The 55,510-nt window shown below is 69.3% G+C and carries 58 protein-coding genes, 1 tRNA gene and 1 pseudogene (2 of these 60 cut by a window edge); 37 read left to right on the plus strand and 23 right to left on the minus strand.

Annotation, left to right across the window (positions count from 1 at the left end; translation table 11 throughout):
• Window positions 1-854, plus strand: partial view of an alpha/beta fold hydrolase gene (locus N1032_RS06275; RefSeq protein ID WP_259538157.1) — the 3' portion only. The gene continues 118 nt to the left of window position 1, outside the view; the window shows 854 of its 972 coding nt (coding positions 119-972); its start codon lies off the left edge, out of view; the stop codon is at window positions 852-854.
• Window positions 851-1,984, plus strand: coding sequence for a glycosyltransferase family 4 protein (locus N1032_RS06280; protein ID WP_259538158.1), 1,134 nt, complete (start codon window positions 851-853; stop codon window positions 1,982-1,984). The genes N1032_RS06275 and N1032_RS06280 overlap by 4 nt, the downstream gene beginning before the upstream one ends.
• On the opposite strand, the gene N1032_RS06285 is transcribed toward N1032_RS06280, so the two are convergent.
• Both N1032_RS06285 and N1032_RS06290 read right to left on the minus strand, forming a co-directional pair.
• A complete protein-coding gene (locus N1032_RS06285; RefSeq protein WP_259538159.1) occupies window positions 1,911-2,537 on the minus strand; it encodes a histidine phosphatase family protein in 627 nt (208 codons plus the stop codon). The genes N1032_RS06280 and N1032_RS06285 overlap by 74 nt on opposite strands.
• 6 nt (window positions 2,538-2,543) lie before the next feature.
• Window positions 2,544-3,416, minus strand: coding sequence for an NAD-dependent protein deacetylase (locus N1032_RS06290; protein ID WP_259538160.1), 873 nt, complete (start codon window positions 3,414-3,416; stop codon window positions 2,544-2,546).
• Window positions 3,417-3,542: 126 nt separating this feature from the next.
• Between N1032_RS06290 and N1032_RS06295 the strand changes: the two genes are divergently transcribed.
• The 3 genes from N1032_RS06295 to N1032_RS06305 all read left to right on the plus strand — a co-directional run bounded on the left by N1032_RS06295 (window position 3,543) and on the right by N1032_RS06305 (window position 7,274).
• Window positions 3,543-4,358 (plus strand): TrmH family RNA methyltransferase, encoded by an 816-nt coding sequence (locus tag N1032_RS06295; protein ID WP_259538162.1) that lies wholly within the window; start codon window positions 3,543-3,545, stop codon window positions 4,356-4,358.
• 70 nt (window positions 4,359-4,428) lie between these two features.
• Window positions 4,429-5,991: an APC family permease gene (locus N1032_RS06300; RefSeq protein ID WP_259538163.1), complete on the plus strand. Its 1,563-nt coding sequence runs from the start codon at window positions 4,429-4,431 to the stop codon at window positions 5,989-5,991.
• 23 nt (window positions 5,992-6,014) lie between these two features.
• A complete protein-coding gene (locus tag N1032_RS06305) occupies window positions 6,015-7,274 on the plus strand; it encodes a D-alanyl-D-alanine carboxypeptidase family protein (RefSeq protein WP_259538164.1) in 1,260 nt (419 codons plus the stop codon).
• 6 nt (window positions 7,275-7,280) lie between these two features.
• Here N1032_RS06305 and N1032_RS06310 read toward each other — a convergent pair whose 3' ends face one another.
• Entirely contained in the window at window positions 7,281-8,153 is an 873-nt protein-coding gene (locus tag N1032_RS06310) for an SGNH/GDSL hydrolase family protein (RefSeq protein WP_259538165.1), read from the minus strand.
• 152 nt (window positions 8,154-8,305) lie between these two features.
• On the opposite strand from N1032_RS06310, the gene N1032_RS06315 reads away from it, so the two are divergent.
• Together N1032_RS06315 and N1032_RS06320 are read left to right on the plus strand one after the other, a co-directional pair.
• A complete protein-coding gene (locus N1032_RS06315) occupies window positions 8,306-10,126 on the plus strand; it encodes a DEAD/DEAH box helicase (protein ID WP_259538166.1) in 1,821 nt (606 codons plus the stop codon).
• Window positions 10,127-10,199: 73 nt separating this feature from the next.
• Window positions 10,200-11,672: a peptide MFS transporter gene (locus tag N1032_RS06320; protein WP_259538167.1), complete on the plus strand. Its 1,473-nt coding sequence runs from the start codon at window positions 10,200-10,202 to the stop codon at window positions 11,670-11,672.
• A gap of 82 nt (window positions 11,673-11,754) precedes the next feature.
• Here the strand turns inward: N1032_RS06320 and N1032_RS06325 are convergent, their stop codons facing one another.
• The 3 genes from N1032_RS06325 to N1032_RS06335 all read right to left on the minus strand — a co-directional run bounded on the left by N1032_RS06325 (window position 11,755) and on the right by N1032_RS06335 (window position 13,061).
• Complete coding sequence (locus N1032_RS06325; RefSeq protein ID WP_259538169.1) at window positions 11,755-12,354, minus strand: sulfite oxidase-like oxidoreductase; 600 nt, start codon at window positions 12,352-12,354, stop codon at window positions 11,755-11,757.
• An 11-nt stretch (window positions 12,355-12,365) separates the two neighbouring features.
• The gene (locus N1032_RS06330) at window positions 12,366-12,866 is read right to left on the minus strand and encodes a DUF1269 domain-containing protein (RefSeq protein ID WP_259538170.1); all 501 of its coding nucleotides are present in this window, start codon (window positions 12,864-12,866) and stop codon (window positions 12,366-12,368) included.
• 110 nt (window positions 12,867-12,976) lie between these two features.
• A tRNA-Leu gene (locus N1032_RS06335) sits at window positions 12,977-13,061 on the minus strand.
• A 109-nt stretch (window positions 13,062-13,170) separates the two neighbouring features.
• On the opposite strand from N1032_RS06335, the gene N1032_RS06340 reads away from it, so the two are divergent.
• From N1032_RS06340 to mshC, 3 genes are all read left to right on the plus strand, one after another.
• Window positions 13,171-14,484 carry a M20/M25/M40 family metallo-hydrolase gene (locus N1032_RS06340; RefSeq protein ID WP_259538171.1) on the plus strand — a complete coding sequence of 438 codons (1,314 nt, stop codon included), beginning with the start codon at window positions 13,171-13,173 and terminating at the stop codon, window positions 14,482-14,484.
• 90 nt (window positions 14,485-14,574) lie between these two features.
• Window positions 14,575-15,399: an undecaprenyl-diphosphate phosphatase gene (locus N1032_RS06345; RefSeq protein WP_259538172.1), complete on the plus strand. Its 825-nt coding sequence runs from the start codon at window positions 14,575-14,577 to the stop codon at window positions 15,397-15,399.
• Window positions 15,400-15,441: 42 nt separating this feature from the next.
• Window positions 15,442-16,725: a cysteine--1-D-myo-inosityl 2-amino-2-deoxy-alpha-D-glucopyranoside ligase gene (gene mshC, locus N1032_RS06350; protein WP_259538173.1), complete on the plus strand. Its 1,284-nt coding sequence runs from the start codon at window positions 15,442-15,444 to the stop codon at window positions 16,723-16,725.
• A 995-nt stretch (window positions 16,726-17,720) separates the two neighbouring features.
• On the opposite strand, the gene N1032_RS06355 is transcribed toward mshC, so the two are convergent.
• Complete coding sequence (locus tag N1032_RS06355; protein ID WP_259538175.1) at window positions 17,721-18,623, minus strand: proteasome assembly chaperone family protein; 903 nt, start codon at window positions 18,621-18,623, stop codon at window positions 17,721-17,723.
• A 97-nt stretch (window positions 18,624-18,720) separates the two neighbouring features.
• Between N1032_RS06355 and N1032_RS06360 the strand changes: the two genes are divergently transcribed.
• The 10 genes from N1032_RS06360 to lnt are packed head-to-tail and all read left to right on the plus strand — an operon-like array spanning window position 18,721 to window position 29,027.
• Window positions 18,721-19,386 (plus strand): HAD family hydrolase, encoded by a 666-nt coding sequence (locus N1032_RS06360; RefSeq protein WP_259538176.1) that lies wholly within the window; start codon window positions 18,721-18,723, stop codon window positions 19,384-19,386.
• Complete coding sequence (locus N1032_RS06365; protein ID WP_259538177.1) at window positions 19,383-20,423, plus strand: tRNA (adenine-N1)-methyltransferase; 1,041 nt, start codon at window positions 19,383-19,385, stop codon at window positions 20,421-20,423. Before N1032_RS06360 ends, N1032_RS06365 begins: the two co-directional genes overlap by 4 nt.
• A gap of 48 nt (window positions 20,424-20,471) precedes the next feature.
• Window positions 20,472-21,389, plus strand: coding sequence for a hypothetical protein (locus tag N1032_RS06370; protein ID WP_259538178.1), 918 nt, complete (start codon window positions 20,472-20,474; stop codon window positions 21,387-21,389).
• A 25-nt stretch (window positions 21,390-21,414) separates the two neighbouring features.
• On the plus strand, window positions 21,415-22,419 hold the full coding sequence (locus N1032_RS06375) for a helix-turn-helix transcriptional regulator (protein ID WP_259538179.1): 1,005 nt from the start codon (window positions 21,415-21,417) through the stop codon (window positions 22,417-22,419).
• Complete coding sequence (locus N1032_RS06380) at window positions 22,419-23,465, plus strand: helix-turn-helix transcriptional regulator (protein ID WP_259538181.1); 1,047 nt, start codon at window positions 22,419-22,421, stop codon at window positions 23,463-23,465. Before N1032_RS06375 ends, N1032_RS06380 begins: the two co-directional genes overlap by 1 nt.
• Before the next feature lie 9 nt (window positions 23,466-23,474).
• Entirely contained in the window at window positions 23,475-23,828 is a 354-nt protein-coding gene (locus N1032_RS06385) for a hypothetical protein (RefSeq protein ID WP_259538182.1), read from the plus strand.
• Window positions 23,818-24,099, plus strand: a complete 282-nt coding sequence (gene tatA, locus N1032_RS06390) for a Sec-independent protein translocase subunit TatA (RefSeq protein WP_259538183.1) — start codon at window positions 23,818-23,820, stop codon at window positions 24,097-24,099. The genes N1032_RS06385 and tatA overlap by 11 nt, the downstream gene beginning before the upstream one ends.
• Window positions 24,100-24,146: 47 nt before the next feature.
• Complete coding sequence (gene tatC / locus N1032_RS06395) at window positions 24,147-24,899, plus strand: twin-arginine translocase subunit TatC (RefSeq protein WP_259538661.1); 753 nt, start codon at window positions 24,147-24,149, stop codon at window positions 24,897-24,899.
• Complete coding sequence (locus N1032_RS06400) at window positions 24,899-27,388, plus strand: DEAD/DEAH box helicase (RefSeq protein ID WP_259538184.1); 2,490 nt, start codon at window positions 24,899-24,901, stop codon at window positions 27,386-27,388. The genes tatC and N1032_RS06400 overlap by 1 nt, the downstream gene beginning before the upstream one ends.
• Before the next feature lie 4 nt (window positions 27,389-27,392).
• Window positions 27,393-29,027 carry an apolipoprotein N-acyltransferase gene (gene lnt / locus N1032_RS06405; RefSeq protein WP_259538185.1) on the plus strand — a complete coding sequence of 545 codons (1,635 nt, stop codon included), beginning with the start codon at window positions 27,393-27,395 and terminating at the stop codon, window positions 29,025-29,027.
• 13 nt (window positions 29,028-29,040) lie between these two features.
• Here the strand turns inward: lnt and N1032_RS06410 are convergent, their stop codons facing one another.
• The 4 genes from N1032_RS06410 to N1032_RS06425 all read right to left on the minus strand — a co-directional run bounded on the left by N1032_RS06410 (window position 29,041) and on the right by N1032_RS06425 (window position 31,736).
• Window positions 29,041-29,406, minus strand: a complete 366-nt coding sequence (locus tag N1032_RS06410) for an RNA polymerase-binding protein RbpA (protein WP_259538186.1) — start codon at window positions 29,404-29,406, stop codon at window positions 29,041-29,043.
• A gap of 116 nt (window positions 29,407-29,522) precedes the next feature.
• Window positions 29,523-30,305, minus strand: a complete 783-nt coding sequence (locus N1032_RS06415; protein WP_259538187.1) for a glycerophosphodiester phosphodiesterase — start codon at window positions 30,303-30,305, stop codon at window positions 29,523-29,525.
• Window positions 30,283-31,251, minus strand: a complete 969-nt coding sequence (locus N1032_RS06420) for an SPFH domain-containing protein (RefSeq protein ID WP_259538188.1) — start codon at window positions 31,249-31,251, stop codon at window positions 30,283-30,285. Before N1032_RS06420 ends, N1032_RS06415 begins: the two co-directional genes overlap by 23 nt.
• Window positions 31,248-31,736 (minus strand): NfeD family protein, encoded by a 489-nt coding sequence (locus tag N1032_RS06425; protein WP_259538189.1) that lies wholly within the window; start codon window positions 31,734-31,736, stop codon window positions 31,248-31,250. Before N1032_RS06425 ends, N1032_RS06420 begins: the two co-directional genes overlap by 4 nt.
• A gap of 122 nt (window positions 31,737-31,858) precedes the next feature.
• On the opposite strand from N1032_RS06425, the gene N1032_RS06430 reads away from it, so the two are divergent.
• Window positions 31,859-32,629, plus strand: a complete 771-nt coding sequence (locus tag N1032_RS06430; RefSeq protein WP_259538190.1) for an SDR family oxidoreductase — start codon at window positions 31,859-31,861, stop codon at window positions 32,627-32,629.
• A gap of 7 nt (window positions 32,630-32,636) precedes the next feature.
• Window positions 32,637-33,113 (plus strand): NUDIX hydrolase, encoded by a 477-nt coding sequence (locus N1032_RS06435; RefSeq protein ID WP_310795927.1) that lies wholly within the window; start codon window positions 32,637-32,639, stop codon window positions 33,111-33,113.
• 41 nt (window positions 33,114-33,154) lie between these two features.
• Here N1032_RS06435 and N1032_RS06440 read toward each other — a convergent pair whose 3' ends face one another.
• A complete protein-coding gene (locus tag N1032_RS06440) occupies window positions 33,155-33,760 on the minus strand; it encodes an HdeD family acid-resistance protein (protein WP_259538191.1) in 606 nt (201 codons plus the stop codon).
• Between the two features lie 179 nt (window positions 33,761-33,939).
• On the opposite strand from N1032_RS06440, the gene N1032_RS06445 reads away from it, so the two are divergent.
• Genes N1032_RS06445 through N1032_RS06460 form a run of 4 tightly spaced genes read left to right on the plus strand, consistent with a single transcriptional unit; the run spans window position 33,940 to window position 38,396 of the window.
• A complete protein-coding gene (locus N1032_RS06445; protein ID WP_259538192.1) occupies window positions 33,940-34,953 on the plus strand; it encodes a hypothetical protein in 1,014 nt (337 codons plus the stop codon).
• On the plus strand, window positions 34,922-36,487 hold the full coding sequence (locus tag N1032_RS06450; RefSeq protein ID WP_259538193.1) for an efflux RND transporter periplasmic adaptor subunit: 1,566 nt from the start codon (window positions 34,922-34,924) through the stop codon (window positions 36,485-36,487). The genes N1032_RS06445 and N1032_RS06450 overlap by 32 nt, the downstream gene beginning before the upstream one ends.
• Window positions 36,484-37,155 carry an ABC transporter ATP-binding protein gene (locus N1032_RS06455; RefSeq protein ID WP_259538194.1) on the plus strand — a complete coding sequence of 224 codons (672 nt, stop codon included), beginning with the start codon at window positions 36,484-36,486 and terminating at the stop codon, window positions 37,153-37,155. Before N1032_RS06450 ends, N1032_RS06455 begins: the two co-directional genes overlap by 4 nt.
• A gap of 8 nt (window positions 37,156-37,163) precedes the next feature.
• Complete coding sequence (locus N1032_RS06460) at window positions 37,164-38,396, plus strand: ABC transporter permease (RefSeq protein ID WP_259538195.1); 1,233 nt, start codon at window positions 37,164-37,166, stop codon at window positions 38,394-38,396.
• A gap of 19 nt (window positions 38,397-38,415) precedes the next feature.
• On the opposite strand, the gene N1032_RS06465 is transcribed toward N1032_RS06460, so the two are convergent.
• The 4 genes from N1032_RS06465 to N1032_RS06480 form a co-directional block, all read right to left on the minus strand.
• Entirely contained in the window at window positions 38,416-38,895 is a 480-nt protein-coding gene (locus tag N1032_RS06465) for a tautomerase family protein (protein WP_259538196.1), read from the minus strand.
• A 29-nt stretch (window positions 38,896-38,924) separates the two neighbouring features.
• Entirely contained in the window at window positions 38,925-40,190 is a 1,266-nt protein-coding gene (locus tag N1032_RS06470; RefSeq protein ID WP_259538197.1) for a wax ester/triacylglycerol synthase family O-acyltransferase, read from the minus strand.
• Complete coding sequence (locus N1032_RS06475; protein ID WP_259538198.1) at window positions 40,187-41,932, minus strand: AMP-binding protein; 1,746 nt, start codon at window positions 41,930-41,932, stop codon at window positions 40,187-40,189. The genes N1032_RS06470 and N1032_RS06475 overlap by 4 nt, the downstream gene beginning before the upstream one ends.
• Before the next feature lie 155 nt (window positions 41,933-42,087).
• Window positions 42,088-42,666: a GNAT family N-acetyltransferase gene (locus N1032_RS06480; RefSeq protein ID WP_259538199.1), complete on the minus strand. Its 579-nt coding sequence runs from the start codon at window positions 42,664-42,666 to the stop codon at window positions 42,088-42,090.
• An 87-nt stretch (window positions 42,667-42,753) separates the two neighbouring features.
• Between N1032_RS06480 and N1032_RS06485 the strand changes: the two genes are divergently transcribed.
• Window positions 42,754-43,983: a DUF6745 domain-containing protein gene (locus tag N1032_RS06485; RefSeq protein ID WP_259538200.1), complete on the plus strand. Its 1,230-nt coding sequence runs from the start codon at window positions 42,754-42,756 to the stop codon at window positions 43,981-43,983.
• A gap of 63 nt (window positions 43,984-44,046) precedes the next feature.
• On the opposite strand, the gene N1032_RS06490 is transcribed toward N1032_RS06485, so the two are convergent.
• On the minus strand, window positions 44,047-44,517 hold the full coding sequence (locus tag N1032_RS06490; RefSeq protein WP_259538201.1) for a MarR family winged helix-turn-helix transcriptional regulator: 471 nt from the start codon (window positions 44,515-44,517) through the stop codon (window positions 44,047-44,049).
• Between the two features lie 75 nt (window positions 44,518-44,592).
• On the opposite strand from N1032_RS06490, the gene N1032_RS06495 reads away from it, so the two are divergent.
• On the plus strand, window positions 44,593-45,576 hold the full coding sequence (locus N1032_RS06495) for an aldo/keto reductase (RefSeq protein ID WP_259538202.1): 984 nt from the start codon (window positions 44,593-44,595) through the stop codon (window positions 45,574-45,576).
• A gap of 323 nt (window positions 45,577-45,899) precedes the next feature.
• Window positions 45,900-46,196: a hypothetical protein gene (locus N1032_RS06500; protein ID WP_259538203.1), complete on the plus strand. Its 297-nt coding sequence runs from the start codon at window positions 45,900-45,902 to the stop codon at window positions 46,194-46,196.
• 8 nt (window positions 46,197-46,204) lie between these two features.
• On the opposite strand, the gene N1032_RS06505 is transcribed toward N1032_RS06500, so the two are convergent.
• Together N1032_RS06505 and N1032_RS06510 are read right to left on the minus strand one after the other, a co-directional pair.
• Window positions 46,205-46,636 (minus strand): DUF1801 domain-containing protein, encoded by a 432-nt coding sequence (locus N1032_RS06505; protein WP_259538204.1) that lies wholly within the window; start codon window positions 46,634-46,636, stop codon window positions 46,205-46,207.
• Window positions 46,637-46,690: 54 nt separating this feature from the next.
• Complete coding sequence (locus N1032_RS06510) at window positions 46,691-47,353, minus strand: dihydrofolate reductase family protein (protein WP_259538205.1); 663 nt, start codon at window positions 47,351-47,353, stop codon at window positions 46,691-46,693.
• 170 nt (window positions 47,354-47,523) lie between these two features.
• On the opposite strand from N1032_RS06510, the gene N1032_RS06515 reads away from it, so the two are divergent.
• Window positions 47,524-47,940 carry a CBS domain-containing protein gene (locus N1032_RS06515; RefSeq protein ID WP_259538206.1) on the plus strand — a complete coding sequence of 139 codons (417 nt, stop codon included), beginning with the start codon at window positions 47,524-47,526 and terminating at the stop codon, window positions 47,938-47,940.
• A gap of 40 nt (window positions 47,941-47,980) precedes the next feature.
• Window positions 47,981-48,352: a hypothetical protein gene (locus N1032_RS06520; RefSeq protein ID WP_259538207.1), complete on the plus strand. Its 372-nt coding sequence runs from the start codon at window positions 47,981-47,983 to the stop codon at window positions 48,350-48,352.
• Between the two features lie 63 nt (window positions 48,353-48,415).
• On the opposite strand, the gene N1032_RS06525 is transcribed toward N1032_RS06520, so the two are convergent.
• Window positions 48,416-48,811, minus strand: a complete 396-nt coding sequence (locus N1032_RS06525) for a hypothetical protein (protein ID WP_259538208.1) — start codon at window positions 48,809-48,811, stop codon at window positions 48,416-48,418.
• Between the two features lie 156 nt (window positions 48,812-48,967).
• Window positions 48,968-50,470, minus strand: a complete 1,503-nt coding sequence (locus N1032_RS06530) for an MFS transporter (RefSeq protein ID WP_259538209.1) — start codon at window positions 50,468-50,470, stop codon at window positions 48,968-48,970.
• Window positions 50,471-50,588: 118 nt separating this feature from the next.
• On the opposite strand from N1032_RS06530, the gene N1032_RS06535 reads away from it, so the two are divergent.
• The gene (locus N1032_RS06535) at window positions 50,589-51,248 is read left to right on the plus strand and encodes a TetR/AcrR family transcriptional regulator (protein WP_259538210.1); all 660 of its coding nucleotides are present in this window, start codon (window positions 50,589-50,591) and stop codon (window positions 51,246-51,248) included.
• 45 nt (window positions 51,249-51,293) lie between these two features.
• On the opposite strand, the gene N1032_RS06540 is transcribed toward N1032_RS06535, so the two are convergent.
• A complete protein-coding gene (locus N1032_RS06540; protein WP_259538211.1) occupies window positions 51,294-51,674 on the minus strand; it encodes a hypothetical protein in 381 nt (126 codons plus the stop codon).
• 151 nt (window positions 51,675-51,825) lie between these two features.
• On the opposite strand from N1032_RS06540, the gene N1032_RS06545 reads away from it, so the two are divergent.
• Both N1032_RS06545 and N1032_RS06550 read left to right on the plus strand, forming a co-directional pair.
• Entirely contained in the window at window positions 51,826-52,323 is a 498-nt protein-coding gene (locus N1032_RS06545; protein WP_259538212.1) for a DUF2975 domain-containing protein, read from the plus strand.
• Window positions 52,323-52,598, plus strand: a complete 276-nt coding sequence (locus N1032_RS06550; RefSeq protein WP_259538213.1) for a helix-turn-helix domain-containing protein — start codon at window positions 52,323-52,325, stop codon at window positions 52,596-52,598. The genes N1032_RS06545 and N1032_RS06550 overlap by 1 nt, the downstream gene beginning before the upstream one ends.
• Here N1032_RS06550 and N1032_RS06555 read toward each other — a convergent pair.
• Window positions 52,541-52,897: an ArsR/SmtB family transcription factor gene (locus N1032_RS06555; RefSeq protein ID WP_259538214.1), complete on the minus strand. Its 357-nt coding sequence runs from the start codon at window positions 52,895-52,897 to the stop codon at window positions 52,541-52,543. The two genes, N1032_RS06550 and N1032_RS06555, sit on opposite strands and share 58 nt — an antisense overlap.
• A gap of 136 nt (window positions 52,898-53,033) precedes the next feature.
• Between N1032_RS06555 and N1032_RS06560 the strand changes: the two are divergent.
• From N1032_RS06560 to N1032_RS06570, 3 genes and pseudogenes are all read left to right on the plus strand, one after another.
• Window positions 53,034-53,429, plus strand: a pseudogene (locus N1032_RS06560) (arsenate reductase ArsC); the annotation flags it as partial.
• A 103-nt stretch (window positions 53,430-53,532) separates the two neighbouring features.
• Window positions 53,533-55,005, plus strand: a complete 1,473-nt coding sequence (locus N1032_RS06565; RefSeq protein WP_259538215.1) for an FAD-dependent oxidoreductase — start codon at window positions 53,533-53,535, stop codon at window positions 55,003-55,005.
• Between the two features lie 10 nt (window positions 55,006-55,015).
• Window positions 55,016-55,510, plus strand: partial view of a GNAT family N-acetyltransferase gene (locus N1032_RS06570; protein WP_259538217.1) — the 5' portion only. 48 nt of this gene lie beyond the right edge of the window; the window shows 495 of its 543 coding nt (coding positions 1-495); it begins with the start codon at window positions 55,016-55,018; its stop codon lies beyond the right edge, outside the window.

Below are 55,510 nucleotides of genomic sequence, written 5' to 3' on the forward strand. Positions count from 1 at the left end.
CCCGGGCCCGCGCAGCCGCCGGCACCCTGATCGTGGTCGTGCACGGCTACCGCGGCGACCACCACGGCCTCGAGCCCGTGATCGCCCAGCTCGACCACCCGGGCTATCGCATCGTCGCCCCCGATCTGCCCGGCTTCGGCGTGTCGACCCCGATGACGGCGGCGCACGACCTCGACGGCTACGTCGGGTGGCTGCACGAGTTCACCGACGCGGTGCGTGCCGAGTCGCCCTCGGCGCGGCTGGTCATCGTGGGGCACTCCTTCGGCTCCATCGTCGTGGCCGCGGCCCTCGGCGGCACCCCGTCTGCCCCGGGGTCACCGGATGCCGCCTCCCGCCCAGCCCTGGCCGTCGACGCCGCCGTGCTCATCAACCCCATCGCCGCGCCCGCGTTGAAGGGACCGCGCGGCGTGATGACCCGCGTCGCGATCGGCTACTACCGGCTGGGGGCCGCCGCCCCCGAGAAGCTCGGCTACGCCATCCTGTCGAGCCCCGTGATGGTGCGCGTCATCAGCGTCACGATGGCGAAGACCAAGAACCGGGCGCTGCGCCGCTGGATCCACGACCAGCACCACCGCTATTTCAGCGCATTCGCGAACCGCACCGTCGTGCTCGACGCGTTCCGCGCCTCCGTCAGCAACGACGTCAGCGAATACGCCCGGCGCATCACGGCGCCGACGCTCCTGATCGCGGCCGACAAAGACGACATCACCCCGATCGGCGCGCAGCACCGGCTGCGCGACTCGATGCCCGATGCCCGGCTCGTCGTGCTCGACGACGTGGGGCACCTCATCCACTACGAGCGGCCGATCGAGGCGGCGGCGGCGATCGACGCGTTCCTCGAGCCGCGCCCGTGAGCGCTGCGGCGGCATCCGGAGCCCCGGTCAGGCTCGCCTTCGACTGCCGTTACACCCGCATCGGGCGGCACGACGGCATCAGCCGCTACACGGCGGGCGTGGTGACCGAGTTGGCGAAACGCGACGACGTCGACGTGACCATGGTCATCAGCGACGAACGCCAGCTCGCGCTGCTGCCCGACCTGCCCTGGCACAAGGTCTCAGGCCCCACGAGCGTGCGCGAACCGCTCGTGGCGCTGCAGGTCAACCGCCTGAAACCCGACGTGGTCGTCAGCCCCATGCAGACCATGGGCACGACAGGCCGGCGCTACCGCCTCGCGCTCACCGTGCACGACCTCATCTACTACGCCAACCCCGAGCCCCCGCACGACCTGCCGGGCTTCGTGCGCGTGCTCTGGCGGCTCTACCACAAGGCCTGGTGGCCGCAGCGGATGCTGCTGAACCGCGCCGACGCCGTGGTGACCGTGTCGCAGACCACCCGTGAACTCATCGCGCGTCACGACCTCACGAAGCGCCCGGTCGTCGTCGCCCGGAACGCCGCCGACCTGCCCGGCCCGGCGGCGGCCTCCGAGGCGGCCGACGCCGCGGAGGCCCGTGCGGGCGCCCGGTCGATCATGTACATGGGCTCGTTCATGCCCTACAAGAACGTCGAGACGTTGGTGCGCGCGGTCGCCGAGCTGCCGGGCTACACCCTGCACCTGCTGAGCCGCGCCGGCGACGACGTCGAACAGCGCCTGCGGGCGATCGACCCGGATGCGCGGCTCGAGTTCCACGACGGCGTGAGCGACAACGACTACCACGCGCTGCTGCAGCGGGCCACGGCGCTGGTGTCGGCCTCGCTCGACGAGGGGTTCGGCATTCCGCTGGTGGAGGCGATGGGGTTCGGCACCCCGGTGGTGGTCAGCGACATCCCGGTGTTCCGCGAGATCGGGGGAGAGGCTGCCCTCTATGCGCCCGCCCGCGATGCGGCGGCGTTCGCGCACACGATCAGAGGGCTCGAAGACGCCGGCGAGTGGCGACGGAGGTCGATCGCGTCGCGGGCCCAGGCCGAGACGTTCAGCTGGGCAGCGTCAGCTCGAGCGATAGCGGAGCTCGTGACCGGATTGTCGGGGCGATCGGCACCCCGTTGAACTCGGCGATCGACAGTTCGCCACCGTCGACCACGAAGTCGTGGGCGGAGCCGTTCGGAATGGCGTGACCCTGCTCGGGCAGCATCTTCTCGGTGACGTAGCGGATGAGCGACCCGATCACGCCGCCGTGTGACACCACGATCAACGACTCGCCCGGATGCTCGGCCGCCAGGGCCTCGAGCGCCGGCAGCACCCGCCGCACCACGTGCGACCGCTTCTCGCGGCCCGGCACCGGGGCGAGCGGGTCGGGAAAGCGCTCGGCGAGCTCCGCGGCGTTGAGGCCCTCCGCCTCGCCGTAGCTGCGCTCGGCGAGCGCGTCGACGATCTCGGGATCGCCCAGCCCGACGATGCCGGCGATGATCTCGGCGGTCTCTCGGGCGCGGGAGAGGGGGCTCGACACGATGCCGTCCCACTGCCGGCCGGCGAGTGCCGTGCCGGTCTCGCGAGCCTGCTCGCGGCCGGTGTCGTTGAGCGGGATGTCTGTCGATCCCTGGATCCGCTTCTGGAAGTTCCAGTCGGTCTGGCCGTGGCGCACGAAGGTGAAGGTAGTCATCGCGCTTCAGTCTACGGGCGAGCTCCCGCCCTGCAGGAGCCGATCGGTCAGCGCCCGGAGGGTCTCCGACGTGCCCGCGTCGATCTTCACGGTGGCACGGCCGTCGCCCTTCGTGACGCCCCGGTTGATGATGACCACCGGCAGCTTGCGGCGTCGCGCCTGCTCGAGCAGCCGGATGCCGGAGTTCACCACCAGCGACGAGCCCGCGATGACCATGGCGTCGGATGCCGCCACCATCGCGCTCGCCTCGGCGAACTTCTCGGTGGGGATGAACTCGCCGAAGAACACGACGTCGGGCTTCAGCACTCCGCCGCACACGGTGCACGCGGGCACCTGGAAGGCCTCGTACTCCGCCACCTCGGCGTCGCCGTCGGGCGCCATCCGCACGAGGTCGGGTTCGGTGAGCCACGGGTTGGCGTCGCTGATGCGCTGCGCGATCGACGCGCGCGCGAAGGTCTGGCCGCAGTTGAGGCAGTTCACGCGGTCCATCGAGCCGTGCAGGTCGACGAGGTGCTTGGTTCCGGCACGCGCGTGCAGGCCGTCGACGTTCTGGGTGACGACGCCGCTGACGAGCCCGGCGTCTTCGAGCTCGGCCAGGATGCGGTGGCCGTCGTTGGGCTGAGCCGCGTCGAACATGCGCCAGCCCAGGTGGCTGCCCGCCCAGTAGCGCTTGCGGTAGGAGTCGCTGGCGAGGAACTGGTCGAAGGTCATCGGGTTGCGCTTCGGCGCGCCCTCGCCGCGGTAGTCGGGGATTCCCGAATCGGTGCTCATGCCCGCGCCCGTCAGCACCACGATCCGGCGGCCCGAGAGCACCTCCGCGGCATCCTCGACGGCGAGGGTCGCCTGCGCGCCGGAACTGGACGAGACGAGCGGAACCATGGAACCTCCTCGGCGGCGCCGGGCGCCGACCACCTCGAGTCTAAACAGCGAAGTTTTCGGGAATGTTTCCGTGCTGGCAGAGTTGGGGGTGAATTTCCCTGTCAGCGCAACGCCAGAAGAGGTCTCGTGCCCGTCATCCCCATCACCTCGCTCGATCGCCCCGAGCTCGCCGACTACGCCGACCTGACGGATGTCGCGCTGCGGCGCATCCTCGAGCCGGCGGGTGGTCTCTACCTCGCCGAGTCGAGCAAGGTGATCGAGCGGGCGATCGCCGCGGGGCACCGGCCCCGGTCGATCCTGCTGCAGCAGAAGTGGCTGCCCGACCTCGCGTGGGTGGAGGAGAGGTTTCCCGAGGTGCCCATCTTCGTCGCGAGCGACGAGCTGCTCGAGACGCTGACCGGGTTCCAGATGCATCGCGGCGCCCTGGCGTCGATGCACCGCCCGGTGCTGCCCGACCCCCGTGAGCTGCTCGCCGGCGCGCACACGGTGGTGGTGCTCGAAGACATCGTCGACCACACCAATGTCGGCGCCGCCTTCCGGTCGGCCGCCGGGCTCGGCGCCGACGCCGTGCTGATCAGCCCGCGCTGCGCCGATCCGCTCTACCGGCGGAGCGTCAGGGTGAGCATGGGCACGGTGCTGCAGGTGCCGTGGACGCGCATCGGGGAGTGGAAGGATGCCGCGCCCCTGCTGCACGAGGCCGGGTTCACCATCGCGGCGCTCGCCCTCGGCGACGACTCGATCCCGCTGCCGCAGTTCACCGCCGCGCTGCCGGAGCGCGTCGCCATCGTGCTCGGCACCGAGGGCGACGGCCTGAGCCGGCGCGCGCTGGCGGCGGCCGACGTGCGGATCGAGATCCCGATGCTGCACGGGGTCGACTCGCTCAACGTCGCCTCGGCGAGCGCCGTCGCGCTCTATGCCCTGCGCTACGCATCCGGTCGCTGAAGCCACGCAAGACCTGCCGCCGGGCGACCGGTGACCACTATGCTCTCCCTACCGAACCAGGGAGGTCGCCATGAGTGAGAAGAGCACCGTTCCCCCCGCAGCCCCCGCTGCCGCGCAAGGCAAGGGGCTGGCGGCCGGCACTCTCGGGCTGTTCGGCTCGACCGTCATCGGCCTGGCCTCGACGGCGCCGGTGTACTCGCTCGCCGCCACGATCGGCTTCGTGGTGCTCGCCGTCGGCGCGCAGGCGCCGATCGCGATGATCATCGCCTTCGTGCCGATGTTCCTCACCGCCTACGCCTACCGCGAGCTCAACCGGGCCGTTCCCGACTGCGGCACGGCGTTCACCTGGGCCACCAAGGCGTTCGGCCCGTGGGTCGGCTGGCTGGCCGGCTGGGGAGTCGCGGTCGCGGGCATCATCGTGCTGGCGAACCTCGCCCAGATCGGCAGCAAATACCTCTGGCTGCTGACGAACAACCCCGATCTCTACGACAACGTGTTCCTCGTCACCGCGACCGGCGTCGTGTTCATCGCGGCGATGACGTTCATCAGCGTGCGCGGGCTGCAGATCGGCGAGCGGCTGCAGAACGTGCTGCTCGGCATCCAATATCTCGCCCTCGCCCTGTTCGTGGGGCTGGCGTTCTGGGCGGTGTTCACCGGAACCGCGCCCGAGGGCTCGACCGTGCCGCAGGCCGACTGGTTCAACCCGTTCGCCTTCACGTCTCTCTCGGGCTTCACGGAGGCCATCCTGCTGTGCCTGTTCATCTACTGGGGCTGGGACACCTGCCTCGCGCTGAACGAAGAGACCAAAGACCCCAAGCGCACGCCGGGCCGCGCCGCCGTGCTCTCCACCGTCATCCTGCTGGTCACCTACGTGGCTGTCACCGTCGCCGCCATGTCGTTCGCCGGACTCGGCGAGTCGGGCCTCGGGCTCGGCAACGAGGGCAACTCCGAAGACGTGTTCTTCGCGCTGAAAGACGCCGTGTTCGGCCCGTGGGCATGGCTGCTCGTGATCGCCGTCTGCGTGTCGGCCATCTCGTCGACCCAGACCACCATCCTGCCGACCGCCCGCGGCACCCTCGCGATGGCCACCTACCGGGCGCTGCCGGAGCGGTTCGGGCGCATCAGCCCCAAGTTCCGCACCCCGCGGTTCGCCACCATCTTCATGAGCGTGGTGGCGGTGAGTTTCTACGTCGGCATGACCCTGGTGAGCGAGAACGTGCTCGCCGACACGATCCTCTCCATCGGCCTGGCCATCGCCTTCTACTACGCCATCACGAGCTTCGCGTGCGTGTGGTACTTCCGCCGCGAGATCTTCACCGGTGCCCGCAACTTCTTGTTCAAGGGCCTGTTCCCGCTGCTCGGCGGGCTCATGCTCACGGCCGCGTTCATCCAGTCGGCCATCGACATGTACGACCCCGACTACGGCTACACGGTGATCTTCGGCATCGGCGGCGTGTTCGTGATCGGCATCGGCTCGCTCGCGCTGGGCGTGGTGGTGATGGTGGTGTGGTTCTTCTTCCCCGGCTCCAAGCCGTTCTTCCGCGGTGAGAGCCTCAACCGCGAGACCGCCGTGCTGGTGCCCGAAGACGAGGAGCTCCCGCTGCTCAGAAGCGTCGACGGCGGGTTGATGTGACCGTGCTTGATTAGGATTGCCGGGTGAGTTCCCGCCCCAGCCCCGCCGTCTACCGGCGGCGCAGGATCGTGGTGGGATCCGTTCTGCTCGTACTGGCCGTGATCGGCACCTACCTGCCGGTGGCCCTGCTGGCCCCCGTGCCGGCCGCCGTCGCGAGTGTTCCCGACGTCGCTCCGCGGGTGACGGATGCCGCCCCGCTCGCCACTCCGGCCGCCGGATCGAGCGCCATCGGCCTGGCCGGCGGCGCGGCCGACGCGCCCAGGGCGCTCGGCTCGAGCGGAAGCCCCGACCCCGTGCCCATCGCCAGCATCACCAAGACCATCACGGCCCTCGTCGTGCTCGACGAGAAGCCGATCGCCGACGGCGGCCAGGGGCCCGACATCGCCATCACCGACACGGATGCCCAATACCTCGCCGACACCATCGCGGTCGGGGGTTCGTGGGCGTCGGTCTACCCGGGCCAGGTGCTGACGGAACGTCAGGTGCTCGAGATCATGCTGCTCGAGTCGGCCAACAACTACAGCCTCACGCTCACCACCTGGGCGTTCGGCTCGGTCGACGCCTATCTCGCCGCCGCGACCACGTGGATCGCCGACCACGGCCTCTCCGGCACCGCGGTGGTCGACACCAGCGGTCTCGACCCGGGCAGCCGCAGCACCACGAGCGACCTGCTCACGATCGGGTCGCTCGTGATGGCCGACCCGGTGCTCAGCGCGATCGTCGGCACCGCCACCGATCAGCTGCCGCAACTCGGCGAGATCCAGAACACCAACACCCTCATCGGCTCCGACGGCATCGACGGCATCAAGACCGGCACCACCGACGAAGCCGGGCGCTGCCTGTTGTTCTCGGCCGACGTGACCGTGGGTGACGAGACCGTGGCACTCGTCGGGGTGGTGCTCGGGGCGGCATCCGACGACGACCTGCACGCGTCGGTGCTGGCGCTGCTCGAGAGCGCGCAGGCCGGGTTCCGCACCGTCGACGTGGTGACCGCGGGAGACGTCATCGGCCGCTACACCACCGAATGGGGCGAGAGCGCCGACGTGGTGGCCGAGCAGACCGTGACCACCACCGTGTGGTCGTCGGCGACCGTCTCGCGAACGGCCGAGGTCGACGACGTGACGAGCGGCGCATCCGGAACCGAGGTGGGCACCGCTCGCTTCACCGTGGAGGGCATCGCGCTCGACGGCACCGAGTTCACCGTGCCGCTCACGCTCGCGAGCACGCTCGACGGGCCGGATGCCGGGTGGAAGCTCAGCCATCCGGGCCGACTGTTCGGCTGAGGGCTGTCAGTGCGCCGTGTCGTTCGCGGCTGTTTCGCTCGCGGCTGTGTCGCTCGCGGCTGTGTCGCTCCCGGCGGCACCCTCGTCGGCAGCGCCCTTCATCACGTAGACCGGCTCGGCGAGCGGGCGCTTGGGCGTGACGCCGTCGCCGCTCGAGCGGTGCGTGATGCGCCGGATGACCCAGGGCACGAAGTGCACCCGCGCCCACACCAGGTCTTCGGCTCGGGCGTGCCGCCAGCTCACCGACGGCAGCGGCTCGGGCTCGCCGGGCTGCAGGTCGTTGTCGACGTTGAGGGCGTCGAGCACCATGCGGGCGATCTCGTGATAGCCCTTGGCGTTCGGGTGCAGACGGTCGTCGGCCCACATGCGCGGGTTCTGAATCTCTTTCAGCCCCCACTGGTCGGCCACGATGCAGTCGTAGCGGGCCGCGATGGCCCGCAGGTTCTCGTTGTAGATGGCGACCTTGCCCCGGATGCCGCGGAACACCGGCGTGAAGCTCGTGTCGACCCCGGTGAAGATCACCACGGTCGCGTCGTCGCGCCGCAGCCGGCGGATGCCCACCTCGAACCGGGCGGCGATGTCGTCGGGGTCGGTGCCGGGCCGGATGACGTCGTTGCCGCCGGCCGAGATGGTGATGAGGTCGGGCTTCAGCGCGAGTGCGGGCTCGACCTGCTCGTCGACGATCTGCTGCAGCAACCGGCCGCGGATGGCGAGGTTGGCGTAGGAGAACTCGCCCTCGGCCTGCGCCGCGAGGGTCTCGGCCACCCGGTCGGCCCAGCCGCGGAACCCGCCGGGGCTGCCCGGCTCGGGGTCTCCGATGCCCTCGGTGAACGAATCGCCGAGAGCGACATATCGACGCCAAGGATGAGGCTGAGTCATCGTGGCACGCTCCTTTTCCACACGCCCGCCGGCCGCACGCGGGGACTAGGCGTGCCGCTCGAGCGGATGCGTGCTCTAGCGTAACTCCGACGCGCCCGGGCGGTCGGAGCGAGGGGTCGGGCTGTCGGTGCAGCGGGGTATCCTCGAACATCGTGACCAATCAGCCGCAGTTCGAACCCGCTCCGGGAACGAGCGCCGCGGGTCACCTCTCGCCCAGCTTCCCGGCGCGCGCCCCGTGGGGCACGGCGGGAAGGCTGCGGGCCTGGCAAGAAGAGGCGCTCACCGCCTACTTCGAGCATGAACCGCGCGACTTCCTGGCCGCCGCGACCCCGGGCGCCGGCAAGACGACCTTCGCGCTGCGCCTCGCCTCCGAGCTGCTGCACCGGCGCACGGTCGACCGGGTGATCGTGGTCGCGCCCACCGAGCATCTCAAGCGGCAGTGGGCGGATGCCGCCGACCGGGCCGGCGTGCGGCTCAACCCCGGGTTCCGCAACAGCGAGTCGCGGTTCGGCCGGCACTTCCACGGCGTGGCGCTCACCTACGCGCAGGTCGCGGCGCGGCCGGCCCTGCACCGCGAACTCACCATGGGGGCGAACACCCTCGTCATCCTCGACGAGGTGCACCACGGCGGCGACGCCCTCAGCTGGGGCGACGCCGTGCGCGAGGCCTTCGAGCCCGCCATCCGCCGGCTCTCGCTCACCGGCACCCCGTTCCGCTCCGACACCTCGCCCATCCCGTTCGTCGACTACGCGCCCGACGAACACGGCATCCGCGTGTCGCGCAGCGACTACAGCTACGGCTACGGCCGCGCCCTCAAAGACGGCGTGGTGCGCCCCGTGCTCTTCATGGTCTACGCCGGGCACATGCGCTGGCGCACCAAGGTGGGCGACGAGATGGAGGCCCGCCTCGGCGAGGGCAACACCAAAGACATCACCTCGCAGGCCTGGCGCACGGCGCTCGACCCGAAGGGCGACTGGATTCCGCAGGTGCTCGGCGCCGCCGACAAACGTCTCTCCGAGGTGCGGCAGTCGATTCCGGATGCCGGTGGGCTCGTCATCGCGACCGACCAGACCGTGGCGCGCGCCTACGCCGCCATCCTCGAGCAGATCTCGGGCGAATCCGTGACCGTTGTGCTCTCCGACGAGAAGGAGGCCTCTGACCGCATCGAGCAGTTCTCGAACTCCGCCAAGCGCTGGATGGTCGCGGTGCGCATGGTGTCCGAGGGCGTCGACGTGCCGCGCCTGGCGGTCGGGGTCTACGCCACGAGCGCGTCGACGCCGCTGTTCTTCGCGCAGGCGATCGGCCGGTTCGTGCGGGCGCGGCGGCGGGGCGAGACGGCATCCGTCTTCCTTCCGAACGTGCCGGCGCTGATGGCACTGGCCGAGAAGCTCGAACTCGAGCGCGACCACGCGCTCGACAAGCGCGACGACGGAACGAACCCCGAGGGCGACCTCTACAACCCCGAAGACGCCATGGTGGCCGCGGCGAACCGCGACGAGAAGGCGTCGGAATCGCTCGTCGACGAGTTCTCGTTCGTGGCGATCGGTTCCGAGGCCACGTTCGACCGGGTCGTCTACGACGGGGGCGAATTCGGGTTCGAGGCGGTGGTCGGCAGTGAAGAGGAGCTCGACTTCCTCGGGCTCCCGGGGCTGCTCGAGCCAGATCAGGTGCGTGACCTGCTGCAGCACCGGCAGGCCCGCCAGCAGAAGCACGCCGCCGCGAACCCGAAGCCCGGGCCGCTCGACGACACCGACGGGGGAGTGCCGGCGCCGCTCTACCGCACGCTCAAAGAGCAGCGCAGCCTGCTCAACAGCCTCGTCGGCATCTGGGCCAAGCAGTCGCAGGAGCCGCACGGGCTGATCCACGCCGAGCTCCGGCGCATCTGCGGCGGCCCGGCGGTCGCGCAGGCGAGCGTCACCCAGTTGCAGGCGCGCATCGTCACGGTGCGCAAATGGCTCGGGTCCGGGCACTGAGCGGTCTCGTGCCCCAATAAAGCGGGGTGTCGTCTTCGGTGACGACGCGGCATCCGCGTGCCACTATGACTGCATGACGACTGAGACAGCCCCGCCGGCAGCGCCGCCCGCGAAGGAGCGCACGTTCTTCGGGCAGCCGTTCGCGCTCGTGCACATCTTCGGGGTGGAGATGTGGGAGCGGTTCTCGTTCTACGGCATGCAGGGCATTCTGCTGCTCTACATGTTCTATACGGTCGCCGAGGGCGGTCTCGGCATCCCGAAGCCCGTCGCGGTGGGCATCGTGGGCGCCTACGGCGGCTCGGTCTACCTCGCCACCATCCTCGGCGCGTGGCTCGCCGACCGCCTGCTCGGGTCGGAGCGCACCCTGTTCTACAGCGCGATCGTCGTCATGGCGGGGCACATCGCGCTCTCGCTCATCCCGGGCGTCGCGGGGCTCGGGGCGGGCCTCATCCTGATCGCCCTCGGCTCGGGCGGGGTGAAGGCCAACGCGACCTCGGTGGTCGGCACGCTCTACACCGAGAAAGACGTGCGCCGGGATGCCGGTTTCTCCATCTTCTATCTCGGCATCAACCTCGGGGCGTTCCTCGGCCCGCTGCTCACCGGGCTGCTGCAGACGTCGTTCGGGTTCCACGTCGGCTTCGGCGTGGCCGCCGTCGGCATGGCGATCGGGCTCATCCAGTATTCGTTCGGCCGTCGCACCCTGCCGCCCGAGGCGAAGACCGTGCCCAACCCGCTGCCGAAGAAGCACCGGCTGATCATGGTGGGCGTCGCCGTCGGGGCGGTCGTGGTGATCGTGGCCGCGGTGCTGGTCGGGGTGCTGAACGCCGACAACCTCGCCGATGCCGTGGCGATCGTGACGCTCGCGGCCTCGATCGCGTACTTCGCCATCATCCTGTCGTCGAAGCGCATCTCGGGCGTGGAGCGCAGCCGGGTGTTCTCGTTCATCCCGATGTTCATCACGAGCGTGGCGTTCTGGGCGCTCTACCAGCAGCAGTTCACGGTGGTCACGCTCTATGCCAACGACCGGCTGAATCTGAACCTGTTCGGCTGGGAGATGCCGGTCGCCTGGGTGCAATCGATCAACCCGATCTTCATCATCATCCTGTCGGGCGTGTTCGCGGCGATCTGGACGAAGCTCGGCGACCGCCAGCCCGCCACGCCCTACAAGTTCGCGGCCGGGGCGATCGTGATGGGGCTGGCGTTCCTGCTGTTCATCCCGTTCTCGGGCACGGGGTCGCACGGCACGCCGTTGCTCGCGCTGGTCGGCATCCTGTTCGTGTTCACCATCGCCGAGCTGCTGCTGTCGCCCGTAGGGCTGTCGCTGTCGACGAAGTTGGCACCGAAGGTGTTCCACACCCAGATGGTGGCCCTGTTCTTCTTGTCCATCGCCCTCGGAACGGCCCTGTCGGGCATCCTGGCCGGTTTCTACAACGAGAACAACGAGGTGCCCTACTTCGGTATCTCGGGCCTCGTGGCCATCGCCGTGGGCGGCCTGCTCATCTCGATCACCCCCTGGGTGCGCAGACTCATGAGCGGCGTGAAGTAGCCCCCCGCCACCCCACCCCTTCCGCGAGTGGTCACAAAACGCGCCAAAACCTCCGGTTTGGCGCGTTTTGTGACCACTCGCGTCAGTCGTAGTAGTAGCGCTGCTCTTTCCAGGGGTCGCCGTAGGCGTTGTAGCCGTTGAGCTCCCAGAAGCCGAGCTCCTCGGAGTCGTGCATCGTGATGCCCCGCACCCACTTCGCGCTCTTCCAGAAGTAGAGGTGCGGCACGAGCAGCCGCGCCGGCCCGCCGTGCTCGTCGTCGAGTGGCTCGCCGTCGACCTCGAACGCGATCCAGGCCTGGCCGTCGAGCAGGTCTTCGAGGGGCAGGTTCGTGGTGTAGCCGCCGAACGAGTGCACCATCGTGTAGTCGGCGGCGGTCTGCACCTCGGCGAAGAGGGTGTCGAGCGACACGCCGCGCCACTCGGTGTCGAACTTCGACCAGCGCGTGACGCAGTGGATGTCGGTCTCCACCGTCTCGACCGGGAGCGCGCGGAATTCCTCCCACGTCCACCGCTTCACCCGGCCGGCTTCGTCGGTGATCGTGAACTGCCACTCGCCGGGGTGGATGTTCGGCGTCGGGCCGGCCGAGAGCACCGGGAAGTCGCGCGTCTCGTACTGACCGGGAGGCAGACGCGAGTCCGCCTCCCGGCCCCTCCCGGAGAACCCGGGATTCACGATGCCCATGTTCGGCTCGTTCAGGCCTGGGGCTGCTCGGCCAGGTCGTGGATGAGCGCCTTCTCGTCTTCCTCGCTCAGCGAGGTCTTGATGACCTTGCCGTTGAAGGGTGCGATGGCGGCGGCGAACTTGTCTTCGGTGAGCTTGACGGTGTAGATCACGACGGCCGACTTGCCGGCGCCGACCGACTCCTTCACCTGCGAACGGAACTCGCTGTTGAGCCCGGTCTTGTCGATGCCGGCGAACAGCGCGCCGATCAGGCCACCGAAGACCAGACCGAAGAACGGCACGAAGAACAGGATGCCGATGAGGGTTCCGAAGAGCGCTCCGCCGGCCGCACCGAGGCCGATGTTGCCCGCGGCGCCGGGGTGCTCGACGTGGGTCTTGCCCTGCTCGTCGACCTTCACGAGCGCGAGGCCCGCGAGCTCGACGATGAGGTCGCCCTGAAGTTCCTGAACCTTCTGGTAGGCGCCCTCGGCGTCTTTTTCGTTGTCAAAGGCGATGACGATCAAATCGGCCATGAGTGTGTGAAACCTTTCTCGTTTTCCACGAGCGTAGAGGATGCCGGTTAACGAAAAGAAGACCCGGCGTCATGCCGGGTCTTCTTTCGTTTTCACTGTCTCAACCAGTGTCTCCGAGGGGGGACTTGAACCCCCACGCCCTATACGGGCACTAGCACCTCAAGCTAGCGCGTCTGCCATTTCCGCCACCCGGAGTCAGGTGCCTGGCGATTGATCGCTCAACCAGCCAAGGAAAGACAATAGCACGGATGGCGTGCCGGCAAATCCACCGCCGCGGTCAGTGCCTACCGGTAGCGTGAACCACATGACGTCATCGCCTGAGCACGCCGAACTCGACCTGACGACCCGCATCGCGCGCGACCTGATCCGGTTCGACACGTCGAACTACGGCGAGGGCCGCTCCAACGGCGAGACCCCCGCGGCCGAATATCTGGCCGCGCATCTCGAGCGTCTCGGCCTGACCGTGCAGTCGTTCGACTCCGAGCCCGGCCGCACCAGCATCGTCACCCGCGTGCCCGGCCGCGATGCGTCGAAACCCGCACTCGTCGTGCACGGTCACACCGACGTCGTGCCGGCGATCGCGGCCGATTGGTCGGTCGATCCGTTCGGCGGCGACATCCGTGACGGCATGCTCTGGGGTCGCGGCGCGGTCGACATGAAGAACATGGATGCGATGGTCGTCGCCGCCCTCGATCGCATCCTGTCGTCGGGCCGGCAGCCCGAGCGCGAGCTCGTCGTGGCGTTCTTCGCCGACGAGGAGGCCGGGGGAGTTCTGGGTTCGCACTACCTAGTGCACGAGCATCCGCAGCTCTTCGAGGGCGCCACCGAGGCCATCAGCGAGGTGGGCGGCTACTCGATCGACCTCGACGGCAAGCGCGCCTACCTCGTGCAGACCGGCGAGAAGGCCCTGATCTGGATGAAGTTGATCGCCCGCGGCACCGCCGGCCACGGCTCCCAGGTCAACAACGACAACGCCGTCACGCGCCTCGCCCGCGCCGTGGCCACCATCGGCAGCCGCGAGTGGCCGGTGCACCTCACCGCTACCACCCGCCAGCTGCTCGACCGGGTGGCGGCCCTGCTTGGCAAAGACCCGCAGAAGCTCAGCGCCGACGAGATCGCCATCGCCACCGGCACCGCCTCGCGATTCATCTCGGCCACGCTGCGCACCACGACGAACCCCACGGGGCTGACGGCGGGCTACAAGCACAACGTCATCCCCGACCGCGCCGAAGCGCTGATCGACGTGCGCGTGCTGCCCGGGCACGAAGACGAGGTGCTCGCCGAGATCCGCGAACTCATCGGCGACGACGTCGAGATCGTGATCTCGCACCAAGACATCGGGCTCGAGACCACCTTCGACGGCGAGCTCGTCGACACCATGGTCGCGACGCTGCAAGAGCACGATCCCGGCGCGGAGGTTCTGCCCTACCTGCTCTCGGGCGGCACCGACAACAAGGCACTCAGCCTGCTCGGCATCCGCGGTTTCGGCTTCGCGCCGCTGCAGCTGCCGCCGACCCTCGACTTTCCCGCGATGTTCCATGGCGTTGACGAGCGTGTTCCGCTCGAGGCGCTAGGGTTTGGCACAGACGTTCTGACCGATCTGCTGCTGCGGTACTGATCCGCGCGGCAGACCCACCCGCGACCACGTGGTCGCCCCGGCGCGCCGGCGGCTTATGGCCTGCCGCGCACGATCACTCCAAAGGGAGACATGGACTTTCTCAACGCCGTCATCCTGGGATTTGTGCAAGGCCTGACCGAGTTCCTGCCGATCTCGTCCAGCGCGCACCTGCGCATCCTGGGCGAATTCCTGCCCGGCGCCGCCGACCCCGGAGCCGCTTTCACGGCGATCACGCAGCTCGGCACCGAGACCGCCGTCGTCGTGTTCTTCTGGCGCGACATCACGCGCATCATCGGCCGCTGGGCCCGGTCGCTGGCCGGCCGCGTGCCCCGCAACGACCCGGATGCGCGCATGGGCTGGCTGATCATCGTCGGCTCGATCCCGATCGTGGTGCTGGGCCTGCTCTTCCAAGACGCCATCGAGACGACGTTGCGATCGCTCTGGATCGTCGCCACGACCCTCATCGTGTTCGGCATCCTCCTCGGCATCGCCGACTACGTGGGGGCGAAGCGGCGGCGGCTCAAAGACCTCACCGTGCCCCACGGCATCATCTTCGGGTTCGCCCAGGCGCTCGCGCTCATCCCCGGCGTCTCGCGATCGGGCGGCACCATCACGGCCGGGCTCTTCATGGGCTACGAGCGGCGTGCGGCGGCGCGCTACTCGTTCCTGCTCGCCATTCCGGCGGTGTTCGGCAGCGGACTGTTCCAGGTCTACAAGAGCATCGGCGAGCCGAGCGTCTACGGGCCCATCGAGACTCTCGTGGCCACGGTCGTGGCGTTCATCGTGGGCCTGGTCGTGATCGCCTTCTTCATGAGCTACATCTCCAAGCGCAGCTTCCTGCCGTTCGTGATCTACCGCATCGCGCTCGGCGCGGTGCTGATCGTGCTGCTCAGCGCGGGGGTCATCGCGGCCTGACCGTCGGCGAAGTGCTTGACGATTCGGAACTAGGCTTGACCGGTGCGCTCCTGGCCCCGACCCGACATCCCCGCCCTTCCCGGCCGCGGTGCGGCACCCCGCATCCACGACGACTCGAGCGGCCGGTTCCTCGACTCGGCGAAGAACGACGGCACGGCCACGCTCTACGTCTGCGGCATCACCCCCTATGACGCCACCCACATCGGGCACGCGGCCACCTACCTCGCCTTCGACACGCTCGTGCGGGTCTGGCTCGACGCGGGGCTCGACGTGTCGTACACCCAGAACATCACCGACGTCGACGACCCGCTGCTCGAGCGCGCGGCGGCGACCGGTGTCGACTGGCGCGAACTCGCGGCCGGCCAGATCGAGCTGTTCCGCACCGACATGGCCGCCCTGCGGGTGTCGCCCCCGGATGCCTACATCGGCGTCACCGAGACCATCGACTCGATCGCGGGGGCCGTCGACGCCCTGCGCGCCCGCGGAATCGCCTATCCGGTGCCCACGCCCGACGCGGCGGAGGCCGGCGCCGAGGACTGGTATTTCGACATCGCGGCCGCCGAGGCGGCGACGCCGTGGGTGCTCGGATCGGAGAGCGGACTCGACCTCGAGACGATGAGCCGCCTGTTCCGCGAACGCGGGGGAGACCCCGACCGCGAGGGCAAGCGCGACCCGCTCGACCCGCTGCTCTGGCGCGTGGAGCGGGCCGGCGAACCGGCCTGGGACTCGGTCGTCGGCCGCGGCCGCCCCGGCTGGCACATCGAGTGCTCGGTGATCGCCCGCGAGACCCTCGGCGACACCATCTGCGTGCAGGGCGGCGGCGGCGACCTCGTGTTTCCGCACCACGAGTTCAGTGCCGCGCACGCCACCGCCCTGACCGGCGAGCGGTTCGCACGCATCAACGCGCACGGCGGCCTCGTGGCGTTCGACGGCGAGAAGATGAGCAAGTCGCTCGGCAACCTGGTGCTCGTGTCGCAGTTGCGCGAGGCGGGCACGGAACCGGATGCCGTGCGGCTCGCGATCCTCTCGCACCCCTACCGTGACGACTGGGAATGGCAGCGCGGCGACGAGCAGCGCGCCGCCGAGCGCCTGGCCACCTGGCGTGCTGCCGCCGCCTCGGTCTCGAGCGACCACCAACTCGACACCGCCCTCGACCGCGACGACGCCCTCGACCTGCTCTCGGCCGTGCGCACCCGCCTGCACGACGACCTCGACACCCCCGGCGCCCTCGACCTCTTCGACGACTGGTTCAGCGAACCCCACTCCGCCGAGTCGACGGCGCTGGCGGCACGGGTGCTCGACGCGCTGCTGGGCATCCGGCTGTAGCTGTGCTGGCTGCCGCCGCGGCGTGAGCTGCCGCCGCGGCCGTGCTTCGCGCGGCTGCGGCGGGGCGCGCCGCCGCCTCTGCGGCGCGCCGGAACATGTGAGCACGCGGTCGCTGCGCGGCCACGCGCTCACCCTGGGTCGTCCGGGAGCGCCCAGCAGTACGCGCCCCCGCCGCCCTCACCCCTTGGGTCGCCCCTCCCTCCCCATCCCCCGAGAAGTCTCTTCTCGTTGCTTCCTAGCCCCACTTGCTGCGAATAATGACTTCTTGGCAGGGCGGGTGAGGGGCGGGAACTCACGAGAAGAGCGCGGCGCAGAGGCGCGCGGCCCGAGGGTTCGGTTGGCGGGCAGCCAGTTAGTGTCCCGGCCCCCGGCTCCACCTTCACCGAAAAGTCACTTCTCGGTGCTTCCGGGCCGTAGTTGCCGCGAAAAGTGACTTCTCGGCGGGGTGGGTGAGGAGCGCGGACCCGCGAGAAGAGCGCAGCGCAGAGGCGCGCGGTCGGAGGGTTCGGTTGGCGGTCAGCGGGTTAGTGTCCTGGCCCCGACTCCACCTTCGCCGAGAAGTCACTTCTCGGTGCTTGCGAGCCCAACTTGCCACGAAAGTGACTTCTCGGCGGGGTGGGGATGGATGGGACCCACGGGAGGGCGCGGCACAGGAGCAGGACGTCACGGCAGGGATGCGCGGCGCGGGGCGCGGGGGTGCGCGGCGCAGGGAGGGGCCCACGGCGCGGTGGGCGCGCGGCGCAGGGAGAGGCGCGGGGCGCCGGGGTCGTGCGGGGCGCGGGGGGCGTGCGGAGTGGGAGTGGGGCGGCACGGGAGCGGACGCGTCGGGCCGCACTCGACGACCCAGGCTGAGCGCGTGGCCGCGCCAGCGACCGCGTGCTCAGGTGTGGCGGCGCGCCGCAGAGGCGGCGGCGCGCCCCGTGGCAGCCGCGCGCAGCACGGCCGCCACGGCAACTAGCACAGCCGCGGCAACCAGCACAGCAGCCACACCCGGTTTACTGGTCGCGCCGCCAGGGCTCGTCGGGGCGGCCGTCGCCGCGTTTGCGCAGGTAGCGCTCGAACTCCTGGGCGATGGCCTCACCGCTGGCCTCGGGGGAGTCGACGGTGTCGCGCGCCTGCTCGAGCTGCTGGATGTAGGCGGCCATGTCCTCGTCTTCACCGGCCAGCGCGTCGATGCCCGACTCCCAAGCGGTCGACTCGTCGGCGAGCTCGCCGCGGTCGATCGACACGTCGATCAGTTCCTCGATCTTGTCGATCAGGGCGAGAGTGGCCTTGGGCGACGGCGCGTTGTGCACGTAGTGCGGCACGGAAGCCCAGATCGAGATGGCCGGGATGCCGGCGCTCTCCGCGGCATCCGCGATCACGCTCAGGATGCCGACGGGCCCCTCGTAGGAGCTGCGCTCGATGTCGAGATCGGTGCGCACGAGCGGGTTCTCGCTCGTGGCGAAGACCGAGATCGGCCTCGTGTGCGGCACGTCGGCGAGCATCGCGCCGAGCAGCACGATGCCGCTGACGTCTTCGGCCAGGGCGGTCGAGATGATGTCGGCGGTGAACTTCTTCCAGTTGCGGGAGGGCTCGGCGCCGATCAGCAGGTAGACGTGCGAGTCGTCGCCCTGCGCGGTGGGGGCTCCGGATGCCGCGCCCTCGAGCTCGCCGTCGGGGCCGAAGATCGTGGCGCCCGGCCACACGAGCAGGCGGTGCCCCTCGTCGTCGGAGGTCACGACCGGCCGGTTGAACTGGAAGTCGAAGTACTCCTCGGTGTCGACCTCGAGAATCGGAATCACGTCGAGCTGGTCTTTGAGCACCTTGAGCGCCCCCGTCGCGGCTTCGCCGGCGTCGTTCCAGCCCTCGAACGCGACCAGCAGCAACCGGCCGCGCAGGAATCCGTTGTCTGTCACCGTGATGGGTACCTCGCTGGTTCGTCTGTGATGCCGACGGCACGGATGCCGTCAATCAAGGATAGGCGCGATCGGCCACACCGTAGACTTGTCGCCCGTGACCAACTCCTTGCCCGCCGCAGTCCTCTGGGACATGGACGGCACCATCGTCGACACCGAACCCTACTGGATGCTCGCCCAGGAGCGGCTCGTGGAGTCGTTCGGCGGCACCTGGTCGAAAGACGCCGCCATGACGCTCGTCGGCTCGGGCCTGGACCGCAGCGCCCGCATCCTGCAGGAATTCGGCGTCGACATGCCCGCCCAGGACATCATCGAGCTGCTCTCGACCCAGGTGATGGAGCAGATCAGCCAGAGCGTGCCGTGGCGGCCCGGAGCCCTCGAACTGCTCACCGCCCTGCACGCCGCCGGCGTTCCTCAGGCGCTCGTGACGATGTCGATCGGCCGCATGGCGCACCATGTCGCCGGCTACATCCCGTTCGACGCGTTCTCGACCGTCATCTCGGCCGACGTGGTGGTCGAGAGCAAACCGCACCCCGAGGCCTACCTGCGCGCGGCCGCCGACCTCGGCGTCGACATCACCCGGAGCGTCGCCATCGAGGACTCGGTGACCGGGGTGACCTCGGCCGTGGCATCCGGAGCCGCCGTCATCGGCGTCGAGCACCTGCTGTCGCTCGACGACTCGGGCGCCGCCGTCGTGTGGCCGACCCTCGACGGACGCACCCCGGCCGACCTCGCCGACGTGCTCGCGGGGGTGCACGCATGACCGCGCAGTACAGCGGACCGTTCCGCGAGGGCGACCGCGTTCAGCTCACCGGCCCCAAAGGCAAGCTCAACAGCATCACGCTCGAGTCGGGCAAGGTCTTCCACACCCACCGCGGCTTCATCGACCACGACGCGCTGATCGGGCTGCCCGACGGCTCAGTGGTGCAGAACTCGGTGGGCGTCGAGCACCTCGTGCTGCGGCCGCTGCTCACCGACTTCGTGATGTCGATGCCGAGGGGCGCCGCCATCATCTACCCGAAGGATGCCGCGCAGATTCTCGCTCAGGCCGACATCTTCCCGGGAGCCACCGTGGTCGAGGCCGGCGTCGGCTCGGGCGCGCTGTCGCTGTGGTTGCTGCGGGCGATCGGGCCGGAAGGCCACCTGTCGAGTTTCGAGCGCCGCGAGGAGTTCGCCGACGTGGCCCGCGCGAACGTGGCCGCCTACTTCGGGCACGTTCCAGACGGCTGGACGCTGACGGTCGGTGACCTCGTCGAGTCGCTGCCGAGCGTGAACGCCGACCACACGGTCGATCGCGTGGTGCTCGACATGCTCGCCCCATGGGAGTGCGTCGACGCGGTCGCCGACGCCCTGAAGCCCGGCGGCATCGTGCTCTGCTACGTGGCCACCGTGACCCAGCTGTCACGGGTGGTCGAGGCGATCCGCGACACCGGGCTGTTCACGAACCCGCTGCCGAACGAGACCATGGTGCGCGGCTGGCACGTCGAGGGCCTCGCCGTGCGCCCGGACCACCGCATGATCGGCCACACCGGCTTCCTCGTCTCCGCGCGGCGGCTGGCCCCCGGTGCCGTGCTGCCCGAACTCAAGCGCCGTGCGTCGAAGAGCGACTTCTCCGACGAGGACATGGAGGCCTGGACCCCGGGCGCGCTCGGCGAACGCGGCATCAGCGCGAAGAGCCTGCGCAAGCGGGTGCGGGCCGCCACGGCGACCGCGGATGCCGCGCTCGCCCGCGAAGCCCGTGAGGCCGGCGAGGCCGGCGGCGCCGGTGCCGTCGGCCCGCGCGACGATGAAATAGGATAGGTTCGCTCACCGGGCCCACGGCTCGTCGAATGCAGGAAATGAGGATCCGTGCGCAAGTCTCTCGCGCTCATTCTGTCGGCAGGCCTTCTGCTGTCGCTCGCCGCATGCAGCGGTTCGCCCGCGGCCCCCGACTGTGCAGGCGCCGCCCCCTCGGGCGAGTCGAGCGACGCCATCACGGCCACCGGTGACCTCGGCGCCGATCCTTCCGCCTCGTTCCCGTTCCCGCTCGTGACCGACACCCCGCAGCGCTCGGTGCTGATCGACGGCGACGGCCAGCAGGTGGGCCTCGGCGGCACGGTCGTCACGAGCTACACCGTCTACGACGGCGACACCGGCGCCGCGGTCGGCGCCCCCCAGTCGACCGCCCTCGTCGTCTCCGACGGCCTGCCCGCCGGCCTCAAGGGCGCCCTGCTCTGCACGAGCACCGGAGAGCGCGTCGCCGCCGTCATCCCGAAGGACGAAGCCGCCGAGATCGTGACCGGCGCCACCGGCTCGATCGTCATGGTGTTCGACATCTCGGCCGCGTTCCCGCAGGCCGCCGACGGCGCCGACCAGCCCGCTCAGGCCGGCTTCCCGAGCGTCGTGCACGACGCCGACGGCCGCCCGGGCATCACCATCAACTCCGGCGACAACCCCACCGAGGCGAAGTCCACGCTCATCAAGAAGGGCACCGGCGACCCCGTCGCCGAGGGCGACTCGCTCGTGGTGCAGGCCACGGCGGTCTCCTACGACGCCCCGCGCGACGTGGCGAACTCCACCTGGGAAGACGGCACGCCGCAGCTCTGGACGATGACGGCGGATGCCGCCCCCACCCAGTCCACCTGGCAGCCCGCCGGCATCGCCGAGCACCTGATCGGCCAGCCGATCGGCTCCGAGGTGCTCGTGGTGCTCCCGGGTGCCGACGGCGGCGCGGCCACGGCCTACGTCGTCGACCTGCTCGGTGTGCTGCCGTCGGCGACCCAGTAGGGCGCCCACGAACTAGAATTCTCGCGTGTCCTCGCAGAAGCAGCCGCCCGCCGTGCCGGTCGAAGAGCGTCTCTTCAGCCTGGTGCTCGCGCTGCTCGCCACCGAGGCGGGGCTGACCAAGAGCGAGATCCTCTCGACCGTGCAGGGCTACCGGCAGCGCTACGACGCCTACGGCGACAACGCGAGCCTCGAGCGGCAGTTCGAGCGCGACAAAGACGACATCCGCGAACTCGGCGTGCCGCTCGAGACCATCGAGACACCAGGAGACCCGGGCAACAACCAGTCGATGCGCTACCGCATCCCGCGCACCGCCTATGAACTGCCGGCCGACATCACGTTCTCGCCGGCCGAGACCACGCTGCTCAACCTCGCGGCGATGGCCTGGCGCGAGGGGTCGCTCTCGCGCGAGTCGCAGCGCGCTCTGCTCAAGCTGCGCTCCACCGGTGTCGAGACCACCGAGCCCGTGCTCGGCTACGCCCCGCGCATCCGCACCCGCGACGCGGCCTTCGACCCGCTGTCGGATGCGCTGACGCGCCGCGTGACCGCGTCGTTTCCCTATCTGAAGCCCGGCGACGCATCCGCTCGCCTGCGCACCGTGTCACCGCTCGCGCTGGTGCAGCACCAGGGCCGATGGCATCTCAAGGCCTTCGATCACGGCGTCGGCGAACCGCGCACGTTCCTGTTGTCGCGCATCACCGGCCCGGTCAAGGTGAGCCGGCAGCCGATCGAGGTGGCTCCGGGCGGGTATGCCGCGTCAGCGCTCGAAGAGCTCGACGAGATCTGGGAAGCCAACGTCGCCGACCTCGAGGTGCTGCCCGGCACCGACGCCGAGGTGCGACTCGCCCGCCGCCGTGGCGCAGAACGGGTCGACGGCTCCCGTGTGCTGCTGCACTTCACCGACGTCAACCTGCTCGCCGACGAGCTCGCCGGCTTCGGGCCCGAGGTGCGCGTGCTCGGCCCCGAACCGCTGATCGCCGCGGTGGTGTCGCGCCTCGAGGCCGCGGTCGCCGCGCACCAGGAGGCACGCTGATGGCGACCCCCCGCGACGCGCAGCAGTTCGCCTACGCGCAAGACAAGCTGACCTTCCTGCTCGCCCTGGTGCCCTACCTGCTCGACCACGGGCGGGTGACCGTGCGCGAGGCGGCCGAGCACTTCCAGGTGTCGGAGAAGCAGATCCGCGACGCGGTCTCGCTCATCGCCGTTTCGGGCGTTCCCGGCGAGACCATGCAATACCAGCACGGCGACCTGTTCGACATCTCGTGGGACGACTTCGACGAGCGCGACGAGATCGTGATCACCCACATGGTGGCGCTCGACGACTCGCCGCGGTTCTCGGCCCGCGAGGCCGCGGCCCTCATCGCCGGTCTGCAATACCTGCAGTCGTTGCCCGAGAACCTCGACAGCGGCGTCTACTCGTCGCTCATGGACAAGCTGGCCCGCGGCGCCTCCGAGAGCCCCAGCCAGGTGGCGGTCGCCCGTTCCGACGCCACCGGGTCGCTCGCCGAGGTGCGCGACGCGCTCGCCCGCGGCGTGCAGATCGAGTTCGACTACCTCTCCTCCCGCGGCTCGCGCGAACACCGCCGCGTCGACCCGCTGCGCATCGACTCCGACGACGAGAACTGGTACCTGCGCGCCTGGGACCACCTGCGCGAGGCCGTGCGCACCTTCCGGCTCGACCGCATGACCGACGTGAGGGTCACCGACGAGCCCGTGACCGGCTCGCACGACGACGTCGCACTCGGCGATCGCCTGTTCCAGGGCGCCGACGACGACCTCGTGGTGACCATCGAGCTCGACCCCTCGGCGCTGTCGCTGCTCGGCGAGTTCGTGTCGAGCGTCGATGCGCGGGCGACGGATGCCGCGGCATCCGTGTCGGGCCGGGTGCGCACCGACATCCGCGTCGCCCACATCAACGCCCTCAAGCGGCTCGTCACCGCGACATCGTCGGCGGTGACCATCGTCGACCCGCCCGAGGCCCGCGCGGCCGTCGTGGACTGGGCCAACGAGGCCCTGAGCCAATACCGGTCCGCAGGGCTCCCGGCCGCCGGGCGACCGGCCGACCCCGCCAGCGCCTAGGCTGGGGCCATGGCGTGGTGGGCGTGGCTGATCATCTGGACCGTTCTGGTGCTGGGGCTGTTCGCCATGCTCGCGCTGCTGGGCTACCGGTTGTTCGGCAAGGTGCGCGCCACGCTGCGTGAGCTCGAGAAGCTCACGGACCAGGTGGCGCAGCTCACCGAGAACGCCGAGGAACTGGCCGTCGACCACCCCGATCGGGCGATCGAACTCGGCTACGAAGAGGTCGCGCGCCGGCGCGAGCTGCACAATCAGCGGCGAGCGGAATTGAAGCAGGCACGCAGGGAAGCGCGCATCAGACGGGGTAAACTCCTCATCAAGCCCGAAACGATTCCGACTCTAAGGAAGTGGACCAATGCTCGGTAACCTCAACGGGTGGCACCTGGTCATCATCCTCGTCGTCATCCTGCTGTTGTTCGGGGCGACCCGTCTGCCTGCACTGTCGAAGAGCCTCGGCCAGTCGATGCGCATCTTCCGCAACGAGACCAAGGCGATGAAAGAAGAGAACGCCGCCGACAAGCCGGCTGAGCCCACCGTCGTCTCGACCCAGGCGGAGCCCCTTCCGGGCGCGACCACCACTGACTCCGTTCCTTCTGCCGCGACGCTGCCGGAGACGAAGACCGAACCGAAGTCGTAGGTTCCGTGGCCGCCAAGTCAACGCGGCAGCGCTCCCGTGACGGTCGGATGTCGCTCGGCTCCCATCTGATCGAACTCCGGAAGCGGCTGTTCATCGCCGCCCTCGCGATTGTTCTGGGCATGGTCGCCGGCTACATCGTGTCGGACTACGTGCTCTCGGCCCTCATCCGGCCCATCTCCGAGCTGGCCGCCGAACAGGGCCGCGACGCGAGCCTCAACTTCACCGACGTCTCGAGCGCGTTCGACCTGCGCATCCAGATCGCCTTCACCGTCGGCGTGGTGGTGTCGTCGCCGGTCTGGCTCTATCAGCTCTGGGCGTTCGTGATGCCCGGGCTCAAGAAGCACGAGAAGCGCTACGCCGTGGGGTTCGTGGCCGCGGCCGTGCCGCTCTTCCTCGCCGGCTGCGCCGCCGGCTGGTTCGTGCTGCCGCACATGGTGACGCTGCTCACGGGCTTCGCGCCCGAGGGCACGACGGCGCTCTTGACGGCCCGGTCGTATTTCGACTTCGTGCTCAAACTCGTGCTGGCCATCGGCATCGCCTTCGTGCTTCCCGTCTTCCTCGTGCTGCTCAACTTCGCCGGGGTGCTGAGTGCCGTGGCGATCCTGAAGTCGTGGCGCATCGCCATCCTCGCGATCACCCTGTTCACGGCGATCGCCACACCCGCCGCGGATGTGATGTCGATGTTCCTGCTCGCCATCCCGATGGTGCTGTTGTACTTCACGGCTGCCGGAATCGCCTGGCTGCACGACCGCCGGGCGCGCCGCACCCAGCAGCAACTCGACGTGGAGCTGGCCGTCTGATGGCGCCGGCAGGAGAGGCCAGTGGCGTGCTGAGTCCCGCAGAACGATTCGCCGCGAGTCGCAAGCGGGCGGGACATCCGCAGGTCATGAACTTTCGCAGCGGACTCGGTTTCGACCTCGACCCGTTCCAGATCGAAGCCGCCGAGGCGCTCGAAGACGGCCGCAGCGTGCTCGTCGCCGCGCCCACCGGGGCGGGCAAGACCGTGGTGGCGGAGTTCGCCGCCCACCTCGCCATGCAGTCGGTGCGCGACAAGCTGTTCTACACCGCGCCCATGAAGGCGCTGTCGAACCAGAAGTTCCAGGAGTTCGTCACCGAATACGGCCCCGACGAGGTGGGCCTCTTGACCGGCGACACCAACATCAACGCCGACGCCCGCATCGTGGTGATGACCACCGAGGTGCTGCGCAACATGCTCTACGCCGACTCGAACCTGCTGAAGAACCTCAAGTTCGTGGTGATGGACGAGGTGCACTACCTTGCCGACCGGTTCCGCGGTGCGGTCTGGGAAGAAGTGATCATCCACCTTCCGCAGTCGGTGAAGCTCGTGTCGCTCAGCGCGACGGTGTCGAACGCGGAGGAGTTCGGCGATTGGCTGCAGGCCGTGCGGGGCGACACCGAGGTGATCGTCTCGGAGGAGCGCCCGGTGCCGCTCGACCAGCACGCCCTGGTCAAGACGAAGCTCATCGACCTCTTCGACTCGACCGGGCGCGCGGCGACCAACCGCGTCAACCCCGAGCTCGCGCAGCTGGTGCGGGGCGGGGCGTCACTCGCCTCGGTCGACCGCCTCGGCGGGCGCGGCGGCGGTGGCCGGCGCGGTGGCGGAGGAGGCCGCGGACGCGGCGGGTATCGCCCGCACGGCCAGGGCTTCGAACGGATGGACCGCCCCGATGTGGTGCGCCTGCTCGACGAGCACCGGCTGCTGCCCGCGATCTTCTTCGTGTTCAGCCGCATCGGCTGCGACCAGGCCGTGAAGCAGGTGCTGCGCGCCGGTGTGCGCCTCACCACGGCGGAGGAACGCGACGAGATCCGGCGCATCGTCGACGAGCGCTGCCGCACCCTGCTCGACGAAGACCTCGCGGTGCTCGGCTACTGGGAGTGGACCGAGGGCCTGCAGCGCGGCGTGGCCGCCCACCACGCCGGCATGCTGCCCGCCTTCAAAGAAGTGGTGGAGGAGCTCTACCAGAAGAAGCTCGTCAAGGTGGTGTTCGCCACCGAGACCCTGGCACTCGGCATCAACATGCCGGCCCGCACCGTGGTGCTCGAGAAGCTCGAGAAGTTCAACGGCGAGGCCCGCGTGCCCATCACGGCGGGGGAGTACACCCAGCTCACCGGGCGCGCCGGGCGCCGCGGCATCGACGTGGAGGGGCACTCCGTCATCCAGTGGCGCGAGGGGCTCGACCCGCAGGAGGTCGCCTCGCTGGCCTCCCGCCGCACCTATCCGCTCAACTCGAGCTTCCGGCCCACCTACAACATGGCCGTGAATCTCATCGACCAGTTCGGCCGGCCGCGCACCCGCGAGATCCTCGAGTCGTCGTTCGCGCAGTTCCAGGCCGACCGCGCCATGGTCGACCTCGCCCGCAAGGTGCGCCAGCAGCAGGAATCGCTCGCCGGCTTCGAGAAGGCGATGACCTGCCACCTCGGCGACTTCCGCGAATACGCGAAGATCCGTCGCGAACTCACCGACCTCGCGCGCTCGGGCGCCGGGAAGGCCGACACGCTGTCGCGCGGCGATCGCGACAAGCGGCAACGGCACATCGCGTCGCTGCGCAAACAACTCCGCTCGCATCCGGTGCACGGCTGCAAAGACCGGGAGTCGCACGCCCGCTGGGCCGAGCGCTGGTTCACGCTCAAGCGCGACACCGACAAGCTGACGCAGCAGATCCAGACCCGCACCAACGTGATCGCCAAGGTCTTCGACCGCGTCACCGACGTGCTGCTCGGCCTCGGCTACCTCGCGACCGACGAGCACGGCGCGACCGTGCTCACCAGCCACGGGCACACGCTGAAGCGCATCTACGGTGAACGCGACCTCCTCGTCGCCGAGTGCATCCGGCGCCAGGTGTGGCACGATCTCGACCCCGCGTCGCTCGCGGCCATCGCCTGCGCGCTCGTCTACGAGCCCCGTCGCGACGAGAGCGAGGCGGCGGAGCGGTTCCTGCCGCGCGGTGCGTTCCGAGTGGCGCTCGACAAGACGCAGACCCTCTGGGCGCAGATCGACGACATCGAGCGCGACCACCGCCTGCCGGGCAGCAACCCGGTGGCCACGGGGCTCTCGACCGCCATGCACAAGTGGGCGCGCGGCGGCTCGCTCGACGACGTGCTCAACGAGGCCGACATGGCCGCCGGCGATTTCGTGCGCTGGTCGAAGCAGACCATCGACCTGCTCGACCAGTTGCAGGGAACATCGGATGCCCGGGTCGCCTCGACCGCGCGTGCCGCCATCGACGTGGTGCGCCGCGGCATCGTCGCCTACTCCTCGGTGGCGTGACCCGATGACCACGAGCACGACCGTGCCGGCCCGCCCGGTGCCCACGAGAACGCCGACCGCGGGGGAGACCTTCGTGCCGTCACGGCTGCTCGACCCGCCGTCTCGTTTCGGCCGGCCCCTGATGCCGCTCTGGCTCGCGCTCGTCGCCGCGGTCGGCGCGGGCATCGCGCTCGACGCCGGATTTCCGGACAAGGGCTGGTGGCCGCTCACCCTCGTCGGCACCGGCATCGTGCTCGCCGCGCTCGTGGGTCGGGGCTGGGGCAGCGCCTTCCTGATCGGGATCGTGGCAGGCGGCACGTTCTGGGGCGTGCACATCTCGTGGCTGACCCTCTACCTCGGACCGGTGCCGTGGCTCGGCCTGAGCGGCTTCGAGGCCGTCTACTTCGGTCTCGGCGCCATCCTGATCGCGCTCGTCTACCGTCGCGCCGAGCGGGTCTGGCCGAGCCGCTGGGGGCGCCTCGGCATCGTGCCACTCGTCGTGTCGGGTCTCTGGGTGCTGCGCGAGGGGCTCAACTCGATCGCTCCCTACGGCGGATTCTCGTGGGGCCGGGTCGCGATGTCGCAGTCGCAGAGCCCGTTCGCCGACATCGTGGCGTGGCTCGGAATGGCCGGGCTCAGCTTCGTGCTGGTGTGGCTCGTGGCGTTCGTGCTGCAGCTCGCCCGGGAATGGGATCTCCGCACGTCGAGCCGGGTGCTCATCGGTGCGATCGCGATCGCGGCGACGCTGGCCGTGCCCGCGTGGCCGGCCCCGACATCCGGAACGTCCCGCATCGCGGGCGTGCAGGGCAACTCGAACGCCGGCCTGTTCGCGGTGCACCAGCCCGGCGACATCCTGAGCGACCACGCGTCGGCGTCGCTCGAGCTCGAAGGCCAGCCGCTCGACGTGGTGGTCTGGCCCGAGAACGGCTCCGATCTCGACCCGACCCTCTACAACGTCGCCGCCCAGACGCTGGATGCCGTGAGCACCCACCTGGGCGACGTGCCGCTCGTCGTCGGCACCATCCAGCAGCGCGGCGACAAGGTCTACAACACGTCGCTGCTGTGGGAGAACGGAGGCGTGGTCGACTACTACGACAAGCGGCATCCGGTGCCGTTCGCCGAGTGGATGCCGAACCGCGACTTCTTCCACGCGCTCGCGCCCGACCTGGTCGACCTGGTCACCCGCGACTACGAGTTCGGCAGCACCGACCTCACCTACGACATCAACGGCCTGATCGCGGGCATCTCGATCTGCTTCGACATCACCGACGACGCCGTGATGCGGGCGATGTCGGCCGAGGGAGCCGAGGTCGTGCTCGCCCAGACCAACAACGCCGACTTCGGCCAGACCGACGAGAACCTGCAGCAACTCGCCATCGCGCGGCTGCGCGCGATCGAGTTCGGCCGCAGCGTCGTGAACGTGTCGACCGTCGGCACCAGCCAGATCATCGCGCCCGACGGGCACACCATCACCGGCATACCGGCCTACGAGGCGGGAACGATGGTGGCCGACGTTCCGCTCGCGACCGTGCCCACCCCGGCGTCGATCGTGGGCTTTCAGGTCGAGTGGCTGGTGGCCGGGTTCGGCATCGTCGGGCTGCTGGTGGCATTAACCACGAGAACGCCGCTCCGGCCGAAGACGGCCAGGCGACGTTCTTGACGGTGATCGAGCCTCAGGCTCCGATCTTCTGTGTTCCTCTGCGGGAGCGCAGGTAGGTCAGGCGCTCTTCGAGCAGCTCTTCGAGCTCGGCGCGCGTGCGGCGCTCGAGCAACATGTCCCAGTGACTGCGCGGCGTCTTCGCGTCGGCGTGATCGACCGTGACGGGCTCCGAACCGACCATCAGGGTCGCCTCGTGACTGCAGTACTTGCATTCCCAGGTCTCAGGCGCCTCCGCCTCGGCCGAGAACACCATTTCGGTGTCGCGGCCACAAGTCGCGCAGCGGTACGTGTAGGTCGTACGGGGCGAAAATACCACGCCCTCTTCGCTCTGAAGGCTTTGTGCGCCCAGACGCATTCCGCGCAAACTGCGATCTGCCATTGTGTGGTCTCCTCTCGCGTTGCTTCACAGGTATAAACCGCTGGGCTGAGTGATTCCTTTCCGTGCGGCCCTTTTGCCAGTACTCTCTCAGCGAAATCGGTCGTGCCCGGCGGCGCTCATCGGTAGCCGGCGGCGAGGGGCAGCATGAGGTCGGCGCGGTCGGTCACGATGCCGTCGACGCCGCGGTCGAGCAGGGCGCGTGCGACCTCGACGTCGTTGATCGTCCAGACGTGCACCTCGACTCCGGCGGCGTGCAGTCGCCGCACCATGCGCGGGGTGGTGGTGTGCAACCCGAAGATCGTGAGCGGGATCTGCACGGCGTCGACGCGGCGCAACACAAAACGCACCGCGGGCGCGAGGCCGAGCTTCGCGAAGATCAGGGCGGGAACGAACTCGGCCGCCGACGCCGACGCCGCGACGCCCGGTAGCCGATCGACCGTGGCGCGCCGGCGGCGGCTCGAGAACGACGTGATCAGCACCCGGTCGGTGGCACCGGCGTCGATGATGGCCTGGGCGGCGGGGCCGGCGACATCCTCGGCCTTGATGTCGATGTTGAAGCGGATGCCCGGATGCGCCGCGAGCACGTCGGCGAGGGTGACGAAGGTCACGCCGCCGCCGAGGTCGATCTCGACCAGTTCGGCGAGGGTGAGGTCGGCGATGCGCTCGGGGCGGCCGACCAGTCGTTCGAGGGTGGGGTCGTGGCTCGCGATGGCCACGCCGTCGGCGGAGGCGTTGACGTCGGTCTCGATGTAGTCGACGCCGGCCGCGGCCGCCTTCTCGAACGAGGCCAGGGTGTTCTCGGGCACGCCGAGAGCGAGCCCGCGGTGCGCGAGCACCCGGGGGAGCGGGGTGGCGAAGTAGCCGGGTTCGCCGGGGCTACGGGGCCTTCGGGGCGGCATCCGTGCCTGCGGACGTGCCGGGGGTGGTGCCTGCGGACGTGCCGTGGGTGCTCGGCGCGCCTCCCGGGGCGAACGCCTGCCCGATGCCCTTCAGCGCCTCGGTCAGCTCGCTCGGGATGACCCAGAGCTTGTTGGCGCTGCCCTCGGCGATCTTCGGCAGGGTCTGCAGGTATTGATAGGCGAGCAGCAGGTTGTCGGGCTCGCCGCGATGGATGGCGCCGAACACCGTCGTGATGGCCTCGGCTTCACCCTGGGCCCTCAACACTGCGGCTTTCGCGTCGCCCTCGGCGCGCAGGATCTCGCCCTGCCGGTGACCCTCGGCCTCGAGAATGGCGGACTGCTTGGTGCCCTCGGCGGTGAGGATGACGGCGCGGCGCTCACGCTCGGCGCGCATCTGCTTCTCCATCGAGTCCTGGATCGAGACGGGCGGGTCGATGGCCTTGAGCTCGACGCGCGAGACGCGGATGCCCCATTTGCCGGTGGCTTCGTCGAGCACGATGCGCAGCTGCCCGTTGATCTCGTCGCGGCTGGTGAGGGCCTCTTCGAGGTTCAGGCCGCCGACCACGTTGCGGAGGGTGGTGGTGGCGAGCTGCTCGACCGCGCCGAGGTAGTTGGCGATCTCGTAGGTCGCGGCCCGCGCATCCGTCACCTGGAAGAACACGACCGTGTCGATCGACACCACCAGGTTGTCTTCGGTGATGACGGGCTGAGGCGGGAACGACACCACCTGTTCGCGCAGATCGATGAGGGGCCGCAGCCGGTCGATGAAGGGCACCAGGATGTTGAGGCCCGGCATGAGCGTCTTGTGATAGCGGCCGAGGCGTTCGACCACACCGGCCCGTGCCTGCGGGATGATGCGCACCGCCCGGGCCACCACCACCAGCACGAAGATGATGATGATGACGATGACGACGATCGTGATGATCTGCCCGACGAGGTCGTTCACAGAGACGGTTCCTTTCGTTCTGTTCTCTCCGACGGCACGACCACGGCGGTGGCGCCGTCGATCGCGGTGACGAGAACGTGTTCGCCGCGCGTGAGCTCGCGGTGCTCGGTGAGCGGCGAGACCCGGGCGGTCCACAGGTCGCCGTTGGCGAGCTTGACCTGACCACGGGTCGGGGTCACCTCGTCGACCACCACGCCCTCGAGACCGAGCAGTGCGTCGACGTTGCTCCTCGCCGGGTCGCCGCCGCGTTTCAGAAGGCGCAGCAGCGGGGGTCGCAGGGTGAGCAGCAACAGCAGCGACACCACGGCGGCGACGACGATCTGGATGTACCAGGGCGCTCCGAACACGCCGGCGATGAGGCCGCCGAGGCTGCCGATCGCGATCATCAGGAACGTGAACTCGAGCGTGAGCATCTCGACCACGATGAAGATGAGGATCAGCCCCAGCCAGAAGATCCAGGCGTAGGAGTCGAGGAATTCGAGCATGTGCGGTCTCCTCTCGGCGTCGATCGGCTGTCTTCGACGCTATCAGCATTCCGGGGGTGACCGGCTGGAGTATCGGCTACTTGGTAGTCTCTGATCGTCGTTCGATCTACGAGGAGTTCTCTGTGTCCAATCCACTCGCCCCCGGTTCGCTCGCAGGAAAGCGGGCCCTCGTCACGGGCTCGTCCCGCGGTATCGGAGCGGACACCGTGCAGTACCTCGCCGACGCCGGTGCATCCGTCGTCATCAACTACCGCAACAAGGAGGCCCGCGCCGCCAAGCTCGCCGACAGCATCCGGGCCAAGGGCGGCAGCGCACTCGTCGCCGGCGCCGATCTCACCGACCCCGCGTCGGTCGCGGCGATGTTCGATCAGATCAACGCCGAGCTGGGCGGCCTCGACATCCTCGTGATGAACGCCTCGGGCGGCATGGAGAGCGGCATGGCCGAGGACTACGCCATGACCCTCAATCGCGACGCGCAGGTGAACCTGCTGACCGCCGCGCTGCCTCTTCTCGGCCCCGGTTCGCGCGTGGTGTTCGTGACCAGCCACCAGGCCCACTTCATCCGCACCACTGAGACGATGCCCGAGTACGAGGCCGTCGCGCTCAGCAAGCGGGCGGGCGAAGACGCTCTGCGTGCCATGATCCCCGCGCTCGACGCCGCCGGAGTCGGCTTCGTCGTCGTCTCGGGCGACATGATCGAGGGCACCATCACCGCGACGCTGCTCGAACGCGCCAACCCCGGCGCGATCGGCGCCCGCAAAGAGGCGGCCGGCCGGCTCTACAACGTCAGCGAGTTCGCGGCCGAGGTGGCCGCGGCGGCCGTCGACGAGGTTCCGGCGAACCACACGCGCTACGTCGGCGACGTCTCGGGCTTCGACCAGAGCGAGGAGTGACCCGCTCGTGAGCGGAGAAGCGGATTCCGCCACGCCGGCGGGCGCCGTCATCCTGAAGTCCCGCGTGCTGCTGCTCGATCGGGCTGATCGCACCCTGTTGTTCTTCACGCGAGCGGATGTCGCGACCCACCCGACCCGCTGGCTCACCCCCGGTGGGCACGTGGAGCCGGGGGAGTCGCACCACGAGGCGGCCGTGCGCGAGCTCTTCGAAGAGACCGGGCTCGTGGTCAGCGACCTGGGCGAACCGTTCTGGAGCCGCGATTTCGTGGCCGAGCCGGCTCCCGGAGTGCTGCGCGACTATCACGAGGAGTGGTACCTGCACCGCACGGCGCCGTTCGAGCCGGTCGACACGAACTGGACGGACGACGAGCGGGTCGACGTCGAGCAGTGGCGCTGGTTCACCCTCGCCGACCTCGACGAGACGGCCGACCCGGTCGAGCCGGCCGATCTGCGCGTCGTGCTGCGAAGCGCCCTCGAACGCTAGCGCGGGGCGTCAGCGCTCGAGGGCGTGTAGCGCGGGATCGATCAGACCTTCGCGGTCTTGGGCGCCCGGCCGAGCATGAGCGCCGTGATGCCCGAGAACACACCGGTCACGATGAGGATGATGCCGGCGAACAGGATCAGGATGCCGATCGACTCGAGCGGCAGGAAGATCACGACGATGCCGGCGACCACCGACACCACGCCGAGGATGGTGCCGAACCACTTCGAGGAGTCTTTCGCGGTCTCCATGACGGCGATGACGCCCTCGATGATCCACGAGAACCCGATCACGAGCGCGAGTGCGATGAGCGACACGACCGGGTTGCGGATGGCCACCACGCCGGCGACGATCAGCAGCACGCCGAGGATGATGTTGAGGGCCCGGATGCCGCCGGTGACCGAGTTGTTCACGATGCCCGAGACGATCCGCACGAGGCCGACGATCCAGAAGTAGATCGCGAACAGCCAGGCGATCGTGTAGACGATGGCGTCGGGGTTGTTGAACGCGAGCACCAGGATCACGATGCCGAGCACGATCGAGAGGATGGCCCGGATCCAGAGGCCGCCTTTCAGCCACCGGGTGGCCGTGGCGGTGATGTCGCCGTCGAAGAGCCAGAAGCCCGCGGGATTCGGTGTGGTGGTGGTCATGGTGTTCCCCCTCGCTCGCGCCTCACGGCGCCGTTCTTGTCTCGAACAATCTAGCGGCTGCGGCGCGTTTCATGGGAGTTGCCCGAGAGCATGTTGCGCCCGATGGAGAGACCCAGGCCGGTGACCTATTCTCACAGTCGAATAATCGTCACCTTCGGGGGTGCGGGCAGAAAGACACCATGACAACTCCGTCGACACCATCGTCGTCGCGGCCGACCGCGATCGCCCTCGGGCTCATCGCACTCGCGTTGCTGAGCGGCTGTTCCACCTCACCCGGATCAACATCCGCCACCGACTCGGCCGAGCGCACCACCCCACTGTCGCCCTATTACGCCGCCCTCTATCCCGCGATCGACGACGAGACGCAGCAACGACAGAACGCCGCCGTTCAGGATGCGGTCGCCGTGTGCATGAAAGAGCAGGGGTTCGACTATCAGCCTGACACCAACTCCGGCGTGTTCACCGTCGACTCGGAATCTCTCGACGCAGCACCAGGCAGCGAGGAGTTCGCGAAGACCTATGGCTACGGTGTGTCAACGGATCCTTTCGGCACGGCAGACCACGAGGCGTCGGTCGTCGACCCTAACCAGGCCTACGTCGATTCCCTGAGCGATGGGGAGCGGTCGGCATACGACGCCGCATTGTGGGGAGCGGCGTCAGTGGTCTCCCCGACCGACGATCCGTCCGGAGGCACCATCGAGGCGACGCCCTACGACTGGACGACGGCCGGATGCTTCGGTGCGGCCCAGCACGACGTCACCGCCGAAACCGACCCGTCGTCCGACCCGGCATTCGCGTCAATGGTCGACGCGATGAGTGCGCTGTACGAGAAGGTGCGAGCCGCTCCTGACGTGCGCGAGAAGGAGAAGGACTGGTCGGACTGCCTGGCTCGGGCAGGATTCCCCGGCCTGGAGCACATCGACGACCCTCAAGCACGTTTCAACGAACTGCTCGATTCGCTCACCGCTTCGCCGGACGGATCATCGACCGGCGAGCGGGTGCGCCCTGATCCGTCGGCGCTGAAGAAGTTGCAGAGCGAGGAGATCGCGACCGCGAGCGCCGACTACGACTGCGTGCGCGACACCGGCTACCAGGCCGCGCTCGACGACGCGCAGACCACGATCGAGCAGGCATTCGTTGACGAGAACAAGGAGCAACTCGATGCGCTCGTCGCGAAATACGGCGCGCGGTGATCGATCGCCGGGTCGGTGGTGGCGCGGACCTCGATTGGTCGCGCTGGTCGCCGGGATCGCGGTGGCATCCCTCCTCTGCGGCATCGTGCTGAGCCGGTTCGTCGTGTCGCCCGCAGAGTTGGCCGCGCGGGCGAAACCTCCGTCGGCGGGCCCGGTCACGGCTCCGATCGAAGAACGGGTGATCGAGAACACCGTCACGACGCGCGCTGACGTCGTCTACGCCGACGCCGTCGATGTCAAGGTCGACAGCACAGGTCTCGCGGGGCCCGCTGTCGTCACAGGTCACCTGCCGGAGGTCGGCACGATGCTGACCGCCGGATCGGTGGCGCTCGAGGTCGCCGGCCGGCCGTTGATCGTGCTACCGGGGGATCTTCCGGCCTACCGCAGCCTGCACGTGGGGCTCTCCGGGCCCGATGTGCTCCAGCTGAAAGCAGCACTCGCATCGTTGGCGATCGACGTCGGCGACACCTCCTCCGACGTCTTCGACGCCGCAACGGCAGCGGCTCTCGACGCACTCTATCGAGCAGCCGGCTATCCGTCGCCCGCAGCCTCGCCCGACGCCGAGGAGCGGCTCGACTCGGCCCGGAAGGCCGTGCGGAGCGCTCAGCTCTCGGTCGATCAGGCGACGTCGGCGCTCGGCGCCGCCGAAGCTCCGCCCACCGAGGCCGAGCAGGTGGAGGCCGACAACGCCGTGCGCGAGGCGCAGCGCCAACTCGACCTCGCGAGTGCCGCCGCAGATCCGGCCCAGATCGAGAGGTGCCGCGACGAGCTGAACCTGGCGGTGGCGCGACGCGACGAGGTGCTGGCGCCTGGCCCTGCGCCCGAAGAGCGAGCCGGCCTCGATTCGGCTGAGGCGCAGCTGACCGACGCCGAAGATGCCTTGACCCGCGCGCAGAACGATGCCTTGACGGTGCTACCGGCCGGCGAGGTCGTCTATCTTTCCTCGCTGCCTCGACGCGTCGACTCGGTCGCAGCCGAGCGGGGTGTGGTGCCCCAGGGCGCGGCGATGTCGGTTTCGGGCGCCGACCTGATCCTCGCCGGAACGGCGTCGGAAGCCGACGCGGCGCTTCTGACGGAGGGAATGCCGGCGACTTTCACGTCGAGCGGAGGCGGCACCTACACGGCGACGGTGGCGTCGATCACGGCGAAGAAGTCCGACCCGAGCGATGCGCCAGCCGGCTCGGACCCGCAGAAGCACTTCGAGGTGCGGCTGAAACCTCAGAGTCTCGACGACGCCGCCGTCGAGAGTCTGAAAGGCAGCAACGTGAAGGTGAGCATCCCCGTGCAATCGACCTCCGGTGCCGTTCTGTCGGTACCGATCGCCGCCCTGACGGCGGGCCCAGGCGGGGAGTCCCGCATCGAGATCGTGCCGGACGACGGTGCCGCCCGCCGCGCGGACGCCACTGACTCGGACACCACGACCGGCACCTCACTCGTGACGGTGACGGCGGGTCTGTCAGCCGGGGGCTTCGTGGAGGTGAAGTCGGATGACCCACGGGTTCGGGCGGGTGCCAAGGTGGTGGTGGGCCGGTGATCGTCGAGCTGCGGCAGGTCGGGCGGGAGTTCCGCCGCGGAACGACGGTGCGAGCACTGAACGAGGTCGATCTCGATCTCGCCGCAGGAGACTATCTCGCGATCACCGGCCCGTCTGGGGCGGGCAAATCGACGATGCTCAACATCTTGGGTCTGCTCGACCGGCCGACCTCGGGGGAGTACCTGTTCGACGGCGTCGCGACATCCGGTCTCGACGACCGCAGACGCTCGGCGCTTCGGGGAGCGAGCATCGGCTTCGTCTTTCAGTCGTTCCACCTGCTCCCGGGTCGAACGGTGCTGCAGAACGTCATGCTCGCCTTCGTCTATGGCCGGGTTCCACGGGCGGAGCGAATCGATCGCGCCACGGAAGCGCTGGATCGGGTCGGGCTCACCCACCGCACCGACTTCCACCCCGGCACCTTGTCGGGCGGGGAGCGACAGCGAGTGGCGATCGCGAGGGCCGTCTGCACCGGCCCGAGACTGCTGCTGGCCGACGAGCCCACGGGCAACCTCGATCAGGCGAACGCCGAGAGCGTCATGCAGCTGTTCGACGAACTCAACGCGGATGGCCTGACGCTCGTGGTCATCACTCACGACATCGCGATCGCCGAGCGCGCTCGACGAAGGGTCGGCATCTCCGACGGACGCCTGACCGAGTTCGCACGATGAGAAGGCGGATGAGTCTACCGGCGCACTTCGACCTGCGCGATCTGATCGTCGAATCACTCGACGGCATCGGCGGCCGACCGGCACGATTGATGCTCACCGTGCTCGGAACGGTGGTGGGCGTCGCGGCTCTCGTGCTGACCATCGGCCTGGGGCAGACCGCCGGCGGTCAGGTCGCCTCGCACTTCGACACCGTCGCCGCGACGCACCTCGAAATCGCTCCTCAGCGCTCGAGGGGCGCCGATGGCGCCGACCACCCGGCGTCGTCCTTCCCGCCGGATGCCGCCGCGCGCGTCGCCGAGTTGGCCGGAGCCGAGGCGGCCACCCTGATCGGTGAGGTGGCTCTCGGCACCGCGTCGATCACTGCGGTGCCCGTGCACGATCCCTCGCAGCCCGAGGTGACGTCGCCCAGCCTGCTGGCGGCCGATGGTGATCTCGTAGGGGCCGTCGGGGCACATGTCTCCCAGGGCCGTGCGTTCGACTCCGGACATGAGGCTCGAGCCGACAGGGTGGTGCTGCTGGGTGCCGAGGCGGCGCAGAGACTGGGCATCCACAGTGTCACCACGCAACCCTCGGTCTTCATCGGAACCCACGCCTACACCGTGATCGGCATTCTGGACCGCACCGCGACGCAGAGCCGCCTGCTCTCGGCGGCCATCGTTCCCCTCACCACCGCACGTCAGGACTTCGGCTCGGTGACGGCCGACGTGCTGGCGGTGCGCATCTCGATGGGTGCGTCTTCACTCGTCGCCCATCAGGCTCCGATTGCGTTGGACTCGAGTCATCCCGACACCTTCGTGGTGGCTGCGGCGTCGGCTGCCGGTGACGTGCCGGGCGAGGTGCAAGACGACCTGGCCCTCGTCTTTCTCGCGATCGGTGTGATCACGCTTCTCGCCGGCGGATTCGGCATCGCCAACGTGACGTTGTTGAGCGTCTCGGAACGACAGGGCGAGATCGGCTTGCGTCGCGCCCTAGGAGCCACCCGGCGTCAGATCGCCGCCCAATTCGTGCTGGAATCGCTCGTCGTGGGCTTGCTCGGTGGCATTATCGGCGCGGCCGTGGGCGTGTTCGCGGTGGTGGCCGTCGCTGCCTCCCGGGGCTGGACGCCGGTGCTCGACCTCGCGCTGACCCTCGGCAGTGCGGTGCTCGGCGGTGCCATCGGGTTGGTGGCGGGTGCCTACCCGGCCGCGCGAGCCGCGTTGATCGAACCGACCGAGGCCCTCAGAGCGACTCCGGGCAGCTGACCCCTCGTGCGTCGGCGCGTCAGCCCTGCAGCCGCCCGATCTCGGCGCGGGCGGCCGCGACGATCTCGTCGTTGGTGTTGGCGTGGCCCCAGAGACCCCAGCCGCCCGGCACCGCCTCGGTGAGCAGCACCCAGGTGCGGTCGACGAGCGACGGGTCTCCGGCGGCTTCGGCCACCAGGTCGGCGAGACGGCGCACCACCTCGAGCTGCTTGTCGCGGTCGAGGGCGCCGGCGTTGGTGAGCACCTGCACCCGCACGTAGTCGCCGTCGCCGTCGACGTTCGAGACTGCACCTGCCGGCAGCTCGTGCACGAACCCGGCCGTGTTCTTGTGGAACATCGGGATGTCGGGAACCTGTTCGACGGCCATCACGGTGGCCGCGGCATCCTGAGCCAGGCGATGGGGATCGGCGAAGGTTCCGGCGGTCGCGAAGATGTCGATCATGGGCATGGGGGAGCTCTTCCAGTCGGGCGACGACGTCACGATTATGACGACTGTCATAAACGCTAGCGCAGCCGCGAGCCTGAGCGCTACCCGCCCATCAGAGACGCGATTCGCTCCACTGTCGCGTCGACGTCGCGGCTGGCCGGCATGTTCGCGCCCACGAAGAGCGACCCGTTGTACATCACGCCCGCCGCGGCGAGCTGGTCGCGGCCGAGGCTCGCCGGGAACGGGATCATCGCCTTCACCTCGGCCCCACAGAAGAACTGCGGCCGCGAGACCCAGGGCAGCAGCGTGCTGTAGCCGATCGGAAAGCCGGGCACGTTCCGGCCGGCGAAGAAGGCCGCGCGGTCGGCCACTTGATCGTGCACCGAGCGCATGGTCGACGTGAGGGGGGCGTCGGCGTCACCCGTGACCTCCATGTCGCGCACGTGGTTGCGCACCTCGGGCGCGTCCGGCGAGTGGAACGACACCGGGAAGCGCAGGCGCACGACACGCTCCGACCCCGGCCAGGCGCCGATGATCGACGCCACCTGCAGGTCGCTCACGGTGCCGCCCAGTTCGCGGGCCCGGCGGCCCACCTGAGCCGCGTCGAGTCGGCGGTAGGCGGAGTGGATGGGAGGCAGCATCCGTTCGCGTGCCTCCGCTCCGCCCGCACCGTAGCGCAGCGGCAACAGCAGGCGAGCCGCCACGCGCCGCACGCGACGGCGGAACGGCTTGGCACGGAAGTCCTTCCAGGCGGCTCGCCTACCCGGCACCCGAGCGCGCCACTGCCGCACGGCCAGCCCCGGCAGCTCCCACCGCGCGGGCGCGCGCACGCCGGCGAACGGGTCGCGGACGGGCGGCGGCGGGGCGTCCCACGACTTCTGGCAGATGCCGCGGAAGAGCTTCATGCCCGACATGCCGTCGAGGCTCGCGTGATGCACCACCAGGCCCATCGCCACGTCGCCGTCGCGCAGACGGGTGAACCGCAATCGCCAGAGCGGATGCCGCAGCGACATCGTTCCGTCGTAGGCGCCGCCCAGCCGCCGGAGGTCGTCACCGGCCAGGTCGACCTCGTCGTCGTCGAAGACGATGTGCCGATCGAGCTCGAAATCGTCGTCGGGCACCCACGCGGGCGGGGTCAGCCCGAGGAACGGGCGCAGCAGTCGCACGCGGAACGCGGGATTGCTCGCGAAAGCCGCGTTCACGTAGGCCCTGATGGCCGGGCGGTCGAGGCGCCCGTCGGGACCGAGCATGGGCGCGCCCTCGAGCACGAACAGGGCCGGGCTCTGCATGTTGGCGAACGAGATGTGGTTGGAGACATAGCCCTCCTCCCAGATCTGCATGAACTCGGCATGCGGCTGGGCACTCACGACGTCGTGACGGCTCCGGGAGCGAATCCGCTGGAGTGCACGGCCGCGAGCGAGCCGGCCTCGAGCTGCTGCCGGGTCGGCTGGCGCCGCACCTTGCCGGTCGGGGTGCGCGGCAGCGATCCCTCCGACACGATCCCGACCGCGAGCGACGGCAGGGAGTGCCCGGTCACGAGCGCGTCGTGCACCTTCGCCGCCAGCGACGGCAGGGTCTCGCCCGACTCGGCCAGAGCATCCTCGGAGTACTCGAACGCGATGCCGATGGCCGACGGATGCCCGTGCAACTCGAACACGGCGCCGATGCCGACCGCGGGGGAGATGAGGCGGGCGGCGGCCTCGATGTCTTGCGGGTAGACGTTGCGGCCGCGCAGGATGAGCATCTCCTTGAGACGGCCGGTCACATAGAGCTGACCGTCGAGCACGGCGGCGAGGTCGCCGGTGCGCATGTAGCTACGGTCGGAACCCTCGATGCTGCGCCCGAAGGTCTCGGCCGTCGCGTCGGGGCGGCGGAAGTAGCCGGGCGAGACCATGGGCGAGTCGATCCAGATCTCTCCCACCTGGCCGTCGGCGACGGGCTGCAGGGTGTCGGGATCGACGATCACGAGCGAGGTGCGGTCGGTCCATCGCCCGCACGAGACGTATTCCACACTCGCCCGCGGGTCGGCATCCGGCCCCGCGGGTTCGAGGTGTCCTCGTTCGAGCTCGGTCTTGTCGAAACGCCGGATCGTCAGTTGCTCGCCCGGGAACTTGCAGGCGATGAGCATGGCCTCGGTCATGCCCATCGCGGGTGCGATCATCGAGGCGGTCACGCCGGTCGAGGCGAAGCGGGCGAGGAAGGCGTGAACGGATGCCGGCCGAACGGGCTCGCTGCCCGACAGCAGGCTGACCAGGCTCGACAGGTCGAGATCGGCGATCTGCTCGTCGGTCGCGAGCTGGGTGACGAGGTCGAACGCGAAGTTGCCGGCCGCGCTCATCGTGCCGCGGTGGCGGCTGATCAGCTGCAGCCAGAAGATGGGGCGCTTCTGGAAGAGTGCCGTGGAGCACACCACCACCTTCGCGCCGGTGATCGCGGGGAAGATGGCCTGCAGGCCGAGCCCCATCACGTGGTGCATGGGCGCCCAGCCGACGACCGTGGCGTCGCTGTTGTTGCTGAACAGCTGCTCGGTGGCCCAGGCGGTCTCGATGACGCCGCGGTGGGTGCAGATCACGCCCTTGGGGTCGCCGGTCGACCCCGACGTGAACATGAGGTAGGCGATGGTGTCGCCGTCGATCGCGGGCTCGGTCCAGGCATCCGGGTCGCCCTCGGCGAGCAGGTCTTCGAGCACGAGAACGGATGCGCCGAGGCTGTCTTTCGACGCGCCGAGCCGTTCCAGCACGGCCGCGTCGACCAGCACGGCCGAGGCTTCCGAGGCCTTCACGAGCCCGGTCACCGAGTGGCCGAGCTGTGCGCCGGCGCCGAAGCCGGCAACGGGGGCCGGCACGAAGGCGATGCCCGTGTACATGGCGCCGAATGCGGCATCCGCCACCTGCAGAGCATCGCTCAGGCCGATGACGACGGTGGAACCGGGCACGAGTCCGTGCTTGGTGAGGGAATGGGAGATGCGCCGGGCGTTCTCATCGAGGTCACGGTAGCCGCGGTAGCTGGTCTCGTCGGGGGCGCTGTAATAGAGGATTCCGTGATCGTTGCCGAACTCGCGCGCGGTGGCGCGGAGGCCGTCGATGACGGTGGAGATGTCGTCGTTCATGCTGTGCTCCTTGGGCCGGGTGGGTGACAGGGTCGTGGGAGTGCATACGGGCATGCAATGACCCCTGACCCTAGCGGCTGAAAGTGGACGGAGTCCACAAACCGTCGATTAAGTCACCGGAACGTAACGCTGAGCTGGCCCCGGGCTGCGGTCGGCTAGGCGCGGGGAACGTGAAACGCTGGTAGCTCGTGGGCGAGCCGCACGGCGGCGGCCGTGATGTCGTGGCCGAGGCCCTGACGGCGGTGGTCGGACCGGGTGCTCACCACGTAGATGCCGGCGACGCCGTGCGCGAATAACACCACGGCGCTGCCCACGAGTTCGTCGCCGAGGAAGGCGCCGAGACAGACGTACGACGTGCCGAACCCGTCGCGGTGGGATTCGATCTCGGTGATCGGCTCGAACAACTCGGTCGGCACGCCGCTCGCGGGCGCCCACACGGTGACGAAATCACGGAGTCCCTCGTCGGTGATGCGCTCGATGCGGGGCAGCGGGTTGCGGCGATCGACGTCGACGCTCGTCTCCATCGCCATGTGGGGGAGGAGTCTGTCGGGCTCGAATCCCAGGGTTTCGAGCTGCTGTTTCGTGGTGCTCGCGCTGTCGGGGCCGACCCACCAGCTCCAGGGCACGTCGAGGGGTGCATCGCTGATGCCCGGGTAAATCGAGGCGATGAAGTCGACGCAATTGGCGAGCTGCGCGTCGAGGGTGTGGAGAAGTGGGGTCGGACTGTCGTGCACGCAGCGGTTGTAATGGGGTGACGTTCATATTATAGTGAGCATTACTCATGCTGGCCGGGGTCGGGGCCGGGGTCGTAGGGGAGTGGGATGCCGGCGCACGACGACGAGCTGTTCGATGGTGCTGAGCTGTTCGATGGTGCTGAGCTGGTGGAGGGCGTTGCGCTGGTGGAGCGCGTCGTCGGCGAATGGGTTGCCGTCGGGCTGTCGACCGAGCCCGCGGATCGCGCGACGGCCGAACGGGGCGTCGCGCAAGCCTACGAGGCTGCGGGCCTCGTGCCGCCGCCGACGATCGTCTGGGTCGGCTCGCCGCTGGCCGGTGTCTTCGCGCAGGCGATTCTGCGGGGGATCGGGATGGCGTCGGCGCCGGTTCGTCAGGACGTGTGGTTCGAGCGCTTGCGCCAAATTCACGGCAGAGTTCTCGGTCATGCATCGGGTCCCGAACGACGGCCGATGGGCGACCTGGTGGTGGAGCGGGTGCAGGCTCTCGTCGGCGACCCGGTGGGCGAGAAGGTACGGAGCCAGGTGGGGAAGGCGATCTGGAACGAGGTCTGGCATCAGCGGCGCGACCACCTTCAACAGGACCTCTGGAGACGGACATCGCGCCGAATCTCGCACCTCGTCGGCGCCCCCGGCATAGGAATCGAGCAGGGGAGCCTGCACGATCAGCTCGAGGACTGGCGGCGAGGACTCAACGAATCCTCAGAATCGGTGGCGTGGTCATCCTGGTGCGACGCGATGATCAGCTGGGGTGCGATGGGTCTCGAGCCATGGCAAGGAATCGCTGCGGTGGCGAAGAGCTGCCATTGGTGGTGGGTGTTCGATGACTGCGCCGTGCTGTGTGAACGGCCTCGCACGCTCCGCCGGGATGACGTCGGCCGGTTGCATTGCGCCGACAGCGTGGCTGTCGAGTGGCCGGATGGCTGGGGTTTCCATTCGTGGCACGGCGTGACCGTGCCGGAATGGGTGATTACCGACCCCACCGTGGAGCGCATCCTCGCCGAGTCCGATGCACGAGTTCGGCTGGCAGCGATCGAGCGGCTCGGCTGGCACCGTTACGTCGCGGCTTCGGGGATGAAGCCACTGGGGCATCCGGTGCACGACCCGGGCGATGCGCAGCAGACGCTCGAACTCTACGAACTGCCCGAAGATCTCGACATGTTGTTCGACGAACACGTGCGATTGCTTCTCGGCACCCACAGAGCAGCCGGGCCCGACGACACACGTCCTGGCTGCGCTCGGATCGTCCGCGGGCACCACCACGATCCGGCGCCAGCGGCCTCAGATCCAGCCGAACTCGATCCCACTCCCGATGACTGATCTCACGCTGATAATGCACATTATGTCAATAGCAATTCATCGCGCTGATAGAGGGGCCCCGCGTCAGCCCTCGGCGATCCGCTCGAGCATGTCGAGGCCACGTGACAGATCTGCTCGCTCCTCCGCGGTGAACGACGCGACGACGTCGGACAACCAACGCTGCTTCGCCTCGTGGGCCTGCATCCTCGCGGTCGCGCCTCTGTCGGTCGCCCGCACGATCAGTCGTCGAGCGTCGTCGTCGTCGGGGTGCTTCGCGACGTATCCCAGGCGCTCGAGGCCGGCGATGGCCGTGCTCATCGTCTGAGCGCTCACGTTCTGTGCGCGCGCCAACTCCGCGCCGGTCATGCCTCCGGATTCGCTCACCAAGGCGAGCACCCAGTCCTGCGTGATCGAGAGCTCGCCCGTCACTCCCCCGTGCGAACGGATGCGCCGCACGAGCGCCCCAGCCAGCCGAGCGATGCGCGCGGCATCCGACCCAGATTCGTGCTCCTCGTAAAGCTCGGGGCGCCCTGCGTTCACATCACCATCATCCACATCCTCATGCTACCATTCCGATCAATTCAACTGATCAGTTTGACTGACTAATATGACGATGGCAGGGAGACAGAGATGACATCAGTACGACTTGGAGGCTCGGGCCTCGAGATCAGCCCCATCATCCTGGGCATGATGAGCTACGGCACCACCACGGGCGGGCACCATTCCTGGGCCCTGGATCTCGACGCCGCACGACCGATCGTGCAGGCGGCGTTCGACGCCGGTATCACCACGTTCGACACCTCGAACAACTACTCCGACGGCACCAGCGAGGTCATCACCGGCCAGCTGGCGAAAGAGCTGGGCCCTCGCGACAGCCTCCAGATCTTCACGAAGGTCCTCGCCCCCACCAGCACGCATCGCAACAGCGGCGGACTCTCGCGCATCGCGATCCTTCGTGAGATCGACGCCTCGCTCACCCGGTTGGGAACCGACTACGTCGACCTCTACCAGGTGCACCGCTTCGATCCACGGGTTCCGATCGAGGAGACCATGGAAGCCCTGCACGACGTGGTCAAGTCGGGGAAGGCCCGCTACATCGGCGCCTCGAGCATGTGGACGTGGCAGTTCGCGCAAATGCAGCACGCCGCTCAACTGCACGGCTGGACGTCGTTCATCTCGATGCAGGACCAGTACAACCTGCTCGAACGCGAAGACGAGCGCGAGATGCATCCGTTCACCCAGGCGACGGGTGTCGGCGTCATCCCCTGGAGCCCTCTCGCCGCCGGTTACCTCGCACGACCGTGGGGCGAAGACGGTTCCGGGCGCGCGGCGAACGACACCTTCGGGCAGAGGTTCCTGCGTGACGCCGACGCCGACGCGAACGCCCGCGTCGTGGGAGCCGTGGAGGCGATCGCCCACGAACGAGGCCTGCCGATGGCGCAGATCGCCCTCGCCTGGGTCGCGAGCAAGAAGGCCGTGTCGGCCCCCATCATCGGTGCGACGAAGCTACACCACGTCGATGCCTCGGTGGCCGCTTTCGACCTCGAACTCAGCGACACCGAGATCGCGCGCCTCGAGGCCGACTACACACCGCGCCTGCCCAGTGGATTCTGACACTCGCCGCAGAGAATCTATCCGATGGGGCGACTGAGTGGCACGTGTCCCGGGCGGTCGTCGTCGCCGCCTTCCGGTATGTCGCCGCCGTTCGGCGGGAGCCGCCTACGAGACGATGGTGCGCAGCCTCGTTCGCGAGGAGGTCATTTCCTGCTGGAGAGATTCCACATCGTCGTCGAATGGTACGGCGATCACCTCCGCCTCCGTCTCGCTTCGGAGGGCACTCCTCCGCGAGGGGGATGGCGGGCGCCGGCCGCACGCGTAGCGTTGAAGGACGGCGATCGGCATCCACCGCGCCTGTTCGCGTGACGAGGAGGAGCAGCATGAGCGACCGCCAGAAGATCAGTCTGCTGAAGGCGTCGGGCGGAGCCGAGTGGTATTTCATCGGGGCGACCTTCGCGTTCGCGGCATCCGGTGTCGTGTTCTCGAGCTCGGGCTGGATGCTGGGCGCCATCGTGTTCAGCGTGGGTGTCGTGGCGATCGTGCTGGGCGCGGTCGTCTGGGTGCGCGCGGCGAAGGCGGCGAGCGTCACGAGCGAACCTGGGCCGCCGCCCGTCGCGGCGACGGGGCTCCCGGATTCGCCGGAGTCACCTGCGCCGCCCGCTCCCCCGCGAATCTGACGACCTGGCTACCGGCGCTTGCCGCCGATGCCGGGCACCGAGGTGATCTGCGTCATCCAAGCCGCGATCTGCGCTTCATCGAGGTCGCTCAGGGCGGCGAGCTCGACGCCGCGGGTGGCCTTGCCCATTCCGACCGGGGTCACGGGCGGCACGGGGTCGAGCAGGGTCGCCGCGTTGATGAACATGAGCTTGACGTGCCCGGCGAAGCCGCCGCAGCTGAAGCACCAGCCCTCGCCGACGCCGTAGTAGGCCATGCCCCATTTCACCGACCGCTGCAGCCCGGGCAGCGTCGCGGCGGCCAGCGCATCGACCGCCTCGGCGATGCCGCGCTGCGGTTGCGGCAGGCTCGCGATGTAGGCGAACACCGGCGCGTCGCCGAACGCGGCTTTGGCGGCGCTGGCCCGGCCGGTCATCGCCTCGGGAAGTTCGTCACTCGACATTTCTCGCCCAACCGCTCATCTCGCCTAGCCGCTTCCGCCCGCCCGCCCGACCGCTCAGCGCGCCGCTCGCGTGAAGACGTAGTGCACCACACCCGACGGCGAGGCGGTGACATCGACGTCGAATCGCTCCTCCAGCGCCTCCAGGCCGTCCCACAGTCGCACCCCACGGCCCAGCAGGATCGGAACCACCACGACATGCAGGTGATCGACCAGGTCGGCATCGAGGAACTCCCGCACCACCGTCGGCCCGCCGCCCAGACGCACGTCGAGCCCGCCCGCGACATCGCTCGCCAGCGCCAGAGCCTCGGCCGGCGCGAGGTCACGGAAGAGGAACGTCGTCTCGCCGACCGCGAGGTCGGGGCGTTCGTGGTGGGTGAGCACGACGACGGGGCTGTGGAACGGCGGCTCCTCGCCCCACCAGCCGCGCCAGGATTCATCGGCCCACGGCCCGCGCTGCGGACCGAACTTGTTGCGGCCCATGATCTCGGCGCCGATGCCCCGGTTGGTCGCGGCGGCGAAGGCGTCGTCGACTCCCTGGGTTCCGGCGCCGACGGCCTCGTCGGCGTGCCCGCTCATGCTGACGAACGTGTCGGTGGGAAAGAACCACTCCATCAACCGGCCGCCGGCGTGACCGAACGGCGCTTCGAGGGACTGCCCCTCCCCCGTCGCGAACCCGTCGAGCGACACGGCCAGGTTGTGCACCCTCAGTCTTGTCATGGGCCCACGCTAGCAAGAATGTAGACGATGTCCACTTTGATCGGGCACCGCTCAACACCCTCACTTCCCCTGCCGCGGGGCCACGGGATGCCGGGCACGCGATGTCAACCCGGTGCGGCAGGCCCCCGACACGACGAGACTGCACACAGACACGATCGAAGGAGCACCCCATGACGACCGCACGAGACATCATGACCCCCGACCCCGAAGGCATCCGCGAGTCCCACACGTTGCGCGAGGCCGCGGTGCTCATGCGCGACCTCGATGTCGGCGCGCTGCCGATCCTGGCCGACGACGGCGATCTCGTCGGCGTCATCACCGACCGCGACATCGTCGTGGGCTGCGTCGCCGACGGCGGAGACCCGGAGTCGGTGCTCGTGGCCGACCTGGCCGACCGCGAGCCGGTGACGGTCGACGCCGACGACGACGTGCGCGAGGCGCTCAACGCCATGCAGCAGCATCAGGTGAGGCGCATCCCCGTGCTCGAGGCCGGCCGGCTCGTCGGCATCATCAGCCAGGCCGACATCGCCCTCTCGCTCTCCCCCACCGAGACCGGTGAGACGGTCGAGGAGATCTCCGAAGAGTGACGGCGGTGGCGTGATGCCGCGGCCGCGGTAGTGTGCAGACATGCCCGACGACACCCCGAAGCCGCCGACCGCCGTCTGGCGCTGGCCCGTGGAGTGGGTGCGCGAAGAGAAGTTCTGGCGTGACATCGGCACGCGGGTGTTGGCGGGCGTGATCACGGCGGCCGTCGTCTATCTCGGAGCCCTGCTGCTCGGCTATCTGCACACGCCCGAGATCGGAGCCGGACTCACGCTGGCCCTGGGGATCGCGGGCGGCGGCATCCTGGTCGCGATCGCGGTCGGGGTGCTGGCGACGATTCCGGCACGGGCGCGATCGGAACGCCCGTTCGCCGGGCGCATCGTGACGGCGTTGATCCTCGTGGTGCTCGCGATCGCGCTGGTGCTCTCAGTCGTCACCGAGCTGTTGCGCGGCTGAGCGGGGCGCGGTTCACCGAGGCGCGGTGGGCTTACCGCTCGCCCCACCCGCCGATTGCGGACTCTACGCTGCCGGCCCCACGAGAACCGCGAGCACCGCGATCGCGCTGCCAATGATGAACAGCGCGGTGCCGACCTGCATCGTGCGGCTCTTGTTGCGGTCGGCCGTGGGAACGTCGACCTCGAGGATCGGGCAGCCCGACCAGCCGATCAGCCCGATGCTCAGGGTGACCGCGAAGGCACCCACCCACCACAGCAGCTGATCGAACCCGCTGAGTTGCGAGGGCCGCCAGCCCGACGCCAGGAGAAGTCCGGAGAAGATCGCGGTCGCCGCGACCGCCGCCGCGAACCAGACGGTGCCCGTGCGCATGATGCGCTGCACGTTCTGCTCGGGACTCATCAGTTCATGCAGCTCGGCCGTCTTCTGGGCCGTCTGCCTTCCCACCATCTGCGTTGCCACTGTCGGGCCTTTCTCACTCGCGCGTCGAGGATGTCGACGCTGTCACACGGTCCGTGGACCGGCTGCTCTTCGCCTCGGGGCTCTGCGCCTCGGGGGTTCCCCCGCCTTGGGGATCTCTCCCGCCTCGGGGGTCTCCCGCCTGAGCGGGCTCGCCGCCTAGGGCTTCGACGCTGCGTCGAGCTCGTCGAAATCGTCGACGCCCGCCGCCTGCGCCTCGCGTCGACGCGCGCGCAACGACGGCGCCACGAGCGCCGCGAGAATCGCGAGCACACCGACTCCGGCCGACGCCCAGAACCCGATCGTGAACGCCTCGTCGGTCGGCGCACCCTGAGCGGTGACGTTCGACGAGATGAGGGCCGCGATGACGGCCGTGCCGATGCTGCTGCCGATGGTGCGCAGCACGGTGTTGGCGCTGATCGCCTCGCCGGTCTGGGCAGCGGGAACGCTCTCGACGATGGCGTTCGACGTCGCCGCCAGCGCCATGCCGATGCCGATGCCGGTGAGCACGCCCGAGAGCAGGATCTGCCACTCCTCCGCGTGCCCGAGGGCCGGGATGAGGAACGCGACGGTCACCGCCACGCCGCCGACGATCATGGGGATCTTCGGGCCGATGCGCCGGATCAGGATGCCGGCGACGACGCCCGACACGACCATGGCGACGACGGTCGGCAGCAGATAGAGACCGGCCTCGCTCACGCTCTTGCCGAATCCGTAGCCGAGCACGGTCGGCAGCTGCAGCAGGGTGGGCACGAGGATGAAGGTGCCGAACATCGCGAAACCGAACGCGAGCGCCACGATGTGCGCCGTCCAGACGCCGCGGTGCTTGAACAGGCGCATGTCGATCAGTGGGTTCTTGACGCGCAACTCGACCAGCACGAAGGCGACGAGCGCGATGCCGCCGAGCACGAGCAGCCCGATGGTCTTGCCGTCTCCCCAGCCCCACTTCTCGCCCTCGCTGATGGCGAGCAGCACGGCAACGAGGCCGACCGACAGGATGCCGGTGCCGATCACGTCGAGGCGGCCGGGAGTGCGCACGGGTGACTCCGGGATGCCGAAGATCGCGCCGAGCAGAGCGATCGCCACCAGCACGGCCGGCAGCCAGAACAGCCAGTGCCACGACAGCGCCTCGACGATCGGGCCGGCCGCGACGATGCCGACGCCGGCGCCGATGCCGAAGATGGCCGAGAGCAGACCGATGGTCACGCTGACCCGCTCGCGCGGCAGTTCGTCGCGCACGATGCCGATCGACAGCGGCATGACCGCACCGGCGGCTCCCTGCAGCACGCGCGCCACGATCAGCACGCCGAGGTTCGGCGCCAGCGCGGCGAGCACCGTGCCCACGAGCAGCAGCGCCAGCACCACGATGATGACCTTGCGCTTGCCGACCATGTCGCCGAGGCGCCCGAGAATCGGGGTGAGCACCGCGGCCGAGAGCAGGTAGGCGGTCAGCACCCAGCTGGCATCGGCGGTCGCCACGCCGAGGTCGGAGCCGATGGTGCCGAGGGCCGGGGCGACCAGCGACTGCAGCACGGCGAACGACAGGCCGCCGAGCGAGAGGAACAGGATGATCGCGCTGCTCCGCCGTCGTGGAGCTCTGTCCGCGTCACGGATCTGCGTCGGAACCGAACCCGTGGCGGGGCTCTGCGCGGTCGTGGACATGGGTCTCCTCGCTATGTAAGCAATCGCTGACTTGAAGAGTATTCCTTAACACACGTCAAGTGTCAACAAAGGTTTACTTCTGGCGCCGAACCGGTACAGTGGCCGTGGAAAGAGAGCTATGAGCAACCAGACACAGGCGCCCGGCGCACCACTGCGCTCCACCCCGCCCGATGCCGACGACGAGATGATCCGCTCCGGCCGCGACGCGTCGGCGACCCAGCGCGCCCTGGTGCGCGCGGCCCGTCGCCGGTTCGCCACCGAGGGCTATCGCGCCGCGACGGTGCGGCAGATCGCCGCGGATGTCGGCGTGAACGTCGCCCTCATCAACCGCTACTTCGTGTCGAAGGAGGGCTTGTTCGAAGCGTGCATGCTGCGCACCTCCGACGAGCTCGACACCCAGAACCCCACGCGCGCCTCGAGTCTCGACGAGGTGATCGAGCGCCTGGTCGCGCACGTCGTCAACGCCCCCGACGGCGACGACCCGCTGCAGCTCCTGCTGTTGCTGCGTTCCTCGGGCGACGAGAACGCCGATCGCATCCGGCGCCGCACCCTCGAGCACTTCACCCAGCGCCTCGCGGCGGCGGCCGGCTGGAAGGCCGACGACCCGGCCACGGCATCCATTCTGCTGCGGGCGCAGCTGTCGATCGCGACCGCACTCGGGGTCGTGATGCTTCGCACCTCCGCCGCGGTTCAGCCCGTGGCATCCGCGGGTTCTGACGAACTCACCGAGCCGCTCACGCGGGTCTTCGGTGTGCTGCTCGACGACGGCGCCCGCTAGCTCACGCCGACGCTCCGAGGAGCCCCGACAGGGAGCCGGGCGCGGTTATTCGCTCGAGGCGACGAGGATGCCGGCGCCCTGCAGCCGCTCGTGCAGACCGGCCGCCGCGGCGCGGTAGCCCTTGTCGAGGTAGGCCATCTGGCTGGCGTTGCGTGAGACCCCGCTCAGTCCGAACGGCGATCGGTGCAGGTCGACCACGAGGCCACGGGCATCGGTGCCGAAGCGCACCGAGAACACGATCGGCTCGTGGGCGTTGGTGACCATGCGCTCGAGGAACGACGGGCGCTCGCCCTGGGTGGCCTTCCACTCCCCGGTCGACTCCTCCTCGATCTGGAAGCCCTGCTGCTCGAGAGCGCTCCGCACGGCGGCCCGCCCCGCTTCGGCATCGCCCGACACCACGTATTGCCAGGTGAACATCCCCGTCATGCCACACTCCCCCATCGACGACATCTGACGATTCCACTCGATAATCTAGCGCCTCGGGCGACCACCCTTTGCGCACACGCGCCGTCACGATTCTCGCTTTTTCGATCGATTAACGATAGGTTACAATCGTCAAACGATGGGAGAAGGATCCGTGTCTCGACTGACGATTCTGGCATTGCGCGTGGTGATCGCCGCGGTGCTCGGCGGCTCGCTGTTCATCCAGGTCGTGATGGTGCCGTTGCTGGCCGCCGATCTCGACGAACTCCGGCCGGAATACGCCCACCTGCGCGTGCCCCTGCTGGTCATCGCGGTGATCGCCGTGGCGACGGTCGAGGTGTGCGCCGTCTGCGTCTGGCGGCTGCTCACGATGGTGCGGCGCGGCACCGTGTTCTCGGATGCCGCCTTCCGCTTCGTCGACGTCATCATCGGTGCGATCGTGGTCGCCTCACTGAACACCTTCGCTCTCGGCATCCTGCTCGCACCCGGCGAAGCCGTTCCGCCGGGGATGGTGCTGCTCATCGGCGGCGCGGGCGTGGTGGTGGCGGGCGTGGCCCTGATCGTGCTGGTGCTCCGGATGCTGCTGTCGCAGGCTGTGGCCCGCGACACCGAGGCCCGGCGACTGCGGGCCGAATTGAGCGAGGTGATCTGATGGCCATCGTCGTCGACATCGATGTGATGGCCGCCCGCCGCAAGATCTCGGTCGGGGCGCTGGCGGAGCGGGTCGGCATCACTCCGGCCAACCTGGCGGTGCTGAAGAACGGCCGCGCCAAAGCGGTGCGCTTCAGCACGCTCGCCGCACTCTGCGAGGTGCTCGACTGCCAGCCGGGCGATCTGCTGCGCTGGCAGCCCGACGACGAACCGGGCGATCAGACCGAGGTGAGCAGCGCCGCGACCGCGTCGAGCGACCCCGGAACCAGACGGTAGTAGGCCCAGGTCGCGCGCTTCGAGCGGGTGAGGAAGCCGGCGTCGACCAAGACCTTCAGGTGATGCGACACCGTCGGCTGCGACAGGCCGAGCGGTTCGGTCAGGTCGCACACGCACGCCTCGGCGCCGTCATGGGCCGCGACCATCGACAGCAGCCGGAGCCGCGCCGGGTCGGCGAGGGCCTTGAGCGTGCGGGCCACGAGCTCGGCCTGCTGCGGCGTGATGGCCGCGTCGGCGTTCGCGATCGGCGTGCAGCACGCGGTCACGTCGGTGACGGGGAGCAGTTCGGCGACGGGCATGCGCATCAGTGTTCCACAAACATTGACAGACGTCGATGTTTGTCGGGATACTTCATCCATCGACAGCCTTCGATGCACGGTTCCGGTGCACGGTGGCGATGCTCGCCCCACAGCCCGCCCACGACAGGAGACGCCCATGACCACGCCGACCGTGCTCTTCGTCTGCGTGCACAACGCCGGCCGCTCCCAGATGGCCGCAGGCTATCTGAACGCCCTCGCCCAGGGCCGCATCGAGGTGCTCTCCGCCGGCAGCGAGCCGAGCGACCAGGTCAACCCGATCGCCGTGCAGGCCATGGCCGAAGCCGGCATCGACATCGCGTCGAACCAGCCCCGCGTGCTCACCACCGAGGCGGTGCGCGATTCCGACGTCGTCATCACGATGGGCTGCGGTGACGCGTGCCCCGTCTTTCCCGGCAAACGCTACGAAGACTGGGAGTTGACCGACCCGGCCGGGAAGTCGATCGACGAGGTGCGCCCCATCCGCGACGACATCAGGCGGCGCGTCGAGGCCCTGGTCGCCGAGCTGCTGCCCCCTTCCGCATCCGGTGGGCCCGCCGCTCCCACCGCATCCACTGCATCCACTGCATCGACTGCATCCGCCTCCGTCTCCTCCTCCACCGTCTGACGGTCACGCCATGACGATGACGCTCGCCGTTCCGCCCCGCGCCTCGAGCCCTCGGTTGGCGGGCCTGCCCATCGCCGTCATCGGCGCCGGACCGGTCGGCCTCGCCGCCGCCGCGCACCTGCTCGAACGCGGCCACGAGGTCGTCGTCTTCGAGAGCGGCGACCGGCCCGGCAGCGCCGTCGCCGAGTGGGCCCACGTACGCCTCTTCTCGCCCTGGGAGTCCCTGCTCGACCGCGCGAGCGTGCGCCTGCTCGAGGCCGCCGGCTGGACCAGCCCCGACCCCGCCGACTCCCCCACCGGCGCCGAACTGCTGAGCCGCTACCTCCTGCCGCTCGCCGCCACACCCGCGCTGTCCCGGTGCCTCCGTCTCAACAGCCGCGTCACGGCCGTGAGCCGTCAGGGCATGGACCGCACCCGGTCCACCGCACGAGCCGACACCCCCTTCCTGCTCCGCGTCGACGACGGAAACCCCACGGATGTCGCGGCCCGCGCCGTCATCGACACCGCGGGCACCTGGCGCTCGCCCAACCCCCTTTCGTCGTCGGGCCTGGAGTCTGAGACGGGCACTCCCGCCGGTGTGCTGACGGGCCTCCCCGACGTGCTCGGCGGCGACCGTCACCGCTTCGCCGGCAGGCACACGCTCGTGGTCGGCGCCGGGCACTCGGCCGCGGCCACGCTGCTCGCCCTCGACCGCCTCGCCGAGTCGGCGCCGGGCACCCGCATCAGCTGGGCCATCCGCGGCGAGTCGGCCGCCCGCATCCTGACCGGCGACGACGACCAGGTGCCCGGCCGCGCCTCGATCGGCCGGCGCGTGGACGCGCTGGTGCGATCCGGTCGCCTCACCCTGATCGACCGATTCGAGATCGACACCGTCGAGCAACTCGAGACCGCCCTCATCGGTGTGACCGGCGTGCCGACCCCCGGCCTGCGCGTGCACGGCCGCCGCGCCGGCGAATCCGCGGCCGTCGACTGCGACCTCGTCGTGAACGCCACCGGATTCCGCCCCGACCTCGCCATGCTGCGCGAGATCCGGCTCGGCCTCGACGACATCGTCGAAGCCCCGCGGGCGCTCGGGCCGCTGATCGACCCGAACCTGCATTCCTGCGGCACGGTGCCGCCGCACGGGGTGGTCGAGCTGACGCATCCGGAACCCGGCTTCTACATCGCGGGCATGAAGAGCTACGGCCGCGCCCCGACCTTTCTGCTCGCCACGGGCTACGAGCAGGTGCGCTCGATCGCCGACGAGCTCTCGGGCCGGCACGAGGCCGCACGAACGGTCGAGCTCACCCTGCCCGCGACCGGCGTCTGCTCGACCTCCATCGCGGCCTCGGCGCCCGCCGTCCCGACCCCGGCCGTCCCGACCCCGGCCGTCCCGACCCCCGCCGTTCCGACCCCCACCGCACCGACCATCGCGTCTACCACCCCGAGCACGTGCGCACCCGGCGGGTCGTGCTGCACCCCGGATGATGCGACCTGCTGCTGAGGGCCACTCCATGACCGCCGTGCACATCCGCCGTCTCGAACCCGCCGATTGGCCGGCGGTCGAGCGTATCTACCGCGAGGGGATCGCCACCGGCAACGCGACCTTCGAGGCCGAGCCGCCTGATTGGCAGGCGTTCGACCGCAGCCGGGTGAGCGATGTGCGGCTGGTGGCCACGGAGCGCGGTGTCGTGGTCGGGTGGGCGGCCGCGACGCGGGTGTCGCCCCGGGACGTCTACCGAGGGGTGATCGAGCACTCGCTCTATGTGGCGGAGGCCGCTCGGGGCACCGGGATCGGCGGAGTGCTGCTCAACGCGTTCGTCGAGGCGAGCGAGAGTGCGGGGTACTGGACGATCCAGTCGAGCATCTTCCCCGAGAACGCGGCGAGCCTCGCCCTGCACGAGCGCGTCGGCTTCCGCACGGTCGGCCTCCGACAGGGGATTGCGCGGATGGGGTACGGCCCGTGGCACGGGCAGTGGCGCGACACCGTGCTCATCGAACGCCGCAGC

This window comes from Herbiconiux daphne, assembly GCF_024979295.1.
Lineage (GTDB): Bacteria > Actinomycetota > Actinomycetes > Actinomycetales > Microbacteriaceae > Herbiconiux > Herbiconiux daphnes.

Bases quoted from the DNA above. Each gene is read 5' to 3' on its own strand.
- tatA (WP_259538183.1), top strand. From the start codon at position 23,818: ATGCTCGGTAACCTCAACGGGTGGCACCTGGTCATCATCCTCGTCGTC.
- N1032_RS06550 (WP_259538213.1), top strand. From the start codon at position 52,323: ATGGCCATCGTCGTCGACATCGATGTGATGGCCGCCCGCCGCAAGATC.
- N1032_RS06340 (WP_259538171.1), top strand. From the start codon at position 13,171: ATGACGTCATCGCCTGAGCACGCCGAACTCGACCTGACGACCCGCATC.
- N1032_RS06425 (WP_259538189.1), bottom strand. From the start codon at position 31,736: ATGCTCGAATTCCTCGACTCCTACGCCTGGATCTTCTGGCTGGGGCTG.
- N1032_RS06520 (WP_259538207.1), top strand. From the start codon at position 47,981: ATGCCCGACGACACCCCGAAGCCGCCGACCGCCGTCTGGCGCTGGCCC.
- N1032_RS06300 (WP_259538163.1), top strand. From the start codon at position 4,429: ATGAGTGAGAAGAGCACCGTTCCCCCCGCAGCCCCCGCTGCCGCGCAA.
- N1032_RS06450 (WP_259538193.1), top strand. From the start codon at position 34,922: ATGCGCTCGTCGCGAAATACGGCGCGCGGTGATCGATCGCCGGGTCGG.
- N1032_RS06385 (WP_259538182.1), top strand. From the start codon at position 23,475: ATGGCGTGGTGGGCGTGGCTGATCATCTGGACCGTTCTGGTGCTGGGG.
- N1032_RS06465 (WP_259538196.1), bottom strand. From the start codon at position 38,895: ATGACAGTCGTCATAATCGTGACGTCGTCGCCCGACTGGAAGAGCTCC.
- N1032_RS06310 (WP_259538165.1), bottom strand. From the start codon at position 8,153: ATGACTCAGCCTCATCCTTGGCGTCGATATGTCGCTCTCGGCGATTCG.
- N1032_RS06530 (WP_259538209.1), bottom strand. From the start codon at position 50,470: ATGTCCACGACCGCGCAGAGCCCCGCCACGGGTTCGGTTCCGACGCAG.
- N1032_RS06290 (WP_259538160.1), bottom strand. From the start codon at position 3,416: ATGGTTCCGCTCGTCTCGTCCAGTTCCGGCGCGCAGGCGACCCTCGCC.
- N1032_RS06380 (WP_259538181.1), top strand. From the start codon at position 22,419: ATGGCGACCCCCCGCGACGCGCAGCAGTTCGCCTACGCGCAAGACAAG.
- N1032_RS06325 (WP_259538169.1), bottom strand. From the start codon at position 12,354: ATGGGCATCGTGAATCCCGGGTTCTCCGGGAGGGGCCGGGAGGCGGAC.
- N1032_RS06460 (WP_259538195.1), top strand. From the start codon at position 37,164: ATGAGTCTACCGGCGCACTTCGACCTGCGCGATCTGATCGTCGAATCA.
- N1032_RS06485 (WP_259538200.1), top strand. From the start codon at position 42,754: ATGCCGGCGCACGACGACGAGCTGTTCGATGGTGCTGAGCTGTTCGAT.
- tatC (WP_259538661.1), top strand. From the start codon at position 24,147: ATGTCGCTCGGCTCCCATCTGATCGAACTCCGGAAGCGGCTGTTCATC.
- N1032_RS06415 (WP_259538187.1), bottom strand. From the start codon at position 30,305: ATGCCGCCCCGAAGGCCCCGTAGCCCCGGCGAACCCGGCTACTTCGCC.
- N1032_RS06345 (WP_259538172.1), top strand. From the start codon at position 14,575: ATGGACTTTCTCAACGCCGTCATCCTGGGATTTGTGCAAGGCCTGACC.
- N1032_RS06445 (WP_259538192.1), top strand. From the start codon at position 33,940: ATGACAACTCCGTCGACACCATCGTCGTCGCGGCCGACCGCGATCGCC.
- lnt (WP_259538185.1), top strand. From the start codon at position 27,393: ATGACCACGAGCACGACCGTGCCGGCCCGCCCGGTGCCCACGAGAACG.
- N1032_RS06475 (WP_259538198.1), bottom strand. From the start codon at position 41,932: ATGAACGACGACATCTCCACCGTCATCGACGGCCTCCGCGCCACCGCG.
- N1032_RS06555 (WP_259538214.1), bottom strand. From the start codon at position 52,897: ATGCCCGTCGCCGAACTGCTCCCCGTCACCGACGTGACCGCGTGCTGC.
- N1032_RS06495 (WP_259538202.1), top strand. From the start codon at position 44,593: ATGACATCAGTACGACTTGGAGGCTCGGGCCTCGAGATCAGCCCCATC.
- N1032_RS06285 (WP_259538159.1), bottom strand. From the start codon at position 2,537: ATGACTACCTTCACCTTCGTGCGCCACGGCCAGACCGACTGGAACTTC.
- N1032_RS06540 (WP_259538211.1), bottom strand. From the start codon at position 51,674: ATGACGGGGATGTTCACCTGGCAATACGTGGTGTCGGGCGATGCCGAA.
- N1032_RS06320 (WP_259538167.1), top strand. From the start codon at position 10,200: ATGACGACTGAGACAGCCCCGCCGGCAGCGCCGCCCGCGAAGGAGCGC.
- N1032_RS06400 (WP_259538184.1), top strand. From the start codon at position 24,899: ATGGCGCCGGCAGGAGAGGCCAGTGGCGTGCTGAGTCCCGCAGAACGA.
- N1032_RS06510 (WP_259538205.1), bottom strand. From the start codon at position 47,353: ATGACAAGACTGAGGGTGCACAACCTGGCCGTGTCGCTCGACGGGTTC.
- N1032_RS06505 (WP_259538204.1), bottom strand. From the start codon at position 46,636: ATGTCGAGTGACGAACTTCCCGAGGCGATGACCGGCCGGGCCAGCGCC.
- N1032_RS06410 (WP_259538186.1), bottom strand. From the start codon at position 29,406: ATGGCAGATCGCAGTTTGCGCGGAATGCGTCTGGGCGCACAAAGCCTT.
- N1032_RS06565 (WP_259538215.1), top strand. From the start codon at position 53,533: ATGACGATGACGCTCGCCGTTCCGCCCCGCGCCTCGAGCCCTCGGTTG.
- N1032_RS06515 (WP_259538206.1), top strand. From the start codon at position 47,524: ATGACGACCGCACGAGACATCATGACCCCCGACCCCGAAGGCATCCGC.
- N1032_RS06500 (WP_259538203.1), top strand. From the start codon at position 45,900: ATGAGCGACCGCCAGAAGATCAGTCTGCTGAAGGCGTCGGGCGGAGCC.
- N1032_RS06440 (WP_259538191.1), bottom strand. From the start codon at position 33,760: ATGACCACCACCACACCGAATCCCGCGGGCTTCTGGCTCTTCGACGGC.
- N1032_RS06365 (WP_259538177.1), top strand. From the start codon at position 19,383: ATGACCGCGCAGTACAGCGGACCGTTCCGCGAGGGCGACCGCGTTCAG.
- N1032_RS06330 (WP_259538170.1), bottom strand. From the start codon at position 12,866: ATGGCCGATTTGATCGTCATCGCCTTTGACAACGAAAAAGACGCCGAG.
- N1032_RS06535 (WP_259538210.1), top strand. From the start codon at position 50,589: ATGAGCAACCAGACACAGGCGCCCGGCGCACCACTGCGCTCCACCCCG.